We start from the raw sequence: 57671 nt of genomic DNA, 5'->3' as shown, positions 1-57671 counted from the left end.
GATGGGTTGGAGATTGGAAAGAAGAAGAAGAAGAAGAAGAAAATAACAGTTGACACATTAAGTGATTGTTAAAAAATGAAAGTAGCGCCCCATTCTTAAGAAAAGTCAAGGCCGCTTAATGGTTAGGTGATAAGCTAGCTTGTTTTCTACTATAGTTGTCATATATTTAAGATTCAAGCTTTATTTAAAAAAATTTCTAAATGAAATCAGTTGGTACGTACCCAAGTTTTGATTCAAAAAATGACAAAAAATATAATCTATATTTTGAAGTTCTATTAGACCAAAAAACTCTCTATATAAATACCAAAGGCGATAAATTTCTTCCCAAAAAATATAATTAAGCTAAGCTGTCCGAGTAAAAACACCAAGTGTATGTCTAACAAACTCATGGACTTGCTGTCTAATTCTCAATTAGTCTTATAATTATGTTATATTCAAACTATAAAACCAAACATACGAACTGAAATGTTAGCGGTACATCCACACGAACTTTTCAAATATTTAAATTATTTAGAATTAATGAAGTATCAAATATTAATACAGCATGCTATACTAAAGAAACTGTTCATTCTCTCCATATTATTTTTGTCATCCACTTCATTAAGAGCTGAGCATTTTTATGATTTCTATATTCAAGATTTAGATTTAAGTGAATATCCCTTTATAAAAATAGAAGGAGGAGTTTTAGAAATTGAAAGTGGAACACTAATAGCAGAAAGCGTTTCATTTCTAGAAAATGGAAAAAAAGTTAATATTGATGTAACCTTTGAACAACTTCAAAAGAATTTTCAAATTATAACGATAACTTATAAGACGTCTTTGGCTATAGATGCCATAAGAAAATTCCATTTAAGTTATGACTTAAATGGTTTCCATAACGGATCGCAAGGTCAGTTTTTTGAATATAACCCAAAAAAACATAAGTATATAAAAGAGATCGATGAATACGGGGAAGAATATGAAGAATACACGGATAGATTTAATTATATAAATAATATTTTATTAAACTATAAGAGAAATGGACTTGAAAAAATGTATGTCCTTGCATTAAATGGATTACTTGTTAGAGAAAAACCTGAAACCTCTTCAAAAGTTATAGGAAAACTTGATTTTGGTGCACTAGCAGAAGCTGGCATACAGCAATATGGGGAAGAAATTAAAGTAACTGAGAATGAAAACTTGAAATTACACCTAGAAGGAAAATTCAGGAAAATTAATTTCGAAGGAAGAGAAGGATATGTATTTGATGGTTATCTCACCACCTTTTCTTTCTTTAGATTAAAAGACAAACAAAGTTTTTGCTATACTATTTATGATAGTCAAGATCAAGAAGAAAATAATCAAGAGTATAGAATACGGCTAGATCAAGATGAATATGGTGAATTCTTATTGCTTAAATATACTTCAATAGAAAAGACATACCTTATAGCTCAAGCTATTTTCAAAGAATTAAATACTTTAAAAATCACAGAGCACCAAGAATATGGAGAAATTTACAATGGATGGAAACATTACAAGTTTGATGATGACAATTTTATGTTCAAACTTTTTAAATACAAAGGGTATTTTAATGAATTTGGTTACCAAAAAATCTACTTTGAGTGTTATTAATAAAAAATATTCAAAGTAAAAATTAGATAAAACTGCTTCCAACTCGGCAAATGAAAATAAGCAATATGGCTAAATGTGCGCCATTCAAGCAAATTAAAAAAAACACTGCATACGTAGTGCAAACGAAAAGTTAACTTACCCCCTAACTACTATTGACTAAAATAGGATCATAAATTTTAAAAATGAAGAAACTACTTATACTAATCCTTTTACAGACCCTTTTTTTTAGCTGTCGAAATAACAATCAATCTGCAAAACTAGAAATGGAAATTTTGATATTAAAGAAAAGTAATGATTCCCTGGAGAGCATTGTGAATGAAATTAAAGATAAATATGTTTTTGATAGTTTGACCATTAGACAGATACCTAATGCTACAAATACCAAAAAAATAAACTCAGTTTACAAAGAAGAATTTGTATTCGTTGGTTATAATACGAACGGAAAAACATCTGTAGTCATAGGAGATACGCTTATTTCAAAGAAAGGTGGATTTCTACATGAAGTGGAATTAACTCAAGATAGAACTTCATATATTGGAATTTTTAAAACGGAGAATGATTACGGAAAAACATTTGAAGCACATTTAGGTTCTAGTATTGAAGTAAAGAAAAACTAACGACCACAAAATCTATGCGTAATGCGGACTTTAGAGCTAAACAAAAAAGACGCTCTATATACATCAGGTCGCTAAATCATGGGATTAGCTTTGAACTAGAATACTTAAAACCAAAGTTTTACAACAAGTGAGCAGTCAGAAAAAAACCTTTCAAACCGCTTCCCTAGTCTTTACTATACCTTCAAAGACAAAGCAATGCAACATTTAAAAAACTGATCCGTCTTTATAGGAAATTAGAAATTCATGAGATTAATTCTTTCCCTTCTAGCAACTTTGGTCTGTATTTTTAAAACATCGGCTCAAAAAAAGTATTTTGAACATAAATTTGCCCATTTTACAATTGTAAAAAATAAGGATACCATTAACTATCATACTTACTCTAATGGAGATTCATCTTCAAAGAAAACTATTCTCCTGTACCTTCAAGGCTCTGGCAGTGACCCTTTTTACAGATCTTTTAAACATGTGGACACCACTAAATTTTCAAAAAACAAAGAATTAAAAGTTAAAAAGTATGTCGAGATTCACAGAACTCTACCCTTTAATTTAAGTACGCTTCCTAAAGATTATTTGTTAGTTGCCATATCTAAAAAAAATATTCCTTTTGAACTAGTGGGAAATGATTTTGAAGTTCCAAAATCATTCTACGAAAATGACAACCTAATGTATAGAGTATGGCAAGCTGATGAGGTAATCAATTACCTCGCAGATGGTATGGTAAAAAAACCACATAAAATTATCGTTTTAGGCCATTCTGAAGGTACGGAAGTGGCTGCTAAACTAGGAACTAGCAATGCTAACATTTCAAATATTGGCTATTTTTCAGGTGGTGGTAATGCACAGTATTATGATTTTATACTTGATGTTAGAAAAACGGTGCAACGGGGAGAAATGACCGAGGAGGAATCAATTTTAGAAATCGAAAAGGTGTTCAAGGAAGTCAAGGATATATACCAGCATCCGAATAGTTTAACAAAGAAGTGGCTTGGACATCCCTATAAAAAATGGAGTTCATCTGTAGCGCCTGCAATACATAATTTACTAAAAATTAATATTCCCATTTATGTTGCGCACGGAGCAAAAGACAAGGCTGTTCCCATAGAATCTGCATATTTAATACCCATTGAATTCATTCGAAATAAAAAAAATAATCTAACTTTTAAAGTATACCCTAATTTAGACCATTCGTATTCTATACTTCCACAATCTGAAAAAGAAGAATATATAGAGAAATGGGATGATGTGCTGACAGATTTTTTACAATGGTGTGAAAAAAATTGAAGAAAATAGTCATGATCTACTAGTATCAAAACAATCCAATCAACCTATTAAACTATTTAAAACCTCTGCATCTCAATCATATGACTTGGTTCTAATAAGGGTTGGCTGTTCAATATTTCTTTTTAATAAAAAATTTACTATGCGCTCAGGTACTAAAATTTACCTTGTATACCCAAATCGAAAATAATATCTTGGCTACCTCAACTTCATAACCTCAACATAACAAAAACAAATAGAGCAAACCTTTAAGGCCAACAATTTGAAAAAAGAAATCTTAGAAAACATCTGTTATACAAAGCTTGTTTATGGAAGAATTAATAAGAAGCTGAATATAGAACTTTCGATAGACAAAATTGAACAGCTTATTTTAACAATTATCTCAGAAACAGAAGAATCTGAATTTAAGAAAAAAGGTAAGAATATTTATATCACAAACCACAAAAGAAATATGAGACTTACTATTAATTCTTATACCCATAGAATTATCACCGCAGATAAATTGGATAAAAAAGTGCCGATTGGATTCTCTAAAATTGATAGCACTGCCCTTCACTAATGAAGCCGCTTTCTTTGTCTAGCTATAGGCTTATATTATTTCAAATAACTCTATACTAAAGTGCATCATTTTACGCTAGTATAACCAAACAATAACAACATGGAAAAAGTAATCAAGCATTTAGTCGACTATTTTGAAAATACGTCTGAAGCTGTACAACAAATCTTGTTTGTACCGGAAGCAAAACATCCTATTTGGGAGGACTATTTAACAATTATAGAAAAAGCAACCCAGCAAATTGCAACACCGCTAGGGCTACTTCCTAATGAACATATTGTAGCTTTTATTGGAGTACATGCCAAAACCCGTATTACAGGAAAGAGAGATAGCATAGGTTTTTTGATAACCAACTATAGAGTTTTATCACAAACGGATATGCCGGGTTTACTAAAAGCGGAAAAAGCAGATATCAATGTATTTACTCAGACTAATGTACCTGAAGAAATAAATAACAGTGTATGGGAAAATTTTGTAATCAAAAATAAGTTATCTGTACCGCAAGAACAATTAACCGCAATGCAAGATGCGCTGAAAGATATTTTGAGCATAGCCTTACCTCAACTACAAAAACTAAATTACCTTCCAGAAAAGATTATAAAAACCTCTAATATCCAAGATAGGATTAAAGAATTAGGACTAGAAGATGTTTTAGTAAGTTATATGAAAAATGAAAAGAAAATGAAGAAATTTTCAGAAAAGTATACTGTTGCTACTATAAAATTTGGAATGGTTGATAAACCCTTATTCGGGGGTGTTTATGGTTTGGTTCTTACTCCAGAAGGTATTACAAGCCGCGAAGTAATGGAAGATAGCGTTTCCAGTAGCTGGGAGGCTATTAGAAGTGATTTGGCTGCTGTTTCTGAAAAAAAAGATGTCATTAGTGCAGGAAAAGAAAGCCATATAATTCCCCCATATTATGCTGAATTTGTAGCACCCTTGATTACTTTAATTAATGAAATTGCTAATGGAGATGTTTTAATATAAAAAATTGCATCTTGTTTTATGAAAGTAGTGATTGATAAAAACAGATTCAGAATAAGAATAATTCCTAAGTAAATGCTAAAAAAAGCCAGCATCACTTTTAAAATTATTCTTTTATTCTTAAGGTGTAATGGATTTGCTTAATACCCAAACAAAAGCGTTGGCCAAAAAATAGATAGCTTGTTTTCGGAGTAGCATTTAAAGACACTTGGGGTTGCAGTAGCTGTTATAAAAAAAGGTGTTTTTAGAAATAATTACATTGCCTCGAATGGAGAAAGTAGAAATGATGTGTACTTCAGTAGTAGAAGCGATGAACGCCCATTATTAAAACAAAAACAGTTTAAAGAGTTCCTTTAATTTTGATTATGGATTACAATAACAAAAAATTTAGACCCATTAAAAACTCCGCAAACGGAGAAACAACAGAAGACACCGTTTTTCATTATAAACAAAACGGAACTATTTTAACTTCTGAATATCATGGTGCGAAAATTCTAAAAGGGCACTTAATAGGCTTGGTCGGTAAAGATGGAACGATTGAAATGCGTTATCATCAGGTTAATAAAAAAGGGGAGTTAATGACCGGAATTTGTTTCTCTAAACCTGAAATAACTACAAATGGAAAAATAAGACTTCATGAATCTTGGGAATGGACATCCGGAGATATGTCCAAAGGAAAATCTATCTTAGAAGAATTGTAAAAAACACAATCAAAAAAAATTAGCCTATTGCCTCCACTATAAACCCCCTACCTCCTTTGAATACATTCATCAAGATATGCTACGTACTAATCAGCCTTATTTTTATTAGTGGCGTTATAGTATCATTTTACGAGTATAGTTATTCAGGATATTATACCCCTAAAATTATTGCCTGGATTTGGTTATGCTTTACAAGCTTGATACTATTAAAGTATTGGAAAAGAAAACCTATTAAAATTTATTTCTTCACATTATTAGCTTTACTTATATTAAGTGTGTTACCCATGGCTATTCCATTTTTCGGAATTGTACATTATTTTTCAACGCTCAATGATTATCAACAGTTAAATTTAAACGATACCTATAGAATTGAAAGAACAAAACATCAAGTACTGTCTGCACAACGAGTTTATATCTATGAAAAATCGGGTATTTTAAAGAAAAATATAGCTAGACCTACATATTCAAGTATTCTAGAAAAGATAGGCATAAATAACAGTCTAGATGATTTTAGAAAAATGCCTATTCAGGATGCTACGCTAATAATTGTAAATAAGGATAGTATTGGAATTCTATACAAAATAGCCGACGAAAAAAAATAATTTATCACAAACGTACTATTATAGAGGGTTTTTAAGCTCATCCAAGGGGGCTATAAACACTTCGTTTACTACAACTATAGAATGCTAATAATGCAAACTCCTTCTAGTTTGTAATTAGCCATGGGTAAAATAGTGAACTTATAAATGCTATTAGGTACTAAACGACCCTACATATACGTTCTATTTTCTCAATATCCTTTTATAACCAAAAAAACTCATTTTTTTTAGATCACTCTGAATAAAAAATGATTCTTACAAAATTATTTATAATGAAAAAAATAAATGCATTAGCTTATTTAGGACTCGCACTAAATTCTTTAATCTTAGCCTATACTGGATTTTCAGAAGAGTACAACATGCTTTTTATACCTACATTAATAGCCTTCCTTTTTTGTATTCTAGGTATTGTTTTAATGATTCTAGACAAAACGAAAGTAGGCAGTATCATTTTTTATATTGGAAGTATTTTATTTATTCCACTAGGGATGGTAGGAATAATGGGCATAAAAAAAACAGTCAACGACTTAGAAGAAACGAAATTTAATAAAGAAAACTATGGATAAAACAATTGAAGAAATAGGCTTAAGCTGGAAAGCTAGAAACAAACCCTTTATGTTAGCAGGAATTTTCCTTGTTGGAACATTGGTGTTATCTGCTATGACAAAAGCACTAGTGCTAATGCCATTGGTATTTGGAGTACTTTTTTTGTTCATTGGTTTCTTAAACATGAATATAAAAGCATTTCTGTTTCATGAAAAACATTTTGTTTTTCAGGCTGGTTTTATGAATAAAAAATTGGTTTTGTACAAGGATCTAGAAGGATATGATATTGAGAATCGAAAAATAATTATCCATTATAGAGAAGTGGGTAAGTTAAAGTCTATTAAGTTCTTAAAAGAAATCATTGCCGATGAAGATATTGCTGTCTTAGAAAGAAAACTAGACCTTTTAAAGATAAAATAACTAAAGCAAAAATTGTATTTGCTGAAACTGTTATTATACGCCGAGCATCAGTATATTTTAAAAATATAGGTGGAGTATTTTAAAATTTTAATGATACCTCTTAATTTTCCTTTACTCCTCTTTAGCAACTCCTCTCCTTCATAAGGATTGTTTATTATGAAATATAATCAAGTAAAAATTAATCCTAAACAGAATAATGAAAAGAGTAATTTGATTCTCTTTGCGTTTGTAATTTTTATTTCCTTTGGATTGTATAAAACGTATACAAATGAAGTTTCGCTACTAGAAAACAAAAGCATTACGCGAGGCAAGCTTACCAAAGTATCCTATGGTGAAAGTGGCACCTTTGACTATCGGTTTTATGTTAACGGCATATTATATGAAGCCCGTGATCCGGATGATGCTGGATGGCCCGATTATGTTAGAACTGCAAATCCTATAATTAATGGTTTTTACAATGTAGCTTATGACCGTAAGAATCCTTATAATTCTAAAATAATAATTGATGGATTTCCAAAACATGAATCTGAACTTTTAGCATACGCAGCCACTATAGAGGCTAAAGTAACTAAGGCTTTTTCTAGCTCTGAGGGCTATGCCGACTTATATATTAAGTATACCTATCAGTATCAGGAGTTTTCATTTAGAACTAGGCTTCATAAAGACAGCCTTCCTTGTGGTCGTTTAGAAGCTTGTATACCCCTTGTTGTTGCCAAACAATACCCAGAAATAAGCAATTTATATATTGGGAGTTATGACCGTCGTGCCATGAGAAAAGCCAAATTAAACAAAAGGAATCAATACTAAAAGCAAACAAACGCCTCCGTTTAATTCTCCCTTTTTCTATATTTACTAAATAGCATCAATTTACGTGTTCATCATAAAAATAATACATGCCTAAAATACTTGGTTTCATAGCTCTTTTCTTAATTTTCATACCAAATACATCAGCCCAAAAAAACGGTACTTCATTAGAAGAAGCGCTACAAACTCCGGAACGTATTGAATACTTAGATTTATCCTCTAAGAACCTAAAGGAATTACCTAGCAGCATTGGAAAATTAATATACCTTAAAACGCTAGACATAAGCAACAATCAGTTGACTAAACTGCCTGAGGAAATAGGAGATTTAAAACATCTTGAAAAACTAGTTGTAAATCAAAATAAACTGACCGAAATACCAGAATCCATTTTTAATTTAAAAGTTTTAAAGGATCTTAGATTAAACAAAAATCAACTTTCTACGCTTCCTAAGAAAATAGGAAAGCTCTCCATGCTTGAAAATTTAGCTTTGAGAGATAATCAAATTACAGCGCTTCCTACATCTTTTTACAACCTACTCAACTTAGAAAAATTAGACCTAACAGCAAATAAAATTACCCAAATCTCTAAAGACATAGAGAAACTAAGCGCCCTGAAAGTCTTACAATTGCAATTAAATCCGTTAAAAGAATTACCGGAAGAATTAGGCAACTTAGCCTTTTTAGAAACACTTTGGCTAAATAAAACGGAGCTTTCTGTTCTGCCAGCTTCAATAGGTAAATTATCTAATTTAAAAGATTTAAGTGCAGGTTATAATCATTTAAAAAGTGTTCCTGCGTCTATAACAGCACTCCAAAACTTAGAAGCATTAAGCTTAGATAAAAATCTGATTGCGAGCTTGCCTTCCGATATTGGTTCGATGACAAAACTCAAGCGTTTGAATTTAAATACAAATAAACTTACTAGCATACCTCCCTCTTTAGGTGATTTGAAGCTTAGCAGTCTATATATTAAAGAAAACCTTATTAATGAACTTCCTGAAGCTGTTATTGCTATGGGATGTTTTGATGTTGAAAAAGACGCTCAAGTGTATTACCCATCAAGAGCAGAATTAATGGTAAAAGACAGAGAACGAATAAAAGCTAGAAGAAAAAAAAGAGAAGCAGAGCGCAGTGTAGAAGAAAAAGAGCGTTTTGCTGAACTAGAAAAAATACGATTAGAAAAATTAAAAGAGGCCAAGAAGTTTCGTTTATACCATGATGTTTTAACAGATGCTCTACGTATAAAAGCATTTGAATTAAGCCAATTAGCGCCCTTTTCTTCAAATAAAAAATATACAGAAGTAGTCACTAGTTTAGACACTAGTATTGATAGGTATAACGTTTCTGAATACCTTACGCAAATAAATTACTTGATGTATCTCTCTGAAATTCCAACTGATTTTAAATCCAAACATACGCTCTCGGATACAGAAATTATAAACTTCAAGAACATAAGCCACCTTGCTGCTCATGCTTTGGCAGATGCTTATCTATCTGCTAAAAACTACCCAAAAGCCATTGAATATTTTAATTTAGCTTTGGTTGATTATTCCTATCAATCTTATAGTGGCACAACAGTCAACAAAGACCGTTTGAGAATTAGAAGAGATCTTGCAGAAGCATCTTATTTGTTAGAAAATAAAAATGAAGCTTACATCTATTTATTGGCTAATATTATCAATAGGGCAGATTTTAGTGATCATGAGAGGCTCTTAATAAAATATTTAGAACATGAAGATATAGCCCAATTTAAAAGAGATGTTGCAGCTGCTTCACATACTATACAAATAAATGCAGATGGATCTTATAACATAATTTTTAGGGGTAATACGTATACATTTTTTGATGGCCCCTATAAAAGTTCGGTAGCCGACATGAAAATAACATTAGCATCTATTTCGTTAGAATAACTAAAATGGTCTGATTTATTACTAACTATTAAACTCTTTGTATACTATTACATAAAATGGAAATGCTAAAAAAAATAATGCTAAGATTTGTAATCATTGCATCACCCTTAGTGATACTCTATTCCTATTTTCAAATGGAGTCCAAAGCAAACAGCACTAAAGAACACCCAACAGATGTAGGTTTAGGCATTGCCATTATGTTATTTTTTATCCTCGTCGTTTTAGCTATTGGTTTTAGTATTGATTTAATTAAAAGATGCTCTAAAAAACAGTATAAAGTTGCCTTTATAGACCTCTCTTTTCTATCACTATTGGTACTTCCTATTTTATACATAAATTGCCAAATGGGAGGTTGTTGTGATAATTTTTGTAATGAGTATATTAATTTTATAAGAAAGGTATTTTAATCTAAAGCCTAGAACATTCCAAAAAAATTCTGAGATAAACTTATCATCCTAGAACAACGATTTAAGAATTTATAAGAAATATAGAATGACATATTTTAAATTTTTTTTAGTAGTACTGTTCTTTTCCACGAACCTATGTACTGCACAAACCGAAAATAAAAGTATTCAGGGAACTCAATTTCAATTTGAGATTACCTCTACAGATGCAGGAACACAGACTGAAATGCTAATCATATTTAAGAATGGTGAAAAACTATTATCCCATATTCTTTCAGATTTTGATGGGGATTGCAGTAGTGAGAACATTGAACTAGGCACTTATAGCATAAAAGAAAATAACATCATTTTCTATTCCTATTGGGCAAGTGCAGATCGTATGGAAAAAAACATCTACCCTTATGGATTTAGGAAGGAAGTTTATACGGTCAATAACAAAGGAGAATTCCATATAAAAACAACAAAACTTTATATAGAAAGCTATATTGATGATTGGACTGAGCATCAGGGCATGAAGTATTTAAATTCGGCTCCCAAATTGGGAAGTGAAATTATTTTAATGAATGATTATATTTCTAAATCCGAAAAAATGTACCATAGTCATTTTGTCCTAGGTAATGAAAAACAAAAACTAGAACAGGAAGTACGAGATGTGTTGAAAACCAAAATAAAAGAAAACACAGGGTACTGGAAAGAAGTGTATGGTGAAAATCGGAAGCAATAAAACAACAGGAGTAATCATAAAAAATAAAAATATGACTATAATTATTTTTGGACCTCCTTTTACTAGAAAAGGCACGCAAAGTAAAAGAATGCTTAATGATTTTAATTTAACTCACCTTTCTACGGGTGCTGTATTAAGAGCAGAGAAAGTTACAAAAACAGCTTTAGGAGTAGATGCTTCTGCATTTAGTAATTAAAAAAAGTCAACCCTATTATGTACTCATAGTACTAATTCTTTTATTCATAATTTAGGGTATTTTAATTATTGGAGGTTTTGTATTAGGACTCCTAACACATAAAATAGTCAACTCATAACGTAAAAAAGAATATTGAAACACTTTAATCTTATACTAAACGACTTAAAAAGAAAATAGTACTTCTCTTAAAACGCCAATCCTTACAGTATCATCATAATTAAAAGACATGAATCTAAAATATATTTTAGGAGCAATCATCAGCATTCCGCTTTTACCCCTACTCTATTTTCAAGGAAAAAAAATAAAGAAAAATGTCCCTAGGCTACCAGAGGCAAAAGGACCAATAGGCATTACTTCTGTGGCCACTAAGAAAGTTCTCCGTATGCTCACCATAGGAGAAAGCACTATTGCTGGTGTAGGTGTCGCTACACACCAAGAAGGCTTCACAGGTAGTTTAGCGTGTGAATTAGCCATAGCGTTAAATACAAATATTGATTGGAAGGTTTATGCCAAAAGTGGCTACACGGCAAAGCGAGTTTGTGACAAAATTATAGGTTCCATTACGGAAGAATCGGTTGATTTTATTGTGATTGGACTTGGAGGAAATGATGCTTTTGAATTAAACTCTCCTAAAAAATGGAATAGAGATATTCGTGCGCTGATAAAAAGTATTCAATTAAAATTTAAAGGAGTTCCTATTATATTTACAAATATGCCGCCTATCAAAGAATTCCCCGCGTTTACATCTTTAATAAAGTTTACCATTGGTAATCTCGTTACGATTCTAGGAAACGAATTAGAAGAAATTGTAAAAGATTATGAGGGTGTTTACTTTTATACGCGCCAAGTAAGTTCTATAGATCTTATTAAACGTTACAAGCTTAAAATAAATCCGTCTGATTTTTTTAGTGATGGAGTGCATCCCTCAAAAACTACCTATCAAATTTGGGCGAAAGATATTTCCAATTTTATAACGCAATCTCCCGAAATAAAAAAGGCTGTAACGCGATAAAACATCGTAGATGATTTCAACCAATTGCTTTTAATTTTAATTTTCAAAGAAAACCACAAGCTCCTATAAAAAATAACTGTTACTTTTATTTTTTAAGATTGTAGAAAAATTTAGAAATCAAATGAATATAAAAGAACAATTAAAAGGGGTTGAAGATTTCTTTTCTCCAAAAATAGTAGCAGAAGTTAACGATCAATATGTAAAAATTGCCAAGATTAAAGGAGAGGATATTCCTTGGCATAATCATGAAAATGAAGATGAACTATTTTTTATTATTTCTGGAGAACTTTTAATGGAGGTTGAAAATGAACCGAATAAAATCATGAAAACGGGAGATTTATTTGTGGTACCCAAAGGTATTAACCATAGAGTTTCGTCTAAAGAAGAATGTTCAATACTGTTAATAGAAACTAAAACTACGAAACATACTGGAGAAGTTAAATCTAAGGTCACTAAATCAATCCAAGAACAGTCCTACTAATTTTGGTCCCTATTCTTAAAACAGATCATTGTTAACCCTACTGCATAACTTTATAAAAGCATAAGATAAATTTAATCTGTTATTAGCATCAAAATAAACTAACAAACTAAAACTAGACAACATGCCTGTTTTTTGCGCGTTCCAGTTGTATTGCGCAGTAAGAAAAGCATATGTCTTAAGGTTTTATTTTAAAAAAACGTATGCTACTTTTGAAAATCAAGACCGTAGTGCTACACTCAAAGATAATGCTTGTTATGCATTATCACTTAAGCACTAAAAGGAAGAGTACTTTTTAATAATGATCTGAAAAATAAACCGAAAAATTTTGATTGAAGAAAAAGATTTTATCCTACGGGAAGTACAACGATTAACAGAGCTGCTTAAAAATCTTATCCGGAAGGTTAATGATTTTGAAGCTGAAAACGAGCAGCATTCCTTGGAGGATATTAATACCGCATTGAAAAGTGAATTTAATCTTTCTATACCAGAAATTTCAGAAATAGGGACAGATGATTTCCTTATCCTAATTCAAAATATGAACGAAGATCATCTTGACAAAATAATAACATTAGTATTTAATCTTATTAAAAAGAATAGACAATACAATGGAAATTTACACCTGAATGAATCTGAGTTAATCAAAAAAAATATACTGATGATAACTTTATTAGACCAAAAATCTAAAACATTCTCCATGGAAAGAATGCAAATAAAAAAAACGCTACAACAGTGGGCATAGTTCAGCGCGCATAAACAGTATCTTTATAAGACCTTCAAATATTTGGATTGGTTTTGAAACTTAAATACACAAGCTTGAACGAAATAAAAAAACCGAAACAACGTGGGCCATTAAGACAACTTTTAGGAAAAGAATATTTTATCTTTAAGCGGAGGTATCATTGGATTTTTACCGATCGTAAATACGCGAACACTACCAACAAAACAGGCTTTAAGCATTCTGTATTTAAACATAGATCTCTTGTTCTAAGACCTCTTAAAGATGTGGATATGTACCTTCAGGAGAACAAAAGAACAAACCTTATTATTGCTATAAAACATTTACATGAGATAGAGATAAAACCCAATGAATATTTCTCTCTCTGGAAACTTGTAGGCCGCCCCACCAAGAGAAAAGGATATTTAGAAGGCTTGGTTTTAAAAAGCGGAACCATAGCTCATGATATTGGGGGTGGACTCTGTCAACTAGGAAATCTCCTTTTTTGGGTTTTTGCACATAGCCCTCTTACAATTATAGAGCGATACAGACATGGATTTGATGTTTTCCCAGATGTGAATAGAAAAGTACCCTTTGGTGCGGGTGCAACACTCTCCTATAATTATATTGACCTGCAGATAAAAAATGAAACAAAAAATAGTTTCATAATTAAACTCTGGTTGGATGAAACACATTTAAATGGCGAGCTGTTCTCAAACAATGTAATTAAAGAATCGTATAAAATTGAGGAGCGCAATCATCAAATTAAACAGCAATATTGGGGAGGTTACTCTAGGCACAACCAAATATTCAAAATAATAAACACTGGTGAAGCGGAAACCGAATCAATGATTGTAGAAAACCATGCTATTATGATGTACAATCCGTTTCTTCAAAATAAAAAAGAATAGTGGCAAGTCCATAATTCCTTTATAAAAGTACCTCTTTCCTATGGTCTGATAACATGCAATTGCAATGTAAAACAGAATAAGGGAAGAAAATAATGTTATGACAACCGTTAATCTAAATCGCTCTTAGCCTGGGTTACATGATGAAATGAAGGAGGAGTTTCGGTCATACTACCGACACCTTTTCTATTTATTTTGAATATAATATCCTTTGTTGTAGTGAATAACAGCACCGATAAAAAAGACTTCCTAAGGTGTGGTTTTAAGACCACTAAAGCCTCTTCTAAGGTCAGCATTTCTTCCTGATCCTCAGTTTCTCTAGACCTGTAGCGGTATTTAAGTAAGACTTTAAAGCCTTTATCAGAATAGACAGGTCTTAAAAATATATTTTTTAAATCAGGCTTTCCTATGGTCTTTGCCATAGTTAACTTAGCAAAGCGGCCTTCTTGAACACTTTCTTTTACTTGTTCCCAGAAAAGAACAAACATATCTTGATACGGCATAAACTAAGGATTATTGATGAAGTTTTTTTTGAAATTCAAAAATACTACTAATAATTCAATTCAAAAATCTGAATCTCCCTTAATAAAGCAATTTATGAGATAACCCGTACTAAATATGGTTTTAATCTGGTATCCTTTTTACAATATTGCTTCATCTATAAATTAAAACCGCACAGCAGATATATGATCGTTTACCTAATTCCAAGAATTTTATTAAATGTTCTTAATTCACATTGGTACAACCGAATGAATTTCTGTCTAAGTACTTGTAAATGATTACGCATATTAAAATTGTTTAGGTATTTATAAATAGGACGCTAAAAACAAGGAATTGTTACAAACTAAAAATTATGGTTCAAGATTTAGTACAAAAGCAGCCCTATTAATTTTCTTAGTATATTTAACCTAAGAGGAAAAAACGTTTAGATATGAAAAAGTTATTGGTTGTATTATTTGGTATCATATGCCCTCTTGGGGCAGCAGCGCAATCTCTTGAAGGAGCTTGGGAAAGGTATTATACTGCTACAAATGGAGATCAATTAAAAAGTGTGGTTATTTTTTCTAACGGATATCAAGTATTAACCAATTATAATGCTAAAACAGGAGCATTCATAGATTGTAATGGTGGTACTTGGCATTTGGATCAAGAAACGATTACTGAAGAAGTTGAGTTTGATTCCCAAAGACCGACACGGATAGGTACTGAAGTTAGTTTTAAAGTGTCAATAACCAATACTACACTAACTAAATTAGAAGGGAACATTCAATTTACTAAAATAGATGATGGTACACCTGGAGCTTTGCAAGGAGCTTGGTTAATGTCTGGAAGAATTAAAAATGGTGAAACACAAGAAAGAGACACTACCCTCCCAAGAAAAACCATGAAAATTTTATCGGGCACACGTTTCCAATGGATTGCCTATAACACCGCTACCAAACAATTTATGGGAACTGGTGGTGGCAGCTATACAACGGTAGATGGAAAATATACAGAAAATATTGAATTTTTCTCTAAAGATAATTCTAGAGTTGGCGCTAGCCTAAATTTTGATTATAAGTTGATGAATGGCGATTGGCATCATTCAGGAAAATCGAGTAAAGGAGATCCCATTTATGAAATTTGGAGTTTACGAAAGTAAAAGGAATAAGGCTATTATGTAATTAATTTGTTTGATGTACAAATTTGAATCCTATTTTATAACCAATCAGAATCTTCCAAAGTAAATAGTTGGCTTATTTCAACTTTAAAAACTTCAGCTAATCTAAGCGCTAAAACTGTTGATGGAACATATTTACCAAGCTCCATCGCATTGATTGTTTGCCTACTAACTTTTGCTAATTTAGCCAAATCGGCTTGTGTAATATTTTTCTTGGCCCTTTCAATTTTTATATTATTCTTCATAGAGAGCTGCTTTTTTAAGTTTAGAAATCTGCCAGTTAAATCTGATGATAAAAAAAAGCAAGATGGTAAACATATTAAATATCATAACCCATAAAAAAGAAAAGCCGTAAATAAACGCAAAAGAAAACAGAAGTATTCCATAGTTTGCATAAACAGACCAAACTAGAGATTCTAATCTGATTTTTGAAATATACTCATCTTCTAATTTTTCTTTGGAGAAAGCAACAAACAAAGAACTTACAATAATCAAAATTCCAAAAATTTCATTTAAAATGTTATTGTCTACCATTCCGAACACTACCTTGTTTTCAAATATATCGTCTAAAAAAATAGCTGGAACATTGAAATCTAAATAATTAGGTTCATATTCAAATACCAGTGCTAGAAATCCTAGAATAGCTGATGGAATAAGCATAAAAAAGCCCATTTTTTTAAACTTATGAGGAAGGAGGTAGTTATTATTCATATAAAAATAATTTAAAATCAATCAAATGTAAAACAAACTTTACTTTTAGACAAGTATGATTTACATTTTATAATTTATTATCTATAAAAAATAATTCATAAGTGAGAATATATAATGCTTCGGCTCGCTAAATACTATAATAGTCATAAACAGGTCAATGCAAATGAAAACAATTGTAGATGAGGCAAACAGACATGGAATAACAGTTGCGGCACATGCACATGGAATAGAAGGAATTTTAGCCGCTATAAAAGCAGGTGTGACATCAATAGAACATGGAAGCTTTCTTAATGATGAGGCAATTCGTCTAATGAATGAAAAGGGTACTTATTTGGTCCCAACTATTGCGCTTCAGCAACAAATTGATCTTAAAAAACTACCACAGATAATCGCAGAAAAAGCAAAAATTGCTATAGAGAGCTCAAAAATAAGTAATGTAAAGGCCGTAAAAGAAGGAGTTAAATTTGCTTTTGGTACAGACGCACCTATTCTTCCACATGGAAAAAATGCCCTTGAATTTGAGGCTTTAACAAGCATAGGAATGACGCCCCTCAATGCCATTCAAACTGCCACAATTAATTCCGCTCAAATGTTAGACCTTAGGGATAGAGGTGAAATAAAAGTTGGGCTATTGGCTGATATTATTGCTGTTGATCTCAATCCTATTAAAAATATTCAAACCCTTGAAAATGTTGTGTTCGTCATGAAAGGGGGCATTGTGTATAAAAATGAGACTACCTATCATAGTAAAAGTTAAAAACATAGATTAGCTAGCGATGGTAACATCTAAGCCTATCGTATAATTATTATATATATTTATTAGCTTCTCAATTGTATCGCATGTTTTTTATAACATCCATAAAAGAAATAGATAATCAAATTCAAAACCTGTCAACTAGGTCTAATTTCATTATATTTAAAGAGCCAATACAAACTAAATATAATGTTGAAAAAATTATTCTTTTTGATACTACTTACCAGTACCACAATTCAAGCGCAAGATTATTTCCTTAAAAAGTTTCATCCTTTTAATGCAGCTATACCAAGCCCAGAAGAATTTCTAGGTTATGGTATTGGTGAGCACCATACTCGCCATGATTTAATTGTTGCTTATATGACTAAATTAGCCGAAACATCAGACAGAGCTACCATCTATGAATATGGCAAAACACACGAAGGTCGTAAGTTGGTTATTTTAACGATTACCAGTCCTGACAATTTAACTAATCTAGACAAACTAAAAGAACAACATTTAGCCTTTACTGATCCATCACAAAATGTATCAAATTACGAAGCTGTTCCTATATTTATCAACTTAGCCTATAATGTTCATGGAAATGAACCTTCTAGCTCTGAAGCAGCTTTACTATCTGCCTATACTTTTGCTGCATCTAATAGCCCCGAAATATTAAAATACCTCGATAATTCTGTTATTATGATAGATCCAACCATTAATCCAGATGGTCGCGATCGTCATACCCAATGGGCAAATGCCTATCAAGGAACACCTAAGGTTTCTGATCCCCAAGATGCTGAACACAATGAATATTGGCCAAGTGGAAGAACCAATCATTATTGGTTTGATTTAAATCGTGATTGGTTATTAGCTATAAATCCTGAAAGCAGAGGAAAACTAAAGTGGTATCATGAGTGGTACCCGAATGTCGTAACCGATTTTCACGAAATGGGAAGCCAATCAAGCTATTTTTTTGAACCAATGAAAGTCAACGCTTCCTTTGATCCCATCATGCCTAAAGAAAATTATGAAGACCTTAATACGATGTTTGGTGTTCAATTTGCAAAGGCATTAGACAGTATTGGATCCTTGTACTTTACTAAAGAAGTTTTTGATGGAACCTATCCCGGTTATGGGTCTTCCTATCCTGATTTACAAGGTGGTTTAGGGTTACTCTTTGAACAAGCAAGTTCACGCGGACAAGAACAAACTACTGCTTTTGGCAAAATCACTTTCCCATTCACTATTCGCAATCAATATACTTCAAGCATTACAACTGTAAAAACGGCAGTAGCAAATAAAGGGTACATGAGAAAGTATCAACAAAATTTCTTTAAAAGTGCTTTCACTAATTCCTCAAAAAGTAAAATTAAAGGATATTCTTTTGGAGATGATTATGATAAGAACCGCACCAAGGCTTTTATAGACAAACTTTTAATGCATAAGATAACGGTGTACAAATCTGAAAATCGCTATGTAGTTCCAACGAAGCAACCTCAATATCGTATGGTACAAACTATGTTTGAAACCTATTCTAAATATCGCGATAGCGTATATTATGATGCTTCTGCTTGGTCTGTTGCTAACTTCTATAACATGAAGTACAAACCCGTAACAAGTCTTAAAATGGGTGAAAAAATAGAAAACACGGATAAGCTTATCAGTGTCTCTCCTATTTCAAAATCAGAGTATGCTTATGTAATAGATTGGGATGATTACAATGCTCCAGCAGTACTTAATTACCTACAAAAAAATGGAGTAGTAGTTTCTTCTGCTTTCAAACCATTTTCACTAGCCGTCGCCAAAGAGGCAAAACCTTTTAATTACGGATCATTAGTCATACCTGTATCAAACCAAAAGAAAACCAGTCAAGAAATATATGATTTAATCCAAAAAGCACAAATAAAATATCAAGTTCCAATGTATGCCATTAATTCTGGGTACAGTTTAAAAGGTGTTGATTTAGGTAGCAGCACTATTAAACCTATTAAAAAAGTAAAAGCGGTTATGTTAATAGGAGAAGGTACTACTTCCTATGAGGCCGGAGAAGTTTGGCATTTATTAGACACCCGTATGAATATGCCTATAAGTAAAATACCTATGCGCAATTTTGATCGAAGTAATTTAGACAAATACACGACTATGGTTATGGTATCTGGCCGATACAATTTAAACAAAAAGCAAGTAGAAAAAATAAAAGCATGGGTAAGTAAAGGAAATACTTTGATAACGATTGGATCTGCTTCTAAATGGGCAATTGACAAAAAATTGGTCCAAGAAAAATTAACAAACAAAGAGAGAGATTCTTTGAAAAAAGATAGTCTCAAAATCGTTGAAAGAAAACCTTATGTATCCTCTGGTGAAAATATAGGAAAAGAGAGTGTGGGTGGTATTATTTTACGGGTAGATTTAGATATTACACATCCCCTAGCTTTTGGATATCACGACAACTCTATTCCCGTTTATAAAAATAATAATGTTTGGCTTTCTCCGAGTAAAAACGAATATGCTACAGTAGCTAAATATTCTAAAAATGCACATATTGACGGATTTATTACCGAAAAAAATATGAAAGAGAACGTACAACCTTCAGCATCCTTGATTGTAAGTAAAGTAGGCACTGGTAGGGTAGTTTTATTTGCTGATAATCCAAATTTCAGAGGAAGTTGGTATGGTACAAATCGTCTTTTCTTAAATGCACTATTTTTAGGTGATAAAATTGAAATTCCACAAGGACTGAGACAAAATGAATAAGAAATTGATGCCATAAAGAGAACACTATTATTCTAAACAGGAACAGTTACTCTAGAAAAATTTAGATTGGTTTTTTAACATCCTCCTAAAAAAAATAATGATTAAAATTGATATCCGATAATAAAATTGATTTGAATAATGCTGTAGAAAGATATTGTAGCTAAAGAGCGGGCAAAATATATTGAAGAAATTAATAATGGCTTAGAAATACCTAAAACCAAACTATTGATGGAAAACGCTGATTATAAGGAACTTTAAAAATTCACTTTAAAATTAGACATATCTTTAGAGAAATATTCCTATATTGAAGAACATTACCGAAACTCAATTAATACTTATTGATATAATAACAAAACCAACAATTGAGCTAATTGAATGTATATTAAAAATTAACAAAGAGAAATATTAGTGCTAAATTAAACACCTTTAACCTGAAAATCAGACACAAAACGACACCGATATCACTTATTAGTAGGCTCCTAACGGCATCTATAGGTATTTCCATAATTTGCACACTTTTTTTTATCATTAACCAATTTCAAGAAGAAAGTCTAGATCCCGGATATATCCTCACTACTCTAGGAGTATTAGCTATGCTTATTTTCTTTAGCTCTGACATGGATTACATTGAAAGTTCTTCCGATTATATCATAGCTAAGAATTTGGTAATCCCTTTTAAAAAAAAAATAATACCAATTGAACTTATTAAAACAATAACCCGAAAAGAAATAGGTAGTGGTAGATCTCACAGAACTCTTTTAATTATTCAAATCGTTGATCATAAAGATTATAAAATAAATATTGGTCTTATAGGCAAGAAAAGAACTAAAAATATTCTTAAACAAATCAGAAAATCCAAAATTTCTTTCAATGATCAATTAAACTAGTTCCTATTTTTTTCCCAAAGGATGAATTGTAAACTGGAGCATTTGATGCAAGTACAATATTATAAGTTTTGTTCATCTATTTAGCGCTATAGTTTTTAGCCCCAAAGTGCCTACAATGCAATCCTATTTATTCACAAGTGAACGGAGTATTGTTTATTTCACACTTAAGAAAACACCCTTAATGATTAAAAAAAAAGCACTTTTTTTCTGTTTTATTTTCCTAGTAAATTACACCAATGCTCAAGATAATTTTCCATCTTTTGACCAAGTTGCAAGCACCTTTTTTACAACCTATGATTTAAGAACAGGACAAGATTCTGATTCCATACGATTTGTTAAACAAAAAGAAGGATATTATATTGAGGAATACGATTACAACACTGATGAATTCCGTAAAAAAGAACTTTTTTGGACGTCTGATGAAAACACCTATAAAAAATTAAGTTTTCCTGAAAATAGCAATTTAGATACCCAACATATTGAATATTACTTAACTGATTATTATAAAGAGAGATTTAATACATTGCCATTTTTCGGTTACGTAGGTTGGCCAAAAGATGTTATCACATTTTTAGAACAGAAGTCTATCCTCAAAGAAATTGAATATTATGCTCTCGGAAGAGCTTATAGCAGCAGAGCCAGTCATTTATTAAATAATAGTTCTGAATTTGCTGATTCCAGCGTTCAATTTACTTTACAAGAATCAGGAAAGAATCAATTTTCTCAAGAACAACTCAAAACATATAAAAAGTATGTAGAAAAGGCTATCGAAAATTATACGCTTCTCTGTAAAAAAAACCCTAACTACCCCACTATTGTTGGCGGTATCTGCAATAAACTTCACAATGAATATGTTGCTGCATACCTGAACCTTAGCCTTTATCAAAACGAAGAAGAAGCTTTAGCATTTTTACCAGAAGGCCTTTATTCCGACTTTTTTTTAGATTACGCCAAAAACCACCTAAATTCAGTAGCACCAAATGCTATTTTATTTACCACTGGCGATAATGATACCTACCCATTTTTGTATGCTCAAGCAAAATTAAAATACCGCCAAGATGTTACTATCATAAATACCAGTTTATTAAATCAGAACAGCTATGTAAATCATTTGAGAAATGATGTAGTTATGGGTACCTCTCCAATTAAATTCACCTTACTACTAGAAACATACGCAAAGGAAAAGCTTGATGTTATTATTATAAATAATGATACCTCTACCAAGGAGTACCTTGATTTAAACAGTGTATTAAAATTAATGAATTTCAATGACCCTACTACCGTATATGAACCAGACAAAGAATATTCTCAATTACCTTCAAAACAGATAGGTATGGAAATAACGAACCAAGACACTTTAAAATTAAAATTTAAATCACAATATCTATTGCAGGGCGAAATGCTTGCATTAGATATCATACAAACCAATATAAAAAATAGACCCATTTACTGCGTATTCAACGAATTGCCAATTCTATCCAATTATTTAGAGCTATCTGGTTTCGCGTATAAGTTGACTGGTAAACCAAAAAACAAAATTGAAAATAACGCTTATCTAGCAGGAATCGATGCTGACAAAACATATTCTGTTTTGATAAACGATTTTGAATTTCATAAAATCACAGAAAAGCATTTAGGAACAAAGTTATCTGTGGTAATAGAATATATCTCAAGCTATGAAATTCTTATAAACCACTATTACACTGTGGGTGACCTAAAAAAATGCAGAGAATTACTATCAAAATTTATCGGATTTTATCCTAAAGACACCTACTTACGGGGAAACTATTGGGTTATGCATATGGCCGAAATAGCCTATACGATTGACGCTACCGAAAATGGAGATGTAATGCTTGATTATTTGTTAAAAAATTTAGAGCATGAACAAAAGAAGAATGAAATTGCGAGTGCCACCCCTACTATAGCACAATTATTAAAGAAAAATATTTTTGGAGAAGAACTTGAGAAACCACTGAGTAAAGAAAAATTAGAAGAATATTTCATTCTCCTACATAAAATGGATGCTATCAATAACAAAAACAGGAACATAAAAGAGCGTATAAATGCTTTACAAGTTTACTATGGTTTTGAAAAAACTAAATAAAAAGCATAGCAAAATGAAATATATTTCAATACTCCTCCTAGTAACAACTCTAATTTCCTGTTCAAAAAAAAAGGCAATCAGCATTACATTACTTCCTAATGAGAATAGTGTTTTTCTAAATTCCTATGGTAAAGAAAACATTGATGGCTTTTTTCCTTACAAAATTGAGGTTATAAATAATAGTTTTAATAAAGTCAGAATTAGAAATATAACAGGTTCAGGTAATTTTAGTTCCTCAAGATCTCGATTATTTTTAGAGAATGGTGAAGAAATAACACATACTAATAAGTCAATACCAGTACTTGGTTCAAAGGTAATTATAGTATTTATCCCTTTTAATATTTCAAAAAAAAATAATCTTTCTTTGAATTTTACACGAAGTTTAAATAGAACAATAAAGTTGAAGAAAATAGAAGGAATTGAAATCGACAACTATAATTATTTGAAAAACAAATTTTTGAACGACTCGATAGCCTATAGCTTTGAAGATAAAGAATACAACTTAACCTTTTTAAAGGTTGGTAGAATTTTCGAAAACAAGTATTGCAATAGAACTATTGACGAAATGATTATTGATGCGAAAAATGGAAATCGCTCCATATTCGACCCCTATAACTGTAAATAATATAGTAACGCTTTATTAGCAAAAGAAACGTCCTTTAAAAATGCAATGCGCTATTGAAGTGTATATATAAAATCAGCTCAGTAACACAGGTTTGCAAAACAGTGAAAGGCCTAATTTTGTATGCTGATATAAAAGATTTATTTTAATTTTTAATACATATTGTAAGGTACAGACGCTTTACTTTATAACATTAAATTAAAAAACACTACAATTTGGAAACAACTAAAATACCATTACTAAAATTACTTTTTTTGTTTCTTTTTTATAGTTTTTGTTGTAACAGTGGTAATGCCCAAGATAGTTTGTATTCGTTATCCTATACTGCAAACCAGCGAAATTATACTGACTCTTACTGTTCACAATACTATAGACTTGAAAAAGAGGGTAATCAATATATCTTAACTAATCCCAAAAAAATCAATGTCCTGAAAAAAAAATATGACACTATTCTGTATACCCCTAATTTTATAAAAGCAATTCTTAAAGATTCTATTTCAATTTATAGAACTTGTACACTTGAAGAAATTAAAATACCAGAATTAAAAGAGGTCTATTTTATGAAAGACGGATTAGAAGTACTCACTAGTACTGGACCTCAATATTATGATAATTCCATATCAAAAATTAATACCTTTCCCGAACCAGATCTATTCCTATGTGGCACAGTATATTCAACTACTTATTCCATTAAATTTAAAAAAGATACTAAAAAATATATTCTCGTCATCACTAAAGGCCATTTTGGATCAGTAAAGGATGAAATAACACTTAACTTTAAAGGCATTCCGGATGCTATTGATGATTTAAGTTTTTTAGACGGAAGTAATTATATTTCTGTAAGTGTAAATACTCAATATCAAAAATACCCCAATCATATTAAGATTATAAGGTACGGCAAAAGTGAAATTTATTCTTATGATTTTGATAAAGCCGTTTACCAAAAGGCTGCAAAAGAAAAACCCGCTTATTTTATTAGTGAAAGAACTAAGGATACTATTTTCCTTCTCCCTACTAGACCCCTAAACTTTTCTAAAAAAGGAAATGTAACTCTTCATCGAGTTTTACCTGAAGTTTATGAGCTGATTAACCAGAATTCTAAGGACGGTTTAATATATCTCTATAATAACAATCAAATCGGAATTTACCCTCAACACATAACTCCTGATTTTGATCAGTTTAAACAGAAAACAACTTCATTTTATCAGATTACTAAAAATGGAAAAAAAGGGTGGATAGATATTAAAACGTTCAAAGAATTCTTTAGTAAAGAATAATTAACTAGCCCACTTTAATAAAAATAGTTTAAGCCTTGCCAATAGAGCATTGAATCCTGTATTACAATATCGCTACTAGAAAAAGTAATCATCGTTTTATAATTTACATCAGAAGAATAAAGTATTGGCGAAAATTATGATTTTAAGATTCCTGTTATATACTATCCTGTTACACCTTACGTTCCATACATAACTTATCCTAAATAAAAAATTTATGGAAAATTGTACTCTTTACAGCCACAAACTAGAATTTGAAAAAATTGTACTATTGCTCAAAAAGCACCTACCAAAAGCGCATATTGATGTACAGGATCAAGAAGACAATACATCTATTATAGCCACACTTAAAGATGGTTTTTTCAGCAAACCTAAATCATTAAAATTAAATTATCGTCAAAGGAAAAACCCTTCGTACACTCTAGATAAAGTCGAGTGTGGCCTTACACAAAACTTAGAGGGCATGGTAAATTACATTCAAGCATTTCCAACCGAAAATGAAGCGATAAAAAACAAATTCCTACACAAGGTTAAGGCTGCCAATTGTGAAATTGCTTTTATAGCAGAACCAGAAATAAGCCATGAGTTTGAAACTTTTTTACGGGATTTAACACTAGAGTTAGATGCTTTTATTTTTGCCCAACCCAACAAATTATTCACAAAATCGCAAAGCCAATATTTTACGGATAAATACTTAAACCTAATTATAGATCATACCGGTGCCTGCGATATACAAGAATTAGAGGTAAATGTTGATGCAAAATATCACGATCAACCAGCAGAAAGTTACACTAAGGAACAAATAGAACGAAAAGTAACATCTGAATCCTTTTTAGAAAAGCATGGAATAAAAACGAATAAGAATCTGCCCTGCGCTATGGATGCTGCAGCTATAGAATTAAGAACTGAAAAAGAAATTATTGATAGAGCTTATGCTTTGCTAGTTATAGCTGCTAAAGGCGAAGGTGTAGCACAAGAGCATTTGATAAAAACTGTTGAAGCCAAGCAAATTGATAGTTTTTCTCCCTACGAGACATTTATATACACCACAGCAACTTTAAGCGATCAAGAAAGAGCTTATGCAACTTGGCGTTACGAAAGTTTGTATGTAGCCTTATGGGCCTTGGGGATAACAGAAGAATTAAAATATCCTGACGAAATTTGTGATGTAAGTGCTATTGTAAGTGCCATTTTTCAACCTACAAGAGAAGATTTTGAGAAAATGGTTGACGTAAAAAGTACGTCTGAAATTCTAGATGAATTGGATAAGACCTACCGCATGAATTGGGCTTGCGTAGATGCAAGAATCAACGGGAACGAAGTTACCGGAGCCATAAATTCAAGTGTAGTTTATGAAAGACATTATGCTTTAAATTGGCTTACGAACCACCAAAATCAAGATTGGGATACCATTCAAACCAATACTTAGCAACTATTTTTCTAAATAATAATTTCAAGAAAAAATAGTCTTCAATATCTGTAAAATTTAAATCCTTCATAATTTAGAATAACGTATATTTACTCTTAACAATCAAATTAAAAAGACCTACAATGCTAAAAAAAACACTTTTAAAACTTAGCCTATTTCTAGTCACAGGTTTGTTAATTACTTCTTGTAATAAAGACAATTCAGAAAACAAAGTCTTAAGTGCAGAAGAATTGAGCGAATTACGACCCGAATCAACAATTGTTTTAACTGAAGCGTCTTCAAAAACATGGAAAATAAATTCTGCAATACTTTCTTCTTCTGGTAATATATCTAAAAACGGTAAGAACAGTAACGGTACTATTCAAAAGGATGGTGATATTGATATTTCTGAAAATTTCAATGTTGTAGATGATGAATTCATTTTTAGTGGCAATGGAGAAACTGGAACTGTTGAATGGAGAAAAGGATATGGTATTGAAACTAATGCTTCTGATCCTTCAGAAACTTTATTAGACAAATATGTATCTTCTGTTTTCTCCACTTTCAAGTACAATGAAAGCAGTGCTACTATTATTGAAGCGAATGATGGCAAATGGATTTTTGAAATTGTGGACGATAACACATTAAATGCCACTATAACAAATGATGATAATTCCATTTTAAACATAAGTCTGTCTAAAAAAAATGAAACTGATTACATATCTGTCCCTGCTAATGGTCTGAGTTTTTCTAAAGCTTTCACTTTTACTAGTACTGCTATCGCCTGTTGCTCTCCCGGCATGATTGGTTCTTACAAAGAAAATGCCATTTTTTTAGTAACTAGAGAATGGGAATATGATATAGACTCAACCCTATCAATACCCGAGAGAGTTCTTAAGTTAGACATTAATACTAATGAAATTACAGAACAGCGGTTCAATAATCCGGATAAAGTTTCTAAACAACTACATCTTATCGATGATCAATTAATCGTAATTGGTGGTCAATATGTCAATCAATATAACGTCAACCTAACTGAAAATCCCGTTTCTACTTTGCATGGAAAAAGTCTTAGCCGCTTTGGAATATCTGTTATAGATAATAATGCTTTTATGATTGGAGGAGATATAGATAATTTAGAAAGTGACAAGATTTTTAAATGGAATATAGACTCTAAAACATTATCCGAATTTGCAACTCTTCCGGAACCAAAAAGTGGAGCCAGGGGTACGACACTGCACGATAATCTATATGTTTTTGGTGGTAGCGAAGCCTTTTTTGGTGACTTGCCTTCCAATTTAATATACAAAATAAATATTAAAGATCCCACTAACATTTCGGTTTTTGAAATGGATCAAAAAGCAGATTTCACATTCGTCGACAAATATGAAAACTTAATATATGTTGCTAACAGATTTGATTCAAAAGATGAAAACGGAGATATTATTGGTTCAGATTTTTCTATTGGAGTATTTAATACTGAAGACAATACCTATAAAACTATAGACACAAACTTGATAAACTCAAATGGATATGACGTGATTCATCAAATGTGTATTTTTAATGGAAAAATGTATATTATATTTAGTGATGGTCAAATAAGAACCGAAGATTTTGCAGTTTCTAGGGAATGGGAAATTTTAGTAAGTGATTTAAATTAAATTACTACCCCATATAGACATAGCTGAAAAATAAACCTATTATTAGTGAAAATTATTAATGGGTTTATTAGTAGTTACATAGCCAAAATCATCAATAAGCCTATCCCTCAACAACCACTTCCGATGGGCCTTGTCTAAAAGATAAGAAAATAAGTAAGGCTAGTATTCCACATCCACTAAGGCCAACAAACAATGGCAGTACCGTAATAGTCACATATCCTCCTATAAAAGTTGCTATAGGAATGGATACTACCGTAGAAATAAAACCTGTAATAGCTGCACCAATCCCTGCAATATGGCCTATAGGTTCCATAGCAATAGAACGCATATTTCCCCAAATAAATCCTAAACAAAAGAATATTGAGGATAAAAAAATCATCAATACAATAACGCTTGGGTTTTCGCTGCCCCAAAATAATACCACATAAGTTATAGATAATGTAGTAAACGTAATTAAGGCTATAAAGGCCAATTTTCGCATTCCGAATCGCAATACTAATGTTCCGTTTAAAAAAGTAGAGGTTCCTATTGAAACTGCTAATGCTGCAAATAAATAAGGAAAGGTTTCTTTTAAATTATATTGATCTTCAAAAACATGTTGAGCAGAACTTAAGTAGACTAAAAAAGCTCCAGTTATTAAACCCGAAATTGTGGTACACGCTAATGTTTCTTTATGTTTTACCAATTCTTTTACGCCGTTTATAAAAACGTGACTGGTAAATTTCACTTTATATTCTGGATGCAAAGTTTCCTTTTGCCTTCTCCAAAACCATATTCCAATGACTATTGCAAAAAATACTTGCATATAAAAAATTGCTTCCCAGCCCATGCTTTCTAAAATAATTTTCCCAAATGCCGGCGCAATTACAGGTACCAAAATAAAGAATGCCGTAACAAAAGACATTACTTTAGCCATATAATTACCCTCATAAGTATCTCTAATTATAGCAATTGAAATAGTCCGTGCTGCAGACAAACCAATACCCTGTAAAATTCTACCAATAATCATTACTTCTAATGTGGTCGCAAACACGCAAATAAAACTTGCGATGATATAGATAAAAAAACCTATGTATACTATGGGTTTCCGTCCAAAGCTATCTGATAATGGTCCGAAGAACAATTGCCCTACTCCCAACCCTAAAAAAATCATGGTAATTAAAAGCTGATGATCTGTAGAGTTTACATTATTAATAGCAACACCTATATCAGACAATGCCGGTAATAATGCATCTATAGATAAGGCTACAATAGACATCAAAGATGCCATTAAAGCAATAAATTCAAAATTAGGTTTGGCACTCACTTTTTTCATCCTGCAAAAGTAGCAATAAGCGCAGTCTAAGAAGGTTCTTTTACTTAATCATTTCTGTTAAAAAAATGTTTAATTAGTAGAATTTTAAGATGCTTTTATTTTTATATGCTTTAAGCTATTATCCATAATCCAATTTATCATTTCGTACTTTGTATTCTATTTCAAATACCTATTTTTGTCACAAAATTCATTGAAATGCTTATAATTGGAATTGCGGGAGGAACTGGCTGTGGAAAAACTACGGTTGTAAATCAGATAATTAACGAACTTCCAATAGGTGAAGTCGGTGTTATTTCGCAAGATTCGTACTATAATGACTTATCACATTTAACCCTTCAGGACCGTCGTAAAACAAATTTTGACCATCCTAGTTCTATAGATTTTGAATTACTAACACAGCATTTGAAAGATTTACGGGAAGGTAAATCTATTCAGCAACCCGTATATTCTTTTCTAGAATGCAATAGAACAGATGAAACCGTACCTACACATCCTAGAAAAGTAATGATTGTTGAGGGCATCTTGATTCTTACCAATCCCGAAATTAGAAAAATGTTCGATATTAAAATTTTCGTGCATGCCGATTCCGATGAACGATTAATTAGACGATTAAAAAGAGATGTTAACGAACGTGGATGGGATCTTGATGAAACCATAAGCAAATACCAGTCGGTAATTAAACCCATGCACGAAGAGTTTATAGAACCTTCTAAAGAATATTCGGATATCATTATCCCTAATAATAAATATAATACTGTTGCTGTAGAAATTGTAAAGAGTATTATAAACGAAAAATTGGTGTAAATTAGTAACCTCACGATACACACTCGATGAAAATTAAGGAGTTAAAACAGAAAAAGTGGTTTTCTATAGCCACCAATATGTATGTATTGGTGCTAACGGTATTTTTTATTTGGATGCTTTTTTTTGATACGAATTCCTTTTTGATACATCTTGAGCTTAAAAAAGAAAATAATAAGCTAGAGAAAACCAAAGAGTATTTACAAAATGAAATTGTAAAAGATAAAATAATTATAGAAAAACTATCTGATACAGACGAACTCAAAAAATTCGCAAGAGAAGAATACTATCTAAAAAGAAAGAACGAAGAAATCTATTTAATAGAATATCAGGATAGCCTAAAAACTGATCAAGATGAGTAATACCAAACTTTTTAATGAATTTACCGATGTTTCTACCCAACAGTGGAAGCAAAAAATTCAATTTGATTTAAAAGGTAAAGATTATAACGAAAGTTTAGTTTGGGAATCTCTAGAGGGTATAAAGGTGAAGCCGTTCTATAATTCTGAAGATAAATTTATTGAAAATGCCATCTCGAAACCCTTAAAACCATGGCAAATTACGCAAGCAATTTATGCCGGTAATGAAGAGATAGCAAATAAAAAAGCACTTAAAGCGCTAGAAAAAGGAGCAGAAAGTATTTTATTTACCATTCCGAATGAAGAAATTGTATTCGCAAAACTTCTTAAAGACATCGATTTAAAAAATACCGTTCTTTATTTCGATTTTCAATTTCTATCAGCATCCTACATTACAAAAGCAAACGAGCTGCTAAACGCTGCAGATTCTGAATTTTATTTTAATTTTGATAGTATTCATCACCTCACAAAATCTGGCAATTGGTATACAAATTCTGAAGAAGATTTTATACAGTTTGATGCCATTGCAGCTACCACAAATGCAATTACACTTGATGTTAGCCATTACCAAAATGCAGGAGCAAATCTTGTGCAGCAATTAGCTTATACCCTAGCGCACGCTAATGAATACCTAAATAGAATCCCTGAAACTAAGATTTCCGATTTTAGTGTCAATTTTAAAATAGCTGTAGGTAGTAATTATTTTTTTGAAATCGCAAAAATCAGAGCCTTACGTTTACTCTACAAAACGGTAGCAGCTGCGTATGGCGCTCCTGAAAATTGTCATATTTTAGCCGTTACCACCAAAAGAAATAAAACCATTTACGATTATAATTCTAATATGCTCCGCAGTACCACCGAATGCATGTCGGCCATATTAGGCAGTGCCGATGCAGTGTGTAATGCACCTTATGATGCTATTTATCATAAAACCAATGACTTTGCTGAACGTATTGCTCGCAATCAATTAATCGTTCTTAAAGAAGAAAGTTACTTTGATAAGACTAGTAATCCTGCAGACGGTTCTTACTACATAGAAAGCTTAACGAAACAACTCGCTGAAAAAGCCTTAGATCTATTTAAAGAGCTAGAAAAAGCAGGCGGATTCTTAAGTCAGTTGAAAGCGAATACCATTCAGAAAAAAATTAAAGAAAGTGCACAGAAAGAGCAAGATTTATTTGACAGCAAGAAATTAATTCTTGTAGGAACCAACAAATACCAATCTAGCTTAGATAAAATGAAAGGTGATTTAGAATTATTTCCTTTCATGAAAAATAAACCTCGAAAAAGTAGTATAGAACCTATTTTAGAACGAAGGTTATCTGAAGAATTAGAACAAAAAAGGTTGGAAAATGAATAGAAAAGACCTTCAACATATCACGCTAGACACTTCTTCTCTACAGGAAACAACTACTCCACCGAGTGCATTTGAAACAGCAGAAGAAATTGATATACAATCATCCTACTCAAAAGACAATCTCAAAAATGTAGAACATTTAAATTTTGCAGCAGGTATTCCACCTTATTTAAGAGGTCCTTATTCTACAATGTACGTTTTAAGACCTTGGACAATTAGGCAATATGCAGGGTTTTCTACAGCAGAAGAAAGTAATGCATTTTACAGACGAAATTTAGAAGCAGGCCAAAAAGGGCTTTCTGTAGCTTTTGATTTGCCTACCCACAGAGGCTATGATAGTGATCATGAACGGGTGGTTGGTGATGTTGGAAAAGCAGGTGTTGCTATTGATTCCGTAGAAGACATGAAAATTTTATTTGATGGGATTCCGTTAGATAAAATGTCTGTTTCTATGACCATGAATGGTGCTGTTTTGCCTATTCTAGCCTTCTATATTGTTGCGGCACAAGAGCAAGGTGTTTCTTTAGAAGAATTATCCGGAACCATTCAAAATGATATCTTAAAGGAGTTTATGGTACGTAACACGTACATCTACCCTCCCACGCCCTCCATGCAAATTATTGCAGATATTTTTGAATATACGAGTCAGAAAATGCCAAAATTTAATAGCATTAGTATTTCTGGCTACCACATGCAAGAAGCTGGTGCTACTGCAGATATAGAGTTGGCGTACACTTTAGCAGACGGCTTAGAATATATAAGAACCGGATTAAAATCTGGCCTTAAAATAGATGAATTTGCCCCACGACTGTCTTTCTTTTGGGGAATTGGCATGAATCATTTTATGGAAATCGCTAAACTAAGAGCAGGAAGAATGCTTTGGGCGAAATTGGTAAAACAATTTGATCCTAAAACCGATAAATCATTGGCACTTCGTACCCATTGCCAAACCAGTGGTTGGAGCCTAACAGAACAAGACCCCTTTAATAACGTTGCCAGAACTACTATTGAAGCTATGGCTGCCGTTTTAGGAGGCACACAAAGTTTGCACACTAATGCCCTTGATGAGGCCATAGCGTTACCTACAGATTTCTCGGCAAGAATAGCGAGAAATACACAGTTATATATCCAAGAAGAAACCAAAGTTACTAAAACGGTAGATCCTTGGGCTGGCAGTTATTATGTAGAAAGCTTAACCCAAGAGATTGCAGAAAAAGCTTGGGCACTTTTAGAAGAAGTTGAGGAATTAGGTGGAATGACTAAGGCTATTGAAGCCGGAATTCCGAAAATGCGTATTGAAGAAGCTGCGGCTAAAAAACAAGCTAGAATAGATAGCAATAGAGATAAAATAGTTGGTGTAAATAGTTACCGCTTAGAAAAAGAAGATCCACTTCATATTTTAGAAGTTGATAACCAAGAAGTACGTAGACAGCAACTCGAGCGTTTGGCACAAATAAGAGAAGACCGTAATGAAGCTGCTGTAACATCTGCTCTCTTAAGGTTAACCAATGCCGCCGTAGCAAAAGCAGATGGTAAAGGACAAAATTCTGAACCTGATAAAAATTTATTAGCTTTAGCAGTAGAAGCTGCTAGGGAACGCGCCACATTAGGCGAAATTAGTGATGCCTTAGAAGCCGTTTACAATAGACATAAAGCAGTTATTAAAACATTTACAGGCGTGTATTCTAAAGAAATTCAAAATAATGAAAGCTTTAAAAAAGCTAGGGAACTTGCTGATGTTTTTGCAAAACAAGACGGTAGAAGACCACGTATAATGGTTGCAAAAATGGGACAAGATGGCCACGATCGTGGAGCAAAAGTAGTTGCAACCAGTTATGCAGACCTTGGTTTTGATGTAGATATTGGTCCACTATTTCAAACCCCAGCAGAAGCTGCAAAACAAGCGGTAGAGAATGATGTACATATTTTAGGAGTATCTTCTTTAGCTGCCGGACATAAGACCCTTGTTCCTCAAGTATTAGAAGAATTAAAAAAATACGGCCGTGAAGATATTATGGTAGTTGTTGGTGGTGTAATACCTAAACAAGATTACCAATTTTTATATGATGCAGGTGCTGTTGCTATTTATGGTCCAGGAACTAAAATAAGTGATGCCGCAATAGAGATTTTAGAGATCTTGATTGATTAAATATTATTCCAAAGCCTTAAAATATTATTTAGTTTTTTTGAGTAAAAACAAGGCTATGATCAAAAAAGAGATAATCTATTTTTAAAATTTTAAACCACTATAGTTTTTGCAATACAAGGCTTAAAGTCAAAAACAGAAAATTTGGTTATAAAGAAAACACCAAAAGCACCAATTAAATAAACTTACCCTCTTATAAATAAAGAGATCAAGAATTACACATCCATCGTTATATTTATTTCAAAAGCACCTGATTATCAGTTGAATACATTATTTTATTTATTAAATTCTAAGATATTGTATCGTTCACACTAAAAATATTAACTTTTTTTAACGCAATTAGCCACGTTTATTCACGAACTGTTAACAAAATACATTTTTTAGCATTGTAAATAATCGTATTTTAGCCCCTAACTTACTTTATATTATGGGCAAAATAATAGCCATAGCAAATCAAAAAGGTGGTGTAGGCAAAACCACTACAACCGTAAATCTTGCCGCAGCCCTAGGCGTGCTAGAAAAAAAAGTACTTTTAATAGATGCTGATCCCCAAGCAAATGCAACATCTGGTTTAGGTATTGATGTTGACAGTATCGAAATAGGTACTTACCAATTATTAGAGCATACAAAGACAGCAGAAGAAATCATCATTGAAACCACTTCTCCTAATGTAGATTTAATTCCAGCGCACATTGACCTAGTTGCGATTGAAATTGAACTCGTAGATAAGGAACAACGGGAATACATGATGAAAAAAAGTATTTTATCACTTAAAGAAAAATATGATTACATCTTAATTGATTGTGCTCCTTCTTTAGGGTTACTTACACTAAACGCCTTAACGGCTGCCGATTCTGTAATCATTCCTATCCAATGTGAATATTTTGCATTAGAAGGTCTTGGTAAACTATTGAATACTATTAAAAGTATACAACGTATTCACAATCCAGATCTGGATATTGAAGGGATGTTATTAACAATGTATGATTCTCGTTTACGCTTGTCTAATCAAGTTGTAGAAGAGGTTCGAAAGCATTTTAGCGAAATGGTTTTTGATACCATCATCCAACGTAATGTTCGATTAAGTGAAGCTCCGAGTTACGGAGAAAGTATTATAAAATATGATGCCTCAAGTAAAGGAGCTGTAAATTATTTAAGCTTAGCACAAGAGGTACTGAATAAAAATAAGGAAAAAGTATAATAATGGCGAAAGCAACCCAAAAACAAGTATTAGGTAGAGGTCTATCTGCGTTATTAAAAGACCCTGAAAATGATATTAAATCTGCATCAGACAAAAATGCAGATAAAGTTGTTGGTAATATTGTAGAGTTAGATTTAGTGGCCATTGAGGTAAACCCTTTTCAGCCACGTTCTAATTTTAACGATGAGGCTTTGCATGAATTAGCTTCATCTATTCGAGAATTGGGCGTTATTCAGCCAATTACAGTACGTAAATTAGAATTCAACAAATACCAATTAGTATCTGGGGAACGAAGATTTAGAGCGTCTAAATTAATAGGTTTAGAAACTATTCCTGCGTATATCCGGATTGCTAACGATCAAGAATCGTTAGAAATGGCTTTGGTAGAGAATATTCAAAGGCAAGATTTAGATCCTATTGAAATTGCATTATCCTACCAACGTCTTATTGATGAAATTCAATTAACGCAAGAAAAAATGAGTGAGCGTGTTGGTAAAAAACGGTCTACCATTACCAATTATTTACGCTTACTACGTTTAGATCCTATCATTCAAACCGGAATTAGAGATGGTTTTTTGAGTATGGGGCACGGTAGAGCGCTAGTAAATATTGATGAAAAAGATGATCAACTTGCTTTGTATGAAAAAATTATAAGCAATAATTTATCTGTTCGAGATACCGAAAAAGCAGTAAAAGAATACCAAAATCCTAGTGCCAACCAAAAAGATACCACCCCTAAAATAACTAAAACCCCTGGTTTTATTGAAAATAGTTTGAATGATTTCAATTCATACTTATCTGTAAAAGTAGAGGCTAAAGCTACTGATAAAGGAAAAGGAAAATTAACAATCCCTTTTAATTCTAAGGCGGATTTTGAGCGTATTAAAAAATTAATTCTTGGTGAATAGGAACATATTTTTACTACTGATTTTTGTAGGCTTTACTTTTGCGACATTCGCACAAGAAGAGGAAAAAACTACCCAAAAAGAAGATACACAATTAGACAGCATTCAAACTGATTTAAAAAGTCAGGGTATTGTAGTGCAAGACTCTGTTTTTGAAAAACGAGTTGAGATAAATCCATTATCTCCAGCTAAGGCTGCGTTTTATTCTGCCATTATTCCTGGACTTGGACAGGTGTATAATAAAAGATATTGGAAAGTACCAATTGTATATGCTGTGTTAGGAGTAACAATTTACTCCTATGACTTTAATAACACACAATACAAGCGTTTTAGAACGGCTTACAAACGGAGGTTGGCGGGCTTCACCGATGATGAATTTTACGATTTAGCACCTTTTAGCGACACCGAACTTACAGAACCAGAATTTTCTACAGATGCATTACAAGATGCTCAAGAAAATTACCAAAGAGATCGCGATTTAATGTTACTAGTAACTATTGGCATGTACGTACTTAATATCATTGATGCCAATGTAGATTCGCACTTAAAACAGTTTAATGTTGATGATAATTTAAGCGTAGATTTTCAGCCTTACTTAGACTACAACGAAATTACTGCCCAACCAAATTATGGTATGGCACTCACAATAAAATTTTAAAGATCATGAGGATTGCACTATTCGGTTATGGAAAAATGGGGAAAATGATTGAAGCCTTAGCTTTAAAAAAGAACCATACCATAGTAGCAAAAATAGACATTGATGATACAGAAATTGATTTTTCTACTTTTGATGTCGCGATTGATTTTAGTCAACCTTCAGCTGCATTTAATAATATAAAAAGGTGCTTAGAAAACAAAACACCTATTATTAGTGGTACCACAGGTTGGTTAGACCGCTATGATGATGCAGTTGGTTTGTGTAATGAGAATAATGGTGCCTTTATATACGCCTCAAACTTTAGCTTAGGGGTAAATTTATTTTTTGAACTCAACGACTATTTAGCCAAGATGATGGCAAACTTAAGAGACTATCATGTTTCTTTGGAAGAAATACATCATACACAAAAACTAGATGCTCCGAGTGGTACCGCAATTACATTAGCAGAAAGCATTATTAAAAACACCTCATATACCAGTTGGGAATTAGATGCGACTAAAGAACATGTCTTGCCTATAATAGCAATTAGAGAAGCTAGCGTTCCAGGGACACACAGTGTCACCTACGAAAGTCACGTAGACAGTATTGAAATTAAACACACCGCACACAATAGAGAAGGTTTTGCATTAGGCGCATTAACTGCAGCAGAATGGATTATTGGTAAGCACGGAGTTTTCTCTATGAAAGACGTGTTACACATCGATTAAAATAAAATACAGCATTAATTAAAAACATATAATGAACGGAACACAGTGGTTAATATTCATACTAGTTATTCAAGTAATTCATTTTTTAGGTACTTGGAAATTATATATTAAAGCCGGAAGAAAAGGTTGGGAAGCAGCAATACCTGTATATAACGCAATCATATTAATGAAAATTATCAACCGTCCTAAATGGTGGGTAATTTTATTATTTATTCCTATTATTAATCTTTTAATGTTCCCTGTAATTTGGGTAGAGACTATCCGTAGTTTCGGAAAAAACACTTTATTAGACACTTGGTTGGTCTTATTAACTTTAGGTTTTTATACTTACTATGTCAATTACGCACTTGATGTAACGTATATTGAAGATAGAAGTTTACAACCAAAAACGGTAGCTGGAGAATGGGTAAGTTCAATCGTTTTTGCTGTGGTAGCCGCTAGTATTGTACACACTTATTTTGTACAACCTTATGTTATCCCAACAGCTTCTTTAGAAAAAACGTTATTGGTGGGTGATTTCTTATTTGTAAGTAAATTTCATTACGGCGCAAGAACACCCATGACCACAGTGGCCGCTCCAATGGTACATGATACACTTCCTGTGTTGGGCGTAAAATCATATTTAACAAAACCTCAATTGCCCTATTTTAGATTACCTGGGTTTAAGAAGGTGAAAAAGAATGATATTGTAGTTTTTAGTTGGCCTGCAGATACGGTGTATCAATTTTTTAAAAAAGCTAAAGGGGTTATAAAGCCCGTAGATAAAAAATCTAATTATGTAAAGCGCTGTGTAGGTACTCCTGGAGATTCGCTTTCTGTTATCAATGGAGATGTATATATCAATGGTGAAAAACTCGTCTTATCAGATAGAGCAAAACCACAATTTTACCATACGGTAATTGCTGATAAAGATATAGACAAGACTATAATTAATTTAGCGGGTGGGATGCAAAATTACGTTGATGGCGTCATCAAAATCCCTAAAGAAGTCTTGTTGCAAGATAAAGCAAGAGAAATCTTAAAGACTAGAACAACTCTAGAACTTATAAAGTCTGATGCTACCTACAATTACTATACTGGTCGCTTTTCTGCCAACAATGTCGCTTCGTTCTTGAAAGCTGAGAATGTAAAAAATATGGCGTTGTTTAATATGACGGATGCTGAAGCAGCAGCTTTAGTAGGCAAAGCAGGCATCATTGAAGTAAAACGCTTTAGCGAACACAATAAGAACATGGGGGTTTTCCCTCAGAACAAAAACTTAGAAGGCACAGTTGATAATTTTGGTCCTGTTTACCTTCCTGAAAAAGGGCAAACATTAAAACTGACTCTTGAAAATTTACCGTATTATAAAAAAATTATCCGTGATTACGAACATCATACCCTTTCCGTTTCTGGAAATCAGATCCTGATTGATGGTGTTAAAACAGATCAGTACACTTTTAGCCAAGGGTATTATTGGATGATGGGAGACAACAGACATCGATCTGAAGACAGTAGAATTTGGGGCTACGTACCTGAAGATCATATTGTAGGTACGCCTATTTTTATCTGGATGAGTATTGACCATTTTACAGAAGGGTTTAAAAATTGGAATATTCGTTGGGAACGAGTATTTACTACCGTTAGCGGCGATGGTGAACCTACCTCCTATTTCAAATATTTCTTAATCCTTTTAGTTGCTTATTTCGGATTTGATTATTTCAGAAAAAAGAAAAAGGCTAAAAAAGAATAATACACACTTATGAAAGTTTTAATGCATCCAGGTTATTTTCTGAACCTGACCAATTTTGCAGTAATCGCCCAAAAAGATATTATTTGGGAAGTATCTGGGAATTATCAAAAGCAAAGTTTCAGAAACCGTTGTAATATTGCGAATGATCGTGGCTTTCATACTTTAAGTATTCCTATCAAACACAACGGAAAGAATAAAGGGGCAAACGCGTATGCAGAGGTTTTAATTGACAATAAGTATGCATGGCAACGTCAGCACTGGCGAACCCTACAAACCGCTTATAGAACATCTCCGTTCTTTGAGTTCTATGAAGATGAAATATCTGAATTATATACTAAAACTTTTGACTCACTACTAGAATTTAATCTTAGAACGATAGAAATTGCTTGTGAATGTTTACAACTAGACATGCCAGCAATTAAAACAAAAATCTTTCACAAGACTCCAGAAGATGACAGTCATGATGGCCGCTACCTCATAGATGCCAAAAAACAAGTAAACATTCCTCAAGAACCTTATGTTCAAGTATTTGGAGACCGAAATGGCTTTATTGATAATTTAAGCATCCTAGACTTACTCTTTAATGAAGGTACCAATGCCCTAAGCTATCTAGAGCAAATGCCACTTGATTTTTTAGATGCTTAGGTTTATAGCCCATTACGGAATTCATTTTGTAGTCCCCATTCTAATAGGCATCCTATTTTTTAAAAGAGAAACTAGAGCTAGGGCCATTATTATACTTTTAGCAGCTATTATAATTGACGTAGACCATCTTTTTGCTGCACGTATTTTTGATCCCAACAGGTGTAGCATCAACTTTCATTTCTTTCACCAATATTGGGCTATTGTTATTTATTTTGGCTTGTTATTTTTTAGAAAGACGAGAATTTTTGGGATTGCATTATTGCTACACATGGTCGCAGACGCAACAGATTGCTATTTAATGCAGTTAGAAGTTGAATGAGGTCATGACCGGAAAATGATCTGATAGTTTTACATTGTAATTTTTATGGGATAGCACTTCAAAACTATCATCCAACAGAATAAAATCTATACGAACAGGGTAGTATTTAAAATTGTAGGTTCTCCCGTATCCAGACCCTTTTTCTTGAAAAGTATCCTGCATATCGCCTCTAATGGTTTTATATACATTAGAATATTGTGTACCATTGAAATCGCCACAGATTATAACTTTATAAGGAGAATCTTCTTTATGCTTCTTAATTATTTCTGCTTGCTGTTGTTGTTTTTTAAAAGAATTGGCAAGTCTTTTATATAATTTCATAGACTCTTCTTGCGCTATAATATCCTTATCAGGAATTACACGTAACGACTCTAAATGAAGATTATAAATCCGTACAGTATCATTTTTCACCACGATATCCACGAAAGCAGCATTATTAGGACTTTCGGGAAAATTTATCAAACCTTTATTAATGATGGGGTACTTAGAATAGAAGCCCAATTTAACTTTACCCGGATTATTGATATACTCTAGGTAGTTGTATTTGTAATTCTTAAAATCCTTCAGCTTTTTATAATAAAACTCTTGAAAACAAATTACATCTGGACGCTCTGTCGTTATTAAATCTAAAGTTTCTTCAAAAACTGCCGTATTTTTAATATTCATATTTCTATTAAAACTACGAACGTTAAACGTCATGATTGATATATCTGCAGCGGTATCCGTATCACTAGAAAAACGCAGTTTAAAGAATGAACTCAAAGACACATAACTAATCAATAAAACAAAAAAAGAAAAAAACGCTCTTTTGTTTCTTCCAAATACGTAAAATAGTAAAAACAATAAATTTGACAATACCAAGATGGGAATGGTAAGACTAAAAAAGGCAACAAAAGGAACTGTTTCTAAAGAAATATAAGGTACTAAACAAGACAGCAGAAGTAGTATTCCCAGAAGAATATTAAGTCCAAAAAAAATCTTGCTAAAAAAAGTTTGTATCCGCACCTAGTTATTCTTTACCTGCTTTGAATAAGAAGTCTTTTTCTGCTTTAGAAAGACTCTCGTAGCCAGATTTACTAATCTTATCTAAAATAATATCTATTTGCCGTTGGTGTTTTTCTTTATCTGATGCTGCATTTTTATGTACAGTCGTACTACTAGGTTTCCGGTATACTGTTTTTAATGGCGCTTTCTTTTCTTTTTTAAATAAGTTTTGAATGCGGTCTAATAAATTAGAAAATCCTGATCCAATATCGCGCCCTTGTGTTAATTGGCTTGCATAAAAATACCCCAAAAAAGCACCACCAAGGTGCGACAATCGTCCGCCTATATTCACTCCTCCTCCAATAAAAAACAAATCTATCAGCACAAAGACAACGCCTACGTGCCAAAGTTTTACATTAAAAAATATGACTCTCACTTCTTGGTTTGGCGTATAAGTACACACAAAAATTAGCACTGCCATTACTGCAGCAGATGCACCAATTAAAGAATTATTTAAACCTATTAGCGCTGGGAATATATTGTAGCTTACGATAAATAATAGCCCCCCAAATATAGCTCCTAAGAAATATACATTTACAAATTTACGTTCCCCAAAAAGGTTCATAAATATTCTTCCTGTAAAATACAGCATGATCATATTCCAAAAAATATGACCAAAATCACCATGAAAAAAGGCATAGGTAACAATAGACCACGGCTGCATTATAAAAGTACCAAAATCTTTAGGGAGTTCAAACCAATGCACAATAGCATCTACATCTATCCTAAAAAGAACAGCAACCAAACGCGTAATGATGAATATTAGCACGTTCACCACTATAAGCTTTTCTGCAATATTTAATCGTGCAAACTGATACTTTAAATTTACTGCCATATTAGTCCCAACGATTCTTATTAAATGAATTTTTCTTCCAATACCACATCATAATAAAACCAAATATAGCTCCTCCAACGTGGGCCATAAATGCAGTATTACTAGGACTAAAATAAGATTTTCCTGAAAGTGCAGAGAAAAGATCTAATAAAATAATTCCAGGAATAAAATATTTCGCTTTTATAGGAATGGGTAAAAATATCAACATTAATTCAGCATTTGGCTTCATTACCCCAAAGGCAGCCAAAACACCCATAATACAACCAGAAGCACCTACCATAGAGGAATTGTACACAGGAAACATCTCTTGCAACTTAAGGCGTTGTGCATCACTTACTGTTTCTAAAAGCTGATTAGAACTCAGCATTTGTACAATTTGATCTCCTGAAAGTCCAGAACTAATTAAATCTGAATAAGCAGGTAAGTATTCATAATAATAAAAACCCAACTGAAAAAGTACCGCTCCTAATCCTGCAGAAAAATACAAGAACAGAAATTGCTTCTTTCCCAAATACTCCTCAACTGGGGAGCCAAACATCCAAAGTCCAAACATATTAAAAAGAATATGCGACACACCTCCATGCATAAACATATGAGTAACTAATTGCCAAATTTGAAAGTTCTCATTCTTTGGAAACCACAAAGCAAACCATTGATACATTTGATCTCCTACCATTAAAGTAGCCACAAAGAACAATACATTTATGATAATTAAATGCTTTACAGTGTCTGTAATTCTAATCATTTAAAAGAATTTTTTATCTATATCTTCACCGGTAAGGGTAATATATATTGGTTTATTAAACGGACTAATCTTAAATTCCTTACACGCAAATAAATTGTTAACTAAGGCCAATTGCGATTCACTATCTAATTGTTCTCCTGTTTTTACTGCTAAGGTTTTACTTAAGGTTTTAGCCACTATATCGGATTGTGAAAAACTATCTTCTGGGGTATCCATTTGATAGTCAGAAATAAGTTGATCTAACACCATTCCTACTTCACTTTCTGGTACCAATAAAGGTACGCCAGAAATTAAAACATTTCCTTCTTCTATGGCATCAAAGGCAAAACCTAAATTTATTAAGCTATCTATTATCTCCTTGATGATGTTTACCTCTGTTGTAGAAAAATTTAATTGCAAAGGAAAAAGTAATTGCTGACTCACCCCTTCTTTAATCGTGATATTTTTTAAGAAATTTTCATACAATACGCGTTGGTGCGCTCTACTCTGGTCTATAATAATCATTCCAGACTTAATCGTAGTAACGATGTACTTACGTTTTAATTGAAATGTGGTAGACACGGAATCTATCGTTTCTGTGCCGGTATCAAAAATAGACCCTGTAATTGTTTCCGATTCAAAGCTTACGCTACTAAAATCTGCTTCTTTACCTACTTTAGACTCCAAACCAACATACAAATTCTCCCACCCCTTGGTACTAGGCTTCTCGTAATTAGGCGTTCTATGTGCCGTTTTAGGAGTATCATCTGCAAACGGATTAAAACTAGCATCTACAGATACTCTTGGCACTTCCGCAAGCTTTGCTTTATAATTATATGGGGTCTCTAAATTTTGGTCTGCCTCAAAATCTAAAGCAGGCACTACATTAAATTGCCCTAAAGCATGTTTAATCGCCGAACGCAATAAGGCGTATACCGTGTGTTCATCATCAAACTTTATCTCCGTTTTTGTAGGGTGTATATTAATATCTATCGAAGCCGGATCTACCTCTAGATATAAAAAATATCCCGGATGGTTTTCAGATTTTATTAAACCTTCAAAAGCACTAACCACAGCATGGTGTAAATATGGGCTCTTGATAAACCTATTATTCACAAAGAAAAACTGCTCTCCTCTACTCTTCTTAGAAAATTCTGGCTTGCTTATAAATCCAGAAATTTTAACCACTTGCGTTTCCTCTTCTACAGGTACAAGTTTTTCATTGGTTTTAGATCCAAATACGTTGACAATCCGTTGTCTGTAATTAGATTTAGGAAGATGAAAAATTTCACTCCCATTGTTATAAAAATGAAATTGTATATCTGGATGTGCTAAGGCTACACGATGAAATTCATCCGTAATATGCCGAAACTCTACTTGATTAGATTTTAAAAAATTACGCCTGGCGGGAATATTAAAAAATAGATTCTTTACGCAAAACGACGTTCCTTTAGGTGTTACTGTAGGCTCTTGAGAACTTATTTTACTGCCTTCTACCTTTAATTGCACTCCTATTTCATCTGTTGCTGTTTTAGTAAGCAACTCTACATGTGCAATAGCAGCAATGGAAGCAAGTGCCTCTCCTCTAAATCCTTTTGTATGAAGACAGAATAAATCATCGGCACTTTTTATTTTTGATGTTGCATGGCGCTCAAAACTCAAACGTGCATCTGTAGCACTCATGCCCACCCCATTATCTACTACTTGGATCAAGGCTTTACCCCCGTCTTTAATAATCAATTTTATAGCGTCTGCTCCTGCATCTATGGCATTCTCTAGCAGCTCTTTTACAACCGAAGCAGGTCGTTGCACAACCTCGCCAGCAGCAATTTGATTCGCAACATGGTCGGGTAAAAGTTGAATGATGTCAGCCATTAAAATCTAGTAAATAGGGATAAGTCAAAATCAAAAAACCACCAAACTATAAAAACCAAGACAGCAATAATTGCTATTAGCCTAAAGTTAATATCTCTATTCCCTTTGGTTCTTCCAGCTTTTCTTGCTTCTCCCCAACTGCCGCGAAAATCGCCACTTACGGATGCATCTTTATATTTGGAAAATTTAGAATCAAATTTATAAGGATTCTCCACACCATCGTTCTCCATGTAACGTGGCACATATTTAAAACTAGTATTTGTTCGAAGTTTAAATCCTTTTAATCTCAAGATAAGAATGTTATGATTCAGCATCAAAAATACTACAAATACAGGACTTCACCTGATTTACAATGCTAAAAATTGTTAACAATCACATCAAAAAGTTACGGGTACAGCATAGAAACTAGCGCATAATACACCTTTACACATGCACAACAAGCAGTATTTCACTGCACAGCCATAGTTTAGAAAGTATTGAACACCCAAAGTTTAGGACTGTAAAAGTGAAGCTATAATCTAAAAATCAAACTATCGTTTGCTGTTAGGACTTAAAGACACACTCCTCAATATCCAAATTAGATATTTAAGACTTGATACTTAAATACTATTTTCCTAGGGCAGCCATTTTAATTGCTGCAATGGCACCTTCAGTACCTTTGTTACCGTGAATACCACCACTACGGTCAATAGCTTGCTGAAGATTATTATCTGTCAATACACAAAAAATAACAGGAGTATCCGTCAGGATATTCAAATCTTTTATGCCTTGTGCTGTAGCCTCGCATACAAAATCAAAATGTTTTGTTTCGCCTTGAATAACACTTCCTATAGCAATCACTGCATCAACATTTTGCGTTGCAATCATTTTTTTGCTTCCAAAGGTTAACTCAAAACTACCAGGAACATCCCAACGGATTATATTTTCTTCTAAAGCGCCACAATCTAATAAAGCTTCTTTAGCACCGTTAAACAATCCTTCTGTAATATTCGTGTTCCATTCAGAAACAACAATCCCAAATCGAAAACCTTTCGCATTTGGGATTGTAGCTTTATCGTAAACCGATAAATTATTATTGGCTGTAGCCATACTTATTTGTTTTTAGCCATTGCAATGTAAGCATCTACCAAACTAGCTTCTGGAGATTTTGCAAATTCAGTTTTAATTCTTTCGAAATATTTTAAAGCTGCATCATTTTTATTCAATTCTAAAGCAACGATACCTGCTTTTTGTAAAAACATTGGGGTACTATACTCATTTGTATTAGCACTCAAGGCTTTTTCATAATACCCTAAAGCATCTTCTGGCTGATTTAATTGCATGAATGCATCGCCAATACCACCTTTGGCAATGGCATCTGTAATAGCATCATGAGCCGTATAATCACTTAAGTAATCTATAGCTTCTTGATATTTTTGTGTGTTTAAGTAAGACATACCTGCTGCATAAGAAGCTAGGTTTGCACTTTCTGTACCACCATAGTTTTCAATAACTTCAATTAAGCCATACTTACCATTAGCACCTTCTAAAGCCATGTTGTACAATGAATCTTGTGCTACTGGGTTTTGTAAAGCCTCATTAAAATGTTGCATTGCGTAGAACATTTCGTTACCAGCATCTGCCTCTTGAGGTTTTTTCACAAACTGATCATAGGCTAAATACCCTAAAACCCCTACTGCAATTGCACCAATAACGCCAAGAATATAATTCTGATTGTTAGAAACCCACTCTTCAGTTTTATTTGCACTTTCATCTAAGGTACTAAAAACCTCAGCCGTTGTACTGTCTTGTTCATTGAACTCAACTTCGTCTGTAGAATCAATATTTACTTCTTTTGCTTTATATCCGCGCTTCTTGTATGTAGCCATTATTTAATTTTAATAATCGGGCAAAAATAAAGTTTTTATTCAAAATTGGAAGCTTCTTATTCGTTATTTTTCGATAATTTGCACCTTCATCTACTATTCAATCTAAAAATCAGGGTTACAGAGCATGTTTCTGAAGAAATTATCACTTATAAATTACAAGAATTTTAGTTCCGAAAATTTCGAATTTGACAGCAAAATCAACTGTTTCGTTGGTCAGAATGGAATTGGAAAAACAAATATCCTCGACGCCATTTATCATTTATCGTTCGGCAAAAGTTATTTTAACCCCATAGCCACTCAAAACATAAAACACGGTGAAGATTTCTTTGTAATCGAAGGAAACTTCGAAAAATTAGACCGAGAGGAAAAAATAGTCTGCAGCCTTAAAAAGGGCATGAAGAAGATTATCAAGAAAAATGGCAAAGCATATGACAAGCTTTCTGACCATATTGGATTCTTACCTCTTGTTATTATTTCGCCTTCCGATAGAGATTTAATTACAGAAGGAAGTGATACTAGAAGAAAATTTATAGACGGTGTCATTTCTCAGTCCGATAAAGAATACCTGCAAACTTTACTTAAATACAATAAAATTGTAAGTCAGCGGAATTCACTTTTAAAATATTTTGCAGTAAACCACACTTTTGATAAAACAAATTTAAGTGTCTACAATGAGCAATTAGCGACCTATGGAACCGTAATTTTTAACAAGCGTGTTGCTTTTTTAGAAACCTTTATTCCTATCTTTAAAGAACAATATCAAGTTATTTCTGGCGGAAATGAAGAAGTCTCTTTGGTCTATGACAGTAAGTTGTTAGATTCAAATCTTTTAGACCTACTAGAGAAAAACATAGAGAAAGACAGGGCTTTACAATACACGAGTGTCGGTATCCATAAAGACGATTTAAATTTTGACCTCGGCGAGCATCCTATTAAAAAATTTGGGAGCCAAGGACAACAAAAATCATTTTTGATAGCCTTGAAGCTAGCACAATTTCATTTTATAAAAGAACAATCTAGCACTACTCCTATCTTATTACTGGATGATATTTTTGATAAGTTAGACGAAAACAGGGTGAGCCATATTATTAGTCTAGTTAATGATGAAAATTTCGGTCAGCTTTTTATTAGTGACACCCATGCAGATAGAACGGAAAATGTAATTAAAAACATTCATCAGTCTTATAAGATGTTTAAGTTAGGGAGTTAATTGATGGCAACTCAAAAAGTTCAAGCTTGAAATTCAAAATAAAAATACCCTGTCAGTTCGAGTGATTTTTGTGCAGGGCAACGAAACAAAAATAGTATCGAGAACAGCTGACAAATAAAAAAGTTCAAGCGCAAGAAGGAAGTTCAAGTTCAAAATAAAAATACCCTGTCCATTCGAGTGATTTTTGTGCAGGGCAACGAAACAAAAATAGTATCGAGAACAGCTGACAAATAAAAAAGTTCAAGCGCAAGAAGGAATTTCAAGTTTAAAATAAAAATATCCTGTCAGTTCGAGTGATTTTTGTGCAGGGCAACGAAACAAAAATAGTATCGAGAACAGATTAATACGTAAAAAAATAGTACTAGAAAAAGCAACGCAATGATAAAAAATATAAGCGCCATATTATTCCTATTTATAGTAACCTCCTGCTCTCAAAAAATAACCGAAGAGCAGTTAAGTGATTTAAATGGGTATTGGGAAATAGAGAAAGTAACGCTTCCTGACGGGCAAAAGAAAGAGTATACGGTAAATGAAACGATAGATTACATTCAGTTAGACGGATTAAAAGGATTTAGAAAAAAAGTAAAACCCACTTTTAGCGGCACTTATATTACAAGTGATGATGCTGAGACCTTTACGCTTTTCAATAAAGAAGACACCTATTTACTAACCTATAAGACGGAGATTAGTGAATGGACAGAAACCTTAAAATCTATTTCTAAAGATCAGTTTTCAGTCACTAATGAAGATAATATCACGTACTTTTACAAACGCTACGAACCGATAAACATTAGCAAATAATGGCTAAAAGACGCAGAGAAAACATTCCATTAAGTGAAGCTTTACAAGATTTTATTGACACCAACAAGCTCCAAAAAGGCATTGATAGGGTTGATGTAAGAGCAGCTTGGACCAATCTTATGGGGAATGGCGTTAATAACTACACAACGGCCATAGAATTACGAGGAGACACCTTGTTTGTATCGCTCTCTTCTTCAGTTCTACGGTCAGAATTAAGCCTAGGGAAATCTAAAATTATCACCATGCTTAATGAAGAGTTGAAAAAAGAAGTGGTTAAGAAGTTAGTGTTGCGATAGATTAAAAATTTAAAAAAATGAAAGAGATAGAAGTTGTTGCTGCAATAATCTATTTTGAAGATAAGATTCTATGTGTTCAAAGGCCTCAAAACAAATTGGCATATATTTCCAAAAAATTTGAATTCCCTGGAGGCAAAGTAGAAAATGGGGAAACATTAAATAATGCACTGTATAGAGAATTAAAAGAAGAATTAAACTTCACACCAATCTCAATGGGTGAATTATATTTAACAGTTAATCATCAATATCCAGACTTTAAATTAATAATGCATGTTTTTAAATGTATTTCTGATAAAAGTGAAATTCAATTAAATGAACATATTTCTTCTCAATGGCGCTCTTTAGAAAATTTAAAAAAATTAGACTGGGCAGCAGCAGATATCCCTATAGTTAATAGATTAATTGAGAATGGATAAAATATTTAATGATGATTTTAAAGATAGCCTATTAACTGGGTTCATTGATAAATCCTTAGAATCCGACGCTTTATACCAACCAGAACTACTTGTCAATCGAAAAATCCCTAGAAAGAAAGTTCTAACTACTATTATTAAAGAATTAGAAAACTGCGAAAGCTTTTATATATCTGTTGCTTTTATTACAACAAGCGGTGTAGCTACTTTAATAAACACATTTAAAACTCTTGAGAAAAAAGGTATAAAAGGAAAAATTCTTGTTTCTCAATATCTAAACTTCACACAACCCGAAGCATTAAAAAGACTTTTACAATTTCAAAATATAGAATTAAAAATAATAACTAAAGAAGACTCACATTCAAAAGGTTATATTTTTAAGCACTCTAAATACTACAACTTAATTATTGGAAGTAGCAATTTAACTTCAGCCGCATTATCTACAAATAAAGAGTGGAATATGAAGGTTTCAGCAAGAAACTCAAGCTCCTTAGTAGATAAAGTGATTAACGAATTTCAAGATGATTTTGAAATAGGTGAAATTGTAAATAAAACTTACATCAAAAAATATGAAGAGATTTACAAAAAGCAATCACTAGTTTACAAAAAAAGCGAAGAGGAATTATCTAAAGAATTTAATTTAGAAATAATTCCAAACTCTATGCAAACTGAAGCATTAGAGAATTTAAAAAACTTAAGAAAACAAAGCAATAAAGCGCTTATAATTTCTGCAACCGGAACAGGTAAAACCTATTTAGCTGCTTTTGATGCCAAAGCTTTTAATCCTAAAAAACTGCTATTTGTTGTACATCGATTAAACATTGCTGAAAAAGCAATGGAAACTTTTAAAACTATTTTCGGTAAGTCTAAAACAATGGGGTTATACTCAGGAAAACAAAGAGAACTAGATAAAGACTTTGTATTTTCAACTGTTCAAACAATTTCAAAATCAAATCATTTAGAACAATTTAAAAAAGATTTCTTTGATTATATTATTATTGATGAATCTCATCGTTCAGGAGCAGATTCATATATTAGATTAATAAAATATTTCAATCCGAGATTTCTTCTTGGTATGACTGCAACACCAGACAGAACAGACGATAAAGACATTTATAGTTTGTTTGACCATAATATAGCTTATGAGATTAGACTAAATAAGGCAATGGAAGAAGATATGCTTATTCCTTTCCATTATTATGGTGTAACAGATTTATCAGTAAATGATGAAATACTTGAAAAAGAATCAGATTTCAAACTTTTAACAGCAGACGAAAGAGTCAATAAAATTATTTCTAAAATTGAATTTTATGGTTCCGACAATGGAATAACAAGAGGTCTAATTTTTTGTTCTAAAAAAATTGAAGCCAAAGAATTATCAGACAAATTCAATCAAAAAGGCTACAAAACAATTGCTTTAACAGGAGATAGTTCAGAACAGGAAAGAACAAATGCCATAGAACTATTAGAAAGTGATGATTTAACAATAAAATTAGATTACATATTTACTATTGACATTTTTAATGAAGGAATTGATATACCAAAAATCAATCAAGTCATAATGATTCGCCCAACCCAATCTGCAATAATATTCATACAGCAATTAGGACGAGGATTAAGAAAGACAGACAACAAATATTATTTAACAATCATTGATTTTATTGGCAACTATAAAAATAATTATTTAATTCCAATAGCTTTATATGGGGACACCTCCTTTAATAAAGACAAAATAAGAAAATTAATTTCAGAGGGTAGTAGTATGATTCCAGGAGAATCAACTATTAATTTTGATGAAATCACTAAAGAAAGAATCTATGCTTCCATTGATTCAGCGACAATGCAACTGTTATCTGATTTAAAAATAGATTACAATAATTTAAAAAGTAGGATTGGACGTATTCCCATGATGATGGACTTTGTAAACAATGAAGCCAGAGAGCCTTTCTCATTCATTGAATACTCGAAGTCGTACTTTAATTTCATCAACAAAGTAGACAAAACATTTGATAAATCTTTAGACAAAAAGCTATCTGAATTATTAGAGCTTTTTTCCAAAGAAATTAACAACGCAAAAAGAATTGAAGAAAGTATTATCCTAAAGGAACTACTAAATAATCACGAGTTAAGTATTTCAAATTTAAATGAATTAATATTTGAGAAATATCAATATAAACCAAGTGCTGAAACTATAAAATCCTGTATTTCAAATATCAATTTCAGCTTTATCCGAAAGGAAGAAAAAATCATCTTTATTGAAAGTAACAAACTCAAATTTCACGATGAATTTGTTAAGTTACTTTCAAACACTACTTTTAGTGAGTTCTTACTTGATTCTATAACTTACTCAATACACACCTTCAATAAAAATTTCAACAAAGATAATTACAGAGATGGACTATTACTTTTCAACAAGTATAGTCGTAAAGATGTTTGTAGATTATTGAACTGGGAAAATGATGTTAGTAGTACTGTTTATGGTTACAGAACAAGAAATGAAATTACTCCTTGTTTTGTTACTTATCATAAATCTGATGATATTGAAGACACCATAAAGTATAATGACTACTTCGTTTCCCCATCGGTTTTCGCTTGGGAATCCCGGTCAAACAGAAAATTATCAAGTCAAGAAATAAAAAATGTAGTCGCTTCAAAGCGAATATTATTATTCGTAAAAAAAGAAGATGCAGAAGGGACTGACTTCTATTTCATGGGAGATGTATCGATTATAAAGAATTCTATTCAGCAAGCAGAAATGCCTGATTCTCAAAAACCAGTTGTCCACTTTAAGTTTCAATTAGAACAACCAGTAAAAGACGACTTATACAATTACATAACAGCCGTTAACAGAGAGAAACTTGCTCCAAATAATTTTAAAACCGCAGTAAAATCAAAAGTAGAAGAAAAAGTATCTGAATTTACAGTTCCTCTATACAACTTTTACGCAGCAGCTGGTAGCTTTAGTGAAATGCAAGATGAAAAAGAATATAAACTAACATCTGTTCCCCAAAGATATGCATCAGATGATTATTTCGCTTGTAAAGTAATTGGAAAATCAATGAATAAAATTATTCCAAATAACTCAATATGCTTATTCAAAAAAAATGTAACAGGTTCTCGCACTGGGAAAATTTTACTAATAGAAAATAGAGATGCCTTTGACCCTGATTTTAATTCTGCATTTACCGTTAAAACATATATAAGTAAAAAAACTATTACAGATGAAGGTTGGCAACATGATTCAATTATATTGAAACCTAACTCGTATGACGATAGTTTTAAAAGTATAATAATCAATGAAGACAATAGTAAAGAAATGAGAATTATTGGCGAGTTTGTTGAAGTTCTAAAATAAAAAAAAGGCCACTCATCACTGAGTAGCCTTTCATATATCTTGTGTTGTTTTCCTTAGAAAATCTCTCTTCCAGAAAAATGGAAAGCTCCTTCTAAAGCAGCATTCTCATCACTATCAGAACCATGTACTGCATTCTCACCAAGAGATGTAGCAAACATTTTACGGATAGTACCATCTGCAGCCTCAGCTGGGTTAGTTGCACCAATTAAAGCTCTAAAGTCTTCAACAGCATTATCTTTTTCTAAAATAGCAGCAACGATTGGTCCTCTAGACATAAAGTCTACCAATTCTCCGTAAAAAGGACGCTCACTATGAACAGCGTAAAACGCTTGAGCATCTCTTTTGCTTAATTGCGTATATTTCATAGCTACAATCTTAAAACCAGCAGCATTAATTTTGTCTAGAATAGCACCAATATGTCCGTTTTGCACAGCATCTGGCTTAAGCATTGTAAATGTTCTATTTGTCATTTTCTTTGAATTTTGTGCAAAAGTACTATTTTAAATACATTCTACAATAAATTAATACAAAACCGAAGGTAAGTTAACGATTATTTAAACCCTTGTGCTAAGATACCCAAGACTTTACCTTCATCGCCTATCATTTTGAATGTAATAGTAGCTGTTTCAAAATTAAAACTCAAGGTTCCAAAACTTACCACAGAAACTACCTCCCCTACCCGGTACGGATTAGGTTCTCCCGAATACGAAGAATACACATGGGTAAGTCCGCTACTCGTAAAATCTATCAAAGGATATGCTACCCCCTCAATAGTCGTTTTTGAAAATTCAGAGATATGCCTGTCTCCTGATAACACCACTACACCTTCTGCTTTAGACGTGGCAATTAGTTTTTCTAATTTGTCTACTTCATGCGGAAAATTACCCCATGTTTCAAAACCATGCTCATTAGACAATACTTGTATGCTACTCACTAAAATATTAAAATCTGCCGTACTCGTATTCAATTCATCCTCCAACCATGCCCATTGTGCTTTCCCTAAAACAGTACCTTCCCCATAGCTATTTGGTTTCGTCCTTTTTTTAGTAACCGTATCTTTAGTTAATGCTGTTCTAAAATAACGCGTATCTAACACCAATACTTTTACACTTCCTTTAGGCGTATCATATGTATGTGCCGCATACACGCCTTCTTGCGTTCTACGCGGGCTATCTTTTGCTACCTTAAAGAAATCTAGAAATACTTGCTGACTTTCTTTTTTAAAGATATACTCTACACCTCCATCGTTTAGTCCATAATCATGATCATCCCAAGTACCAATCACAGGAACTTGTGTTCTTAATTTCTGATAGCCTAAAACACTGTCCTGGCTTTCATAAAACTGCTGAAGCTCTTGCATGTCATTGGTATCTGCATAAACATTATCGCCACCCCATATCCATACATCAGGATTAGTGTTTAAGATATCATCCCATAATAAGTTTGGAATAGCACTCTTGTTACAGGAACCAAAAGCAATGGTAAAATCGGCCCTCTCAGTCGTAGCCTCGTCAGTTGTAGCTGTTTGAGCATACCCTAGGGATAGACCGAATAAAATAAACACCGCATTGAATACTATTTGTAATCTCTTCATTTTTAAATATTGTCTCCTTACAAAAATAGCAATTTCCACAGTACCACTATAGTATAAAATAGTATCTTTGCCGCCATGAATTCAGAGGATATTAGTAAAGTTAAGGAGCTACTTAGCGTTCCGCAAAAAATTGTAATTATACCACACAAAAACCCTGACGGCGATGCTATTGGTTCTACCTTAGGGCTTTGGCATTACTTAAAAAACAATGGGCAAGACGCTACCGTTATTAGCCCTAATGATGCGCCAAAATTTTTAAAATGGATGCCTGGTAGTGCTACTATTCTAAATTTTGAAGCAGAAAATTCACAAGCTAAAAAAGCAATTACAGAAGCAACCCTAATTTTTACTTTAGATTTTAATCATTTAGGACGCGTGGGTCAAATGCATTCTTTTCTAGAAGAAGCTGCTGCTACTTTTATCATGATAGACCACCACCAAGAACCTTCTGACTATGCTTTAGTAACTTATTCTGATGTTACGATGAGTTCTACCTGTGAGATGGTTTTTAATTTCATAGATTATTTAGGTGATACCGATAAAATTACGCCAGAGATTGCAAATTGCCTGTATACAGGGATTATGACAGATACTGGTTCGTTTAAATATTCATCGACCACGAGTAAAACGCATAGGATAGTAGCAGAGCTTATTGATAAAGGTGCAGAAAACACCCGCATACATAATCTTGTTTATGACACCAACTCCCCAAGTAGACTACACCTATTAGGCTGTGCACTTAAAAATATGGTGATTCTTGAGGAATTTAATACGGCATACATTACCCTTAGTCAAGATGAATTAGATACGTATAAATACCAAAAAGGTGATACAGAAGGGTTTGTAAATTATGGTCTTACCTTAGAAGGGATAAGGTTTGCTGTTATTTTTATTGAAAATAGAGAGGAAGGAATTATAAAAATATCATTTAGGTCTGAAGGCGATTTTTCTGTGAATGAATTTGCACGTGCTTATTTTCATGGAGGCGGACATAATAATGCTGCTGGAGGAAAAAGCGACCTTTCATTAAAAGAAACTGCAGACTATTTTGTAAACTTGTTACCGAAACATTTAAAAGAATTGACCAAGTAATGAAGTACCTGTTTTATTTAAGTGCGTTTTTTTTACTTTTCATTAGTTGCGAAGAGCCTATTGCGCGTAGACCTGTTCGTGTCTCTTCTCCAAAACTGATAAAATCTACAGTAGAACGCAATAAAGATCTTTTAGCGTTGGAAGAAAAAATCATAAACGGATTGGTAAAAAAAGATACCATACATACGTATGAACCTACAACTACGGGGTCATGGTTTTATTACGAAACTAAAAACGATTCTTTACCGTACCTACCGCAAGAAGAAGATGTGGTTACCTTAACCTACAATATCATGACGCTTACCAATGACACCATCTATTCTGCCAAAGAAATTGGAGTACAACATATAAAAGTAAATAAACCTAGCTTGTTTAAAGGCTTGCGAAAAACATTTACACTGTTAAGAGAAAATGAAAAAGCTACTTTTATTTTTCCATCTTCCTTAGCGTTTGGATACCACGGGGACGACAATAAGATTAACCCGAATACTCCGATTAAATCATCAGTAGAAATTATAAAAATCGATAAATTCAAAACAAATAAATAGTCTTAAAAAAATGAAAAATATTCTTAGTTTATTTCTTATAGCAACTGTTTTAGTAAGCAGTTGTAAGTCTAGTAAAACGGCAGATTTAGGTGATGGTATCTTTGCGGATATCCAAACCACACAAGGAGACATCATTGTAAAATTAGAATACGACAAAACACCAGTTACCGTTGCTAATTTTGTAGCTCTTGCCGAAGGAAAAAACCCTTTTGTAACGGATAGCTTAAAAGGAAAAAATTATTATGACGGACTTACATTTCACCGTGTGATGAAGGATTTTATGATTCAAGGTGGCGATCCTACAGGAACAGGAACGGGAAATCCTGGATATCGTTTTATTGATGAATTTGCAGATTCTTTAAGCCACAGCAAAAAAGGAATTCTATCTATGGCTAATTCAGGACCTAAAACAAACGGGAGTCAGTTTTTTATCACCCATAAAGCTACGCCTTGGTTAGACAATAAACATACCGTTTTTGGTGAGGTTGTTACCGGAATAGAAGTAGTAGATAGTATTGCCAATGTAGCAGTAGGCCAGAATAACAAGCCTGTTGATGCGGTGATCATGAACAAAATAAAAATTATCAGAAACGGTAAAGACGCAAAGAAATTTGATGCTGTTGCCGTAATGAAACAATATTTTGCTGATGAAGAAGTAAGAGAAAAAGAAGCAATAAGAATAGAAGCAGAACGTGAGGAAAAATTAAAACTAGCACAATCTAGTTTCGTTGAAGCCTTAGAAAATCAGAAAAAAACAGCAAAGACACTTGCATCTGGTTTAAAAATATTTACACTAACAGAAGGAACAGGCGAGAAACCTAAGGTAGGCCAGACTGCTAATCTATATTATGCGGGATATTTTGAAGATGGCCGTTTGTTTGACAGTAATATGGAAGAAATATCTACTTTAAACGGTCAGTTTAACTTTAACAGAAGAGATCAAGGTGGCTACGAACCAATGCCAATGTTAGTGAGTATGGATGCACCAATGATTGCAGGTTTCAAAGAAGCTGTAATGACTATGAAAGTAGGTCAGAAAATACGTGTTTTTATTCCTTCGCATTTAGCGTATGGCGAATCTGGTCGTGGTCCAATACCAGCAAGCACCGATTTAGTTTTCGATTTAGAAATGGTAAGTATTGGCGAATAATTAAAATTAGCCTTTTACCTGAAAATAAAAACACCTGCTTTATGCAGGTGTTTTTATTTACTATACCTTTAGACCTTAACCTATATAAATAATGATTATGAGAATTCCCCTTTTCAAAACAGTACTTTTAAGCCTATTTTTTTTAGTCTCCTGTAGTTCTGATGCAGAACCAGAAATTAATGACCCTGTAGATACAGAAGAAACAGCTACTCCAGAACCGGAAGTAGAGCCAGAAGCAGAACCAGAGACTGAACCCGAAGATAATACCAACAGTGAAACCGCTACAAACGTTGTGGAAGCCTACGGACAATTAAGTGTTTCTGGAACTAAAATTGTGGATAAAAATAATAATCCTATTCAACTCCGAGGCATGTCTTTATTTTGGAGCCAATGGATGGGACAGTATTATACCACAGAAACTGTAAACTGGTTGCATAC

Annotated in this window: 61 protein-coding genes (2 of these 61 cut by a window edge); 48 read left to right on the top strand and 13 right to left on the bottom strand. The window is 32.7% G+C overall.

Going from position 1 to position 57671, the window contains the following annotated elements:
- From GQR94_RS14445 to GQR94_RS14355, 19 genes are all read left to right on the top strand, one after another.
- Nucleotides 1-53: the end of a hypothetical protein gene (locus GQR94_RS14445; protein ID WP_158976263.1), read on the top strand. Its footprint begins 760 nt before the window's first position; only the last 53 of its 813 coding nucleotides appear in the window; the start codon falls outside the window, past its left edge; its stop codon occupies nt 51-53.
- A 466-nt stretch (nt 54-519) separates the two neighbouring features.
- Complete coding sequence (locus GQR94_RS14440; protein ID WP_158976262.1) at nt 520-1611, top strand: SH3 domain-containing protein; 1092 nt, start codon at nt 520-522, stop codon at nt 1609-1611.
- Between the two features lie 182 nt (nt 1612-1793).
- On the top strand, nt 1794-2228 hold the full coding sequence (locus GQR94_RS14435) for a hypothetical protein (RefSeq protein ID WP_158976260.1): 435 nt from the start codon (nt 1794-1796) through the stop codon (nt 2226-2228).
- 243 nt (nt 2229-2471) lie between these two features.
- Entirely contained in the window at nt 2472-3509 is a 1038-nt protein-coding gene (locus GQR94_RS14430; protein ID WP_158976258.1) for a S9 family peptidase, read from the top strand.
- A 259-nt stretch (nt 3510-3768) separates the two neighbouring features.
- Nucleotides 3769-4065, top strand: coding sequence for a DUF3781 domain-containing protein (locus GQR94_RS14425; RefSeq protein WP_158976256.1), 297 nt, complete (start codon nt 3769-3771; stop codon nt 4063-4065).
- A 99-nt stretch (nt 4066-4164) separates the two neighbouring features.
- Entirely contained in the window at nt 4165-5049 is an 885-nt protein-coding gene (locus tag GQR94_RS14420) for a hypothetical protein (RefSeq protein WP_158976254.1), read from the top strand.
- A 362-nt stretch (nt 5050-5411) separates the two neighbouring features.
- Nucleotides 5412-5747, top strand: coding sequence for a n-acetylglutamate synthase (locus tag GQR94_RS14415; RefSeq protein ID WP_370458256.1), 336 nt, complete (start codon nt 5412-5414; stop codon nt 5745-5747).
- Nucleotides 5748-6031: 284 nt separating this feature from the next.
- Entirely contained in the window at nt 6032-6349 is a 318-nt protein-coding gene (locus GQR94_RS14410) for a hypothetical protein (protein WP_158976252.1), read from the top strand.
- 269 nt (nt 6350-6618) lie between these two features.
- Nucleotides 6619-6912: a hypothetical protein gene (locus GQR94_RS14405; RefSeq protein ID WP_158976250.1), complete on the top strand. Its 294-nt coding sequence runs from the start codon at nt 6619-6621 to the stop codon at nt 6910-6912.
- A complete protein-coding gene (locus GQR94_RS14400) occupies nt 6905-7312 on the top strand; it encodes a hypothetical protein (protein ID WP_158976248.1) in 408 nt (135 codons plus the stop codon). Before GQR94_RS14405 ends, GQR94_RS14400 begins: the two co-directional genes overlap by 8 nt.
- A 156-nt stretch (nt 7313-7468) precedes the next feature.
- Entirely contained in the window at nt 7469-8119 is a 651-nt protein-coding gene (locus tag GQR94_RS14395; RefSeq protein WP_158976246.1) for a hypothetical protein, read from the top strand.
- Between the two features lie 86 nt (nt 8120-8205).
- Nucleotides 8206-10026: a leucine-rich repeat domain-containing protein gene (locus GQR94_RS14390; protein WP_158976244.1), complete on the top strand. Its 1821-nt coding sequence runs from the start codon at nt 8206-8208 to the stop codon at nt 10024-10026.
- 77 nt (nt 10027-10103) lie between these two features.
- Nucleotides 10104-10433, top strand: coding sequence for a hypothetical protein (locus tag GQR94_RS14385; protein ID WP_158976242.1), 330 nt, complete (start codon nt 10104-10106; stop codon nt 10431-10433).
- 85 nt (nt 10434-10518) lie between these two features.
- The gene (locus GQR94_RS14380; protein ID WP_158976240.1) at nt 10519-11154 is read left to right on the top strand and encodes a hypothetical protein; all 636 of its coding nucleotides are present in this window, start codon (nt 10519-10521) and stop codon (nt 11152-11154) included.
- Between the two features lie 31 nt (nt 11155-11185).
- Nucleotides 11186-11350, top strand: coding sequence for a nucleoside monophosphate kinase (locus GQR94_RS14375; RefSeq protein WP_158976238.1), 165 nt, complete (start codon nt 11186-11188; stop codon nt 11348-11350).
- Nucleotides 11351-11576: 226 nt separating this feature from the next.
- On the top strand, nt 11577-12362 hold the full coding sequence (locus tag GQR94_RS14370) for an SGNH/GDSL hydrolase family protein (RefSeq protein ID WP_158976236.1): 786 nt from the start codon (nt 11577-11579) through the stop codon (nt 12360-12362).
- Nucleotides 12363-12483: 121 nt separating this feature from the next.
- Nucleotides 12484-12843 carry a cupin domain-containing protein gene (locus tag GQR94_RS14365; RefSeq protein WP_158976234.1) on the top strand — a complete coding sequence of 120 codons (360 nt, stop codon included), beginning with the start codon at nt 12484-12486 and terminating at the stop codon, nt 12841-12843.
- A gap of 325 nt (nt 12844-13168) precedes the next feature.
- Nucleotides 13169-13582 (top strand): hypothetical protein, encoded by a 414-nt coding sequence (locus GQR94_RS14360; RefSeq protein ID WP_158976232.1) that lies wholly within the window; start codon nt 13169-13171, stop codon nt 13580-13582.
- 74 nt (nt 13583-13656) lie between these two features.
- Nucleotides 13657-14469 (top strand): VanW family protein, encoded by an 813-nt coding sequence (locus GQR94_RS14355; protein ID WP_158976230.1) that lies wholly within the window; start codon nt 13657-13659, stop codon nt 14467-14469.
- Between the two features lie 107 nt (nt 14470-14576).
- Here GQR94_RS14355 and GQR94_RS14350 read toward each other — a convergent pair whose 3' ends face one another.
- Nucleotides 14577-14969, bottom strand: a complete 393-nt coding sequence (locus GQR94_RS14350; RefSeq protein WP_158976228.1) for a hypothetical protein — start codon at nt 14967-14969, stop codon at nt 14577-14579.
- 428 nt (nt 14970-15397) lie between these two features.
- On the opposite strand from GQR94_RS14350, the gene GQR94_RS14345 reads away from it, so the two are divergent.
- Nucleotides 15398-16108 carry a membrane or secreted protein gene (locus tag GQR94_RS14345; RefSeq protein ID WP_158976226.1) on the top strand — a complete coding sequence of 237 codons (711 nt, stop codon included), beginning with the start codon at nt 15398-15400 and terminating at the stop codon, nt 16106-16108.
- Between the two features lie 56 nt (nt 16109-16164).
- Here GQR94_RS14345 and GQR94_RS14340 read toward each other — a convergent pair whose 3' ends face one another.
- Nucleotides 16165-16371, bottom strand: coding sequence for a helix-turn-helix transcriptional regulator (locus tag GQR94_RS14340; RefSeq protein ID WP_158976224.1), 207 nt, complete (start codon nt 16369-16371; stop codon nt 16165-16167).
- Nucleotides 16361-16837 carry a hypothetical protein gene (locus tag GQR94_RS14335; protein ID WP_158976222.1) on the bottom strand — a complete coding sequence of 159 codons (477 nt, stop codon included), beginning with the start codon at nt 16835-16837 and terminating at the stop codon, nt 16361-16363. Before GQR94_RS14335 ends, GQR94_RS14340 begins: the two co-directional genes overlap by 11 nt.
- 163 nt (nt 16838-17000) lie before the next feature.
- Here GQR94_RS14335 and GQR94_RS14330 point away from each other — a divergent pair, with 163 nt between their 5' ends.
- From GQR94_RS14330 to GQR94_RS14295, 8 genes are all read left to right on the top strand, one after another.
- Entirely contained in the window at nt 17001-17594 is a 594-nt protein-coding gene (locus GQR94_RS14330; RefSeq protein ID WP_158976220.1) for an amidohydrolase family protein, read from the top strand.
- 186 nt (nt 17595-17780) lie between these two features.
- On the top strand, nt 17781-20327 hold the full coding sequence (locus GQR94_RS14325; protein WP_158976217.1) for a M14 family zinc carboxypeptidase: 2547 nt from the start codon (nt 17781-17783) through the stop codon (nt 20325-20327).
- A gap of 617 nt (nt 20328-20944) precedes the next feature.
- Nucleotides 20945-21214: a hypothetical protein gene (locus tag GQR94_RS14320; protein ID WP_158976215.1), complete on the top strand. Its 270-nt coding sequence runs from the start codon at nt 20945-20947 to the stop codon at nt 21212-21214.
- Nucleotides 21215-21395: 181 nt separating this feature from the next.
- Nucleotides 21396-23318 carry a hypothetical protein gene (locus GQR94_RS14315; protein WP_158976213.1) on the top strand — a complete coding sequence of 641 codons (1923 nt, stop codon included), beginning with the start codon at nt 21396-21398 and terminating at the stop codon, nt 23316-23318.
- A gap of 13 nt (nt 23319-23331) precedes the next feature.
- Nucleotides 23332-23943 (top strand): hypothetical protein, encoded by a 612-nt coding sequence (locus GQR94_RS14310; protein WP_158976212.1) that lies wholly within the window; start codon nt 23332-23334, stop codon nt 23941-23943.
- A 212-nt stretch (nt 23944-24155) separates the two neighbouring features.
- Entirely contained in the window at nt 24156-25217 is a 1062-nt protein-coding gene (locus GQR94_RS14305; RefSeq protein WP_158976210.1) for a hypothetical protein, read from the top strand.
- A 214-nt stretch (nt 25218-25431) separates the two neighbouring features.
- A complete protein-coding gene (locus GQR94_RS14300; protein WP_158976208.1) occupies nt 25432-26643 on the top strand; it encodes a DUF4272 domain-containing protein in 1212 nt (403 codons plus the stop codon).
- 122 nt (nt 26644-26765) lie between these two features.
- The gene (locus GQR94_RS14295; RefSeq protein ID WP_158976206.1) at nt 26766-28283 is read left to right on the top strand and encodes a hypothetical protein; all 1518 of its coding nucleotides are present in this window, start codon (nt 26766-26768) and stop codon (nt 28281-28283) included.
- A gap of 100 nt (nt 28284-28383) precedes the next feature.
- Here GQR94_RS14295 and GQR94_RS14290 read toward each other — a convergent pair whose 3' ends face one another.
- A complete protein-coding gene (locus GQR94_RS14290; RefSeq protein WP_158976204.1) occupies nt 28384-29598 on the bottom strand; it encodes a multidrug effflux MFS transporter in 1215 nt (404 codons plus the stop codon).
- 195 nt (nt 29599-29793) lie between these two features.
- Here GQR94_RS14290 and udk point away from each other — a divergent pair, with 195 nt between their 5' ends.
- From udk to GQR94_RS14235, 11 genes are all read left to right on the top strand, one after another.
- Nucleotides 29794-30402: a uridine kinase gene (udk, locus tag GQR94_RS14285; RefSeq protein WP_158976202.1), complete on the top strand. Its 609-nt coding sequence runs from the start codon at nt 29794-29796 to the stop codon at nt 30400-30402.
- Between the two features lie 26 nt (nt 30403-30428).
- Nucleotides 30429-30761, top strand: coding sequence for a septum formation initiator family protein (locus GQR94_RS14280; RefSeq protein ID WP_158976200.1), 333 nt, complete (start codon nt 30429-30431; stop codon nt 30759-30761).
- Complete coding sequence (locus GQR94_RS14275) at nt 30754-32118, top strand: methylmalonyl-CoA mutase subunit beta (RefSeq protein WP_158976198.1); 1365 nt, start codon at nt 30754-30756, stop codon at nt 32116-32118. The genes GQR94_RS14280 and GQR94_RS14275 overlap by 8 nt, the downstream gene beginning before the upstream one ends.
- Nucleotides 32111-34264: a methylmalonyl-CoA mutase gene (scpA, locus tag GQR94_RS14270; RefSeq protein WP_158976196.1), complete on the top strand. Its 2154-nt coding sequence runs from the start codon at nt 32111-32113 to the stop codon at nt 34262-34264. The genes GQR94_RS14275 and scpA overlap by 8 nt, the downstream gene beginning before the upstream one ends.
- Before the next feature lie 424 nt (nt 34265-34688).
- Nucleotides 34689-35462, top strand: coding sequence for a ParA family protein (locus tag GQR94_RS14265; protein WP_158976194.1), 774 nt, complete (start codon nt 34689-34691; stop codon nt 35460-35462).
- Nucleotides 35463-35464: 2 nt separating this feature from the next.
- The gene (locus GQR94_RS14260) at nt 35465-36370 is read left to right on the top strand and encodes a ParB/RepB/Spo0J family partition protein (RefSeq protein WP_158976192.1); all 906 of its coding nucleotides are present in this window, start codon (nt 35465-35467) and stop codon (nt 36368-36370) included.
- Nucleotides 36360-37025 carry a DUF5683 domain-containing protein gene (locus GQR94_RS14255; protein WP_158976190.1) on the top strand — a complete coding sequence of 222 codons (666 nt, stop codon included), beginning with the start codon at nt 36360-36362 and terminating at the stop codon, nt 37023-37025. The genes GQR94_RS14260 and GQR94_RS14255 overlap by 11 nt, the downstream gene beginning before the upstream one ends.
- A 5-nt stretch (nt 37026-37030) precedes the next feature.
- Nucleotides 37031-37732 (top strand): 4-hydroxy-tetrahydrodipicolinate reductase, encoded by a 702-nt coding sequence (dapB, locus tag GQR94_RS14250; RefSeq protein WP_158976188.1) that lies wholly within the window; start codon nt 37031-37033, stop codon nt 37730-37732.
- 31 nt (nt 37733-37763) lie between these two features.
- A complete protein-coding gene (gene lepB, locus GQR94_RS14245; RefSeq protein ID WP_158976186.1) occupies nt 37764-39464 on the top strand; it encodes a signal peptidase I in 1701 nt (566 codons plus the stop codon).
- 9 nt (nt 39465-39473) lie between these two features.
- Nucleotides 39474-40109 (top strand): WbqC family protein, encoded by a 636-nt coding sequence (locus GQR94_RS14240; RefSeq protein WP_158976184.1) that lies wholly within the window; start codon nt 39474-39476, stop codon nt 40107-40109.
- Nucleotides 40102-40428, top strand: a complete 327-nt coding sequence (locus GQR94_RS14235) for a DUF6122 family protein (protein ID WP_158976182.1) — start codon at nt 40102-40104, stop codon at nt 40426-40428. The genes GQR94_RS14240 and GQR94_RS14235 overlap by 8 nt, the downstream gene beginning before the upstream one ends.
- Here the strand turns inward: GQR94_RS14235 and GQR94_RS14230 are convergent.
- The 7 genes from GQR94_RS14230 to GQR94_RS14200 form a co-directional block, all read right to left on the bottom strand.
- Nucleotides 40414-41190: an endonuclease/exonuclease/phosphatase family protein gene (locus GQR94_RS14230; RefSeq protein ID WP_233268322.1), complete on the bottom strand. Its 777-nt coding sequence runs from the start codon at nt 41188-41190 to the stop codon at nt 40414-40416. The genes GQR94_RS14235 and GQR94_RS14230 overlap by 15 nt on opposite strands.
- 247 nt (nt 41191-41437) lie before the next feature.
- Nucleotides 41438-42307 (bottom strand): rhomboid family intramembrane serine protease, encoded by an 870-nt coding sequence (locus tag GQR94_RS14225; protein WP_158976178.1) that lies wholly within the window; start codon nt 42305-42307, stop codon nt 41438-41440.
- A 1-nt stretch (nt 42308) separates the two neighbouring features.
- The gene (locus tag GQR94_RS14220; RefSeq protein WP_158976176.1) at nt 42309-43052 is read right to left on the bottom strand and encodes a rhomboid family intramembrane serine protease; all 744 of its coding nucleotides are present in this window, start codon (nt 43050-43052) and stop codon (nt 42309-42311) included.
- Nucleotides 43053-44906: a DNA mismatch repair endonuclease MutL gene (mutL, locus tag GQR94_RS14215; protein WP_158976174.1), complete on the bottom strand. Its 1854-nt coding sequence runs from the start codon at nt 44904-44906 to the stop codon at nt 43053-43055.
- The gene (locus GQR94_RS14210; RefSeq protein ID WP_013551519.1) at nt 44906-45196 is read right to left on the bottom strand and encodes a hypothetical protein; all 291 of its coding nucleotides are present in this window, start codon (nt 45194-45196) and stop codon (nt 44906-44908) included. The genes mutL and GQR94_RS14210 overlap by 1 nt, the downstream gene beginning before the upstream one ends.
- A 316-nt stretch (nt 45197-45512) precedes the next feature.
- A complete protein-coding gene (ribH, locus tag GQR94_RS14205; RefSeq protein WP_158976170.1) occupies nt 45513-45995 on the bottom strand; it encodes a 6,7-dimethyl-8-ribityllumazine synthase in 483 nt (160 codons plus the stop codon).
- A 2-nt stretch (nt 45996-45997) separates the two neighbouring features.
- Entirely contained in the window at nt 45998-46774 is a 777-nt protein-coding gene (locus GQR94_RS14200) for a tetratricopeptide repeat protein (RefSeq protein WP_158976168.1), read from the bottom strand.
- 124 nt (nt 46775-46898) lie between these two features.
- On the opposite strand from GQR94_RS14200, the gene GQR94_RS14195 reads away from it, so the two are divergent.
- From GQR94_RS14195 to GQR94_RS14175, 5 genes are all read left to right on the top strand, one after another.
- Nucleotides 46899-47984, top strand: coding sequence for a DNA replication/repair protein RecF (locus tag GQR94_RS14195; RefSeq protein WP_158976166.1), 1086 nt, complete (start codon nt 46899-46901; stop codon nt 47982-47984).
- A gap of 378 nt (nt 47985-48362) precedes the next feature.
- Nucleotides 48363-48785 carry a hypothetical protein gene (locus GQR94_RS14190; protein ID WP_158976164.1) on the top strand — a complete coding sequence of 141 codons (423 nt, stop codon included), beginning with the start codon at nt 48363-48365 and terminating at the stop codon, nt 48783-48785.
- Complete coding sequence (locus GQR94_RS14185) at nt 48785-49081, top strand: DciA family protein (RefSeq protein ID WP_158976162.1); 297 nt, start codon at nt 48785-48787, stop codon at nt 49079-49081. The genes GQR94_RS14190 and GQR94_RS14185 overlap by 1 nt, the downstream gene beginning before the upstream one ends.
- A gap of 17 nt (nt 49082-49098) precedes the next feature.
- Nucleotides 49099-49497 carry a (deoxy)nucleoside triphosphate pyrophosphohydrolase gene (locus tag GQR94_RS14180; protein ID WP_158976160.1) on the top strand — a complete coding sequence of 133 codons (399 nt, stop codon included), beginning with the start codon at nt 49099-49101 and terminating at the stop codon, nt 49495-49497.
- The gene (locus tag GQR94_RS14175) at nt 49490-52849 is read left to right on the top strand and encodes a DUF3427 domain-containing protein (RefSeq protein ID WP_158976158.1); all 3360 of its coding nucleotides are present in this window, start codon (nt 49490-49492) and stop codon (nt 52847-52849) included. Before GQR94_RS14180 ends, GQR94_RS14175 begins: the two co-directional genes overlap by 8 nt.
- A 53-nt stretch (nt 52850-52902) precedes the next feature.
- Here the strand turns inward: GQR94_RS14175 and GQR94_RS14170 are convergent, their stop codons facing one another.
- Nucleotides 52903-53319, bottom strand: coding sequence for a nucleoside-diphosphate kinase (locus GQR94_RS14170; protein WP_158976156.1), 417 nt, complete (start codon nt 53317-53319; stop codon nt 52903-52905).
- 80 nt (nt 53320-53399) lie between these two features.
- Nucleotides 53400-54443, bottom strand: coding sequence for an alkaline phosphatase D family protein (locus tag GQR94_RS14165; protein ID WP_158976154.1), 1044 nt, complete (start codon nt 54441-54443; stop codon nt 53400-53402).
- Nucleotides 54444-54518: 75 nt separating this feature from the next.
- On the opposite strand from GQR94_RS14165, the gene GQR94_RS14160 reads away from it, so the two are divergent.
- The 4 genes from GQR94_RS14160 to GQR94_RS14145 all read left to right on the top strand — a co-directional run.
- On the top strand, nt 54519-55535 hold the full coding sequence (locus GQR94_RS14160) for a bifunctional oligoribonuclease/PAP phosphatase NrnA (protein ID WP_158976152.1): 1017 nt from the start codon (nt 54519-54521) through the stop codon (nt 55533-55535).
- Complete coding sequence (gldI, locus tag GQR94_RS14155; RefSeq protein WP_158976138.1) at nt 55535-56083, top strand: gliding motility-associated peptidyl-prolyl isomerase GldI; 549 nt, start codon at nt 55535-55537, stop codon at nt 56081-56083. Before GQR94_RS14160 ends, gldI begins: the two co-directional genes overlap by 1 nt.
- 10 nt (nt 56084-56093) lie before the next feature.
- Nucleotides 56094-57233, top strand: coding sequence for a peptidylprolyl isomerase (locus tag GQR94_RS14150; RefSeq protein WP_158976136.1), 1140 nt, complete (start codon nt 56094-56096; stop codon nt 57231-57233).
- Between the two features lie 97 nt (nt 57234-57330).
- On the top strand, nt 57331-57671 hold the 5' end (the start) of the coding sequence (locus GQR94_RS14145; RefSeq protein ID WP_233268321.1) for a glycoside hydrolase family 5 protein. 754 nt of this gene lie beyond the right edge of the window; the window shows 341 of its 1095 coding nt (coding positions 1-341); its start codon is at nt 57331-57333; its stop codon lies off the right edge, out of view.

The organism is Cellulophaga sp. L1A9 (assembly GCF_009797025.1).
Taxonomy (GTDB): domain Bacteria; phylum Bacteroidota; class Bacteroidia; order Flavobacteriales; family Flavobacteriaceae; genus Cellulophaga.
This window is presented reverse-complemented; position numbering and strand designations above follow the sequence as displayed.

Coding starts and splice junctions, on each gene's coding strand:
- GQR94_RS14440 (WP_158976262.1), top strand. CDS start 520: ATGAAGTATCAAATATTAATACAGCATGCTATACTAAAGAAACTGTTC.
- GQR94_RS14435 (WP_158976260.1), top strand. CDS start 1,794: ATGAAGAAACTACTTATACTAATCCTTTTACAGACCCTTTTTTTTAGC.
- GQR94_RS14430 (WP_158976258.1), top strand. CDS start 2,472: ATGAGATTAATTCTTTCCCTTCTAGCAACTTTGGTCTGTATTTTTAAA.
- GQR94_RS14420 (WP_158976254.1), top strand. CDS start 4,165: ATGGAAAAAGTAATCAAGCATTTAGTCGACTATTTTGAAAATACGTCT.
- GQR94_RS14415 (WP_370458256.1), top strand. CDS start 5,412: ATGGATTACAATAACAAAAAATTTAGACCCATTAAAAACTCCGCAAAC.
- GQR94_RS14410 (WP_158976252.1), top strand. CDS start 6,032: ATGGCTATTCCATTTTTCGGAATTGTACATTATTTTTCAACGCTCAAT.
- GQR94_RS14405 (WP_158976250.1), top strand. CDS start 6,619: ATGAAAAAAATAAATGCATTAGCTTATTTAGGACTCGCACTAAATTCT.
- GQR94_RS14400 (WP_158976248.1), top strand. CDS start 6,905: ATGGATAAAACAATTGAAGAAATAGGCTTAAGCTGGAAAGCTAGAAAC.
- GQR94_RS14395 (WP_158976246.1), top strand. CDS start 7,469: ATGAAATATAATCAAGTAAAAATTAATCCTAAACAGAATAATGAAAAG.
- GQR94_RS14390 (WP_158976244.1), top strand. CDS start 8,206: ATGCCTAAAATACTTGGTTTCATAGCTCTTTTCTTAATTTTCATACCA.
- GQR94_RS14385 (WP_158976242.1), top strand. CDS start 10,104: ATGCTAAGATTTGTAATCATTGCATCACCCTTAGTGATACTCTATTCC.
- GQR94_RS14380 (WP_158976240.1), top strand. CDS start 10,519: ATGACATATTTTAAATTTTTTTTAGTAGTACTGTTCTTTTCCACGAAC.
- GQR94_RS14375 (WP_158976238.1), top strand. CDS start 11,186: ATGACTATAATTATTTTTGGACCTCCTTTTACTAGAAAAGGCACGCAA.
- GQR94_RS14370 (WP_158976236.1), top strand. CDS start 11,577: ATGAATCTAAAATATATTTTAGGAGCAATCATCAGCATTCCGCTTTTA.
- GQR94_RS14365 (WP_158976234.1), top strand. CDS start 12,484: ATGAATATAAAAGAACAATTAAAAGGGGTTGAAGATTTCTTTTCTCCA.
- GQR94_RS14350 (WP_158976228.1), bottom strand. CDS start 14,969: ATGCCGTATCAAGATATGTTTGTTCTTTTCTGGGAACAAGTAAAAGAA.
- GQR94_RS14345 (WP_158976226.1), top strand. CDS start 15,398: ATGAAAAAGTTATTGGTTGTATTATTTGGTATCATATGCCCTCTTGGG.
- GQR94_RS14340 (WP_158976224.1), bottom strand. CDS start 16,371: ATGAAGAATAATATAAAAATTGAAAGGGCCAAGAAAAATATTACACAA.
- GQR94_RS14335 (WP_158976222.1), bottom strand. CDS start 16,837: ATGAATAATAACTACCTCCTTCCTCATAAGTTTAAAAAAATGGGCTTT.
- GQR94_RS14330 (WP_158976220.1), top strand. CDS start 17,001: ATGAAAACAATTGTAGATGAGGCAAACAGACATGGAATAACAGTTGCG.
- GQR94_RS14325 (WP_158976217.1), top strand. CDS start 17,781: ATGTTGAAAAAATTATTCTTTTTGATACTACTTACCAGTACCACAATT.
- GQR94_RS14320 (WP_158976215.1), top strand. CDS start 20,945: ATGGATTACATTGAAAGTTCTTCCGATTATATCATAGCTAAGAATTTG.
- GQR94_RS14315 (WP_158976213.1), top strand. CDS start 21,396: ATGATTAAAAAAAAAGCACTTTTTTTCTGTTTTATTTTCCTAGTAAAT.
- GQR94_RS14310 (WP_158976212.1), top strand. CDS start 23,332: ATGAAATATATTTCAATACTCCTCCTAGTAACAACTCTAATTTCCTGT.
- GQR94_RS14300 (WP_158976208.1), top strand. CDS start 25,432: ATGGAAAATTGTACTCTTTACAGCCACAAACTAGAATTTGAAAAAATT.
- GQR94_RS14295 (WP_158976206.1), top strand. CDS start 26,766: ATGCTAAAAAAAACACTTTTAAAACTTAGCCTATTTCTAGTCACAGGT.
- GQR94_RS14290 (WP_158976204.1), bottom strand. CDS start 29,598: ATGAAAAAAGTGAGTGCCAAACCTAATTTTGAATTTATTGCTTTAATG.
- udk (WP_158976202.1), top strand. CDS start 29,794: ATGCTTATAATTGGAATTGCGGGAGGAACTGGCTGTGGAAAAACTACG.
- GQR94_RS14280 (WP_158976200.1), top strand. CDS start 30,429: ATGAAAATTAAGGAGTTAAAACAGAAAAAGTGGTTTTCTATAGCCACC.
- GQR94_RS14275 (WP_158976198.1), top strand. CDS start 30,754: ATGAGTAATACCAAACTTTTTAATGAATTTACCGATGTTTCTACCCAA.
- scpA (WP_158976196.1), top strand. CDS start 32,111: ATGAATAGAAAAGACCTTCAACATATCACGCTAGACACTTCTTCTCTA.
- GQR94_RS14265 (WP_158976194.1), top strand. CDS start 34,689: ATGGGCAAAATAATAGCCATAGCAAATCAAAAAGGTGGTGTAGGCAAA.
- GQR94_RS14260 (WP_158976192.1), top strand. CDS start 35,465: ATGGCGAAAGCAACCCAAAAACAAGTATTAGGTAGAGGTCTATCTGCG.
- dapB (WP_158976188.1), top strand. CDS start 37,031: ATGAGGATTGCACTATTCGGTTATGGAAAAATGGGGAAAATGATTGAA.
- lepB (WP_158976186.1), top strand. CDS start 37,764: ATGAACGGAACACAGTGGTTAATATTCATACTAGTTATTCAAGTAATT.
- GQR94_RS14240 (WP_158976184.1), top strand. CDS start 39,474: ATGAAAGTTTTAATGCATCCAGGTTATTTTCTGAACCTGACCAATTTT.
- GQR94_RS14235 (WP_158976182.1), top strand. CDS start 40,102: ATGCTTAGGTTTATAGCCCATTACGGAATTCATTTTGTAGTCCCCATT.
- GQR94_RS14225 (WP_158976178.1), bottom strand. CDS start 42,307: ATGGCAGTAAATTTAAAGTATCAGTTTGCACGATTAAATATTGCAGAA.
- GQR94_RS14220 (WP_158976176.1), bottom strand. CDS start 43,052: ATGATTAGAATTACAGACACTGTAAAGCATTTAATTATCATAAATGTA.
- mutL (WP_158976174.1), bottom strand. CDS start 44,906: ATGGCTGACATCATTCAACTTTTACCCGACCATGTTGCGAATCAAATT.
- ribH (WP_158976170.1), bottom strand. CDS start 45,995: ATGGCTACAGCCAATAATAATTTATCGGTTTACGATAAAGCTACAATC.
- GQR94_RS14200 (WP_158976168.1), bottom strand. CDS start 46,774: ATGGCTACATACAAGAAGCGCGGATATAAAGCAAAAGAAGTAAATATT.
- GQR94_RS14195 (WP_158976166.1), top strand. CDS start 46,899: ATGTTTCTGAAGAAATTATCACTTATAAATTACAAGAATTTTAGTTCC.
- GQR94_RS14190 (WP_158976164.1), top strand. CDS start 48,363: ATGATAAAAAATATAAGCGCCATATTATTCCTATTTATAGTAACCTCC.
- GQR94_RS14185 (WP_158976162.1), top strand. CDS start 48,785: ATGGCTAAAAGACGCAGAGAAAACATTCCATTAAGTGAAGCTTTACAA.
- GQR94_RS14180 (WP_158976160.1), top strand. CDS start 49,099: ATGAAAGAGATAGAAGTTGTTGCTGCAATAATCTATTTTGAAGATAAG.
- GQR94_RS14175 (WP_158976158.1), top strand. CDS start 49,490: ATGGATAAAATATTTAATGATGATTTTAAAGATAGCCTATTAACTGGG.
- GQR94_RS14170 (WP_158976156.1), bottom strand. CDS start 53,319: ATGACAAATAGAACATTTACAATGCTTAAGCCAGATGCTGTGCAAAAC.
- GQR94_RS14165 (WP_158976154.1), bottom strand. CDS start 54,443: ATGAAGAGATTACAAATAGTATTCAATGCGGTGTTTATTTTATTCGGT.
- GQR94_RS14160 (WP_158976152.1), top strand. CDS start 54,519: ATGAATTCAGAGGATATTAGTAAAGTTAAGGAGCTACTTAGCGTTCCG.
- gldI (WP_158976138.1), top strand. CDS start 55,535: ATGAAGTACCTGTTTTATTTAAGTGCGTTTTTTTTACTTTTCATTAGT.
- GQR94_RS14150 (WP_158976136.1), top strand. CDS start 56,094: ATGAAAAATATTCTTAGTTTATTTCTTATAGCAACTGTTTTAGTAAGC.